Raw genomic sequence first — 55,731 nt, 5'->3', positions numbered from 1 at the left:
TTTGGTGGCGGGGTGTCCCCCCAGAGCGCATAGATCGCGGCCGAACTGTCCAGCACGCGCTGGATCGCGGGTTCCGGGTCGTAGGCAAGGGCGATGTTTGCAAAGCCTGACAAGAAGTGGGTGTAGGCGGTCAACCACGCGGCATCGGCGGTATCAAACCGGATCACCGGGTCTTCCAGCCGCATTCCGATGATACGCCCGCCGCCCATCAGCCCTGCGACCGAGGCCATGTCTTCGCCCGGGTCATATGCGCCGTTCATGTTGATGTCGAACCACAGGTCACGCAGGGCAATCTCCAGCGCGAAAGGCTGGTCACCCAACTGGCCAAGTGTGGCACGGGCGGCTTCCATATCCGCGTCCAGCCGGGTGAGCAGGGTCGTGAAATCCGCCGCCGCAAAGGCGCGGGCTTCGGGGTTCTCGGGAATCGGCAGGCGCAGGATCGGCAGTTCCGACCAGTCAGCCCGCACGCCGGTCTGCCAGCGCAGTTGCAGCGCGGCCTCGACCCCGCGCAGAAAGCGCAGGCCGGCGAGGGCAAAAAGTTCATCGCTGCCGGGGGCGGGCAGGGTGGCCAGACGCGCCTCGGTCGCGGCAAGCCCGGTCCGGCCGATCTCTTGCGACAGGGTCTCGGCGGTGGCGGGGGCGGCGGCAAGGGCAAGGCAAAGGGAGATGGCAAGGGAACGCATGGCAAGCTCCTTCCGGAATGGCCCGATGATGCGGGAGTGATCCGGCACAGGCAAGTATGGAAGCCCCTGCCTGCGCGGCTTTACGCGGCAACGGCGGGCCGATAGGAATTCACGGTGCGCCACATCATCAGCCTTTCGACGATTCCCCCCCGCTTTGCCGCGATTGGCCCGACCCTGGCCTCACTGGTCGGGCAATCCTCCCGGCCCGAGGCGGTGGAGCTTTACATTCCGAAAAGCTACCGTCGCTTTCCCACTTGGGGCGGTGGTCTGCCGCAGGTGCCGGATGGGGTGACGATTGTCAGGGTGGATGAGGATCTTGGCCCCGCCACCAAGGTCTTGCCGGCGGCGCGCACCTATCGCGGGCAGGAATTGGACCTGCTTTTCGCCGATGACGATCATTTCTACCGGCCAGATTGGGCGCAGCGGTTCTTGATGGTGCGCAAGGCACATCCAACGGCGGCGGTCTGTGCATCCGGCACGACAGTGGCGCGGCTGGGACGGGATTGGGTTTCAGATGGCCCCTTGCCGAAAGCCGTAAGGGCGCCACGGCCTTCCGAGCAATGGGGCTATTGGCTGCGACGCCTGCTTGCCAACTCCAGGCGCCCCGATCCGACCAGACCGCAACTCAGGGCCGCCCACCGCAAGCTTGACCGGTCTGGCCATGTAGACATCGCCGAGGCCTTTGCGGGTGTGGCGCTGCGGCCGGATTTCCTTGACGAGGACGCCTTTGTGATCCCGCCGGTCCTTTGGGCGGTGGATGATGTCTGGCTGTCGGGCCAGCTTGCGCGCCGACACATTCCGATCTGGGCTGACCGGAGGCTGAATCGCTCGGTCGCCATTCGGGGGGTGGTCGACACCACGCCGCTTCTCAGGGCGGTGATCGAAGGGGCGGATCGGCGCGCGGCAAATCTGGCTTGTGTGGATTACATGCGGGAAACTTACGGGATCTGGGGTGGTTCGGTCGGCAAGGCCGCATCAGATGGGCCTGACGAAACGGTCACCGGCGCATGACTTGGACCAGCGGGACTGACCCCGCTGTCAGGTGGATGTCAGCCGACGCGCCCGGCGTGGAACAGCACCTGTCCGCGCGGCAGTCGGTCTGGGCGCAGTTCAGCCGTCATTCCCGCTTTGCCAGCAAGGTGCAAAACGTCCTCCAGTCGAAAATGCCGGGGGGCGCGATCGGGATGGGTGACCACCCCATCGGCCTGCCGGTGCGGGGCAGAAGCGGCACTGTCGGGGGCAAGGAACACGGTGAACAGGAGCGCCCGAAGCCTGGGCAGTTTCCTTGCCGCACTGTGCAGCGCGGTTTCAAGGGCCGTGATCGGCAGATGGGTGAAGACCCCCCAGGCGATGGCCAGCGTAATTCGGTCGGGGATGCCGGGAAAAGCGAAGGCCGCATCCTCGACAAGTTGCTCGGGGGGTAGTCGGGTCGGGTCGGCAAGCTCTACATTGCGCCCATGATGCATAAGCGCGAGCGACGCATCTGTTCCCCAGTAATGGCCGGGCCGCAGATAAGGCACCGCAAGATGGCCAAGCCGAAGTGCGCCGCAGCCGATGTCAAGAAGGTGGTCGTCCGGGGTCATCCCCGCTTCGGCCAGCACGGCCATCTGGGCGCGCGCCGTTTCCCCCCAGCGGCCACCGACGATATCGCGGTGGCGGCCTTTGGCGATTGCCTCGTCGTAGAAGCCGGGAACGAGGTAGGGTGACTCCGTCCGTCCGGTCAGGATTTCTCAGCCTTCTGGGCCGCGGCGGCCTTCATCCGGGCAAGAAGCTGTTCCTTCGTCTCACGCGGGGGTGTCACGGATTTTGGCGCGCCCTTCTGGGCGTGATCGGGGCCACGCGGATTATGGCGGGCGCCCTTGGGGTTGCCGGATTTGGAATAGTCCATCGGGGTCTCCGGGTTGGGATGGAGGGGAGATGCCGGATTTGGGGGCCGGGGGCAATGGCAAAGGCGCAGGCTGGTGGCAAAAGCCGGGCGCGAAAAGGCAAAGGCGGCATCCGATTGCCCGGATGCCGCCTTTGGATACGTCAGATTTCGGTGCGTCAGGCCAGCGTCGGATCAATGCCCTTGCAGGCAGAAACAAGACCCTTCACCGCGTCGATCGATTTGTCGAGCATCGCCTGTTCCGTTGCGTCGAGCTTCACTTCGACCACACGTTCGACCCCGCCAGCACCGATGATGACCGGGACGCCGACATAGATCCCATCAAGCCCATACTGGCCCTTCACATGGGCCGCGCAGGGCAGCAGGCGCTTTTGATCCTTGAGGTAAGCCTCGGCCATTTCAATGGCGCTGGTCGCGGGGGCGTAGAAGGCGGAACCGGTTTTCAGAAGGCCCACAATCTCGGCGCCGCCGTCGCGGGTGCGCTGGACGATAGCGTCCAGTTTTTCCTGCGTGGTCCAGCCCATTGCCACGAGGTCCGGCAGCGGGATGCCGCCAACGGTGGAGTAGCGGACCGAAGGCACCATCGTATCGCCATGGCCACCAAGGACGAAGGCGGTGACATCCTTCATCGAGACGTTGAATTCAAGCGACAGGAAGTGGCGGAAGCGGGCCGAGTCCAGCACGCCGGCCATGCCGACGACCTTGTTGTGTGGCAGGCCCGAGAATTCGCGCAGCGCCCAGACCATCGCGTCCAAGGGGTTGGTGATGCAGATCACGAAGGCGTTCGGGCAGTTGGCCTTGATGCCTTCGCCGACCGACTTCATCACCTTGAGGTTGATGCCCAGAAGGTCATCGCGGCTCATCCCCGGTTTGCGCGGCACGCCGGCGGTGACGATGCAGACATCGGCCCCGGCCAGATCGGCGTAGGAATTGGTGCCGGTCATCGTGGCGTCAAAGCCTTCCGACGGGCCGGACTGCGCGATATCCAGCGCCTTGCCCTGCGGGGTGCCTTCGGCGATGTCGAAGAGGATCACGTCGCCCAGTTCCTTGAGCGCGACGAGATGCGCAAGCGTACCGCCGATCTGACCGGCGCCGATAAGGGCGATCTTGGGTCTGGCCATGGAAGCCTCCTTTGGGATTATTCGGAGGCAGGCGTAGCCCCTAAAACGGCGTCTGTCCAGTCTTCCAATGGGGCTCGGTATACAATTGTATGCGAAAAATTGCAGCTTTCGGGTCAGGGTTTTTGGCGTTAGCGGTAACCTCGATCACGGACCCGGCGGAGAGCGTTATGGAAGTGGCAGCATACTGGGTGGCGGCGGTCGTGGCAGCGATGCTGGTCGGGATGGGCAAGGGCGGCGTGCCGGTCGTGGGGATGCTTGGCGTTCCGGTCATGGCGCTGGTGATGAACCCGGTGCTGGCGGCGGGGTTGTTGCTGCCGGTCTATGTGGTATCGGATGTCTTCGGCCTTTACGCCTATCGCCATGCCTTTGACCGGCGGGTGCTGGCGATCCTTTTGCCCGGCGCGGTGTTTGGCATCGCAATTGGCTGGGCCACCGCCAGCGTGGTGCCTGAGGCCGCAGTGACGTTGCTGGTGGGGGTGATCGGGCTGGCCTTTGCGCTGAACCTGTTGATCCGGCGGGCGGTGGTTGTAGACCCGAAGCGGCCAGAGGTGGCGCCGGGGCTGTTCTGGGGCGCGCTGACCGGCTTCACCAGTTTCGTCAGCCACGCGGGCGCGCCGCCCTATCAGGTCTACACCCTGCCATTGGGCCTGACCAAGCAGGTCTTCGCCGGCACCTCGACCATAGCGTTTGCGGTGATCAACGCGGTAAAGCTCTTGCCCTATTACCATCTTGGCCAGTTGAACCCCGGCAATCTGAAAGTGGCGGCGATCCTGGCCATTCCGGCGACGATTGCGGTCTTTGCCGGGGTGCGGCTGGTGCAGTTCATACCGGAACGACTGTTTTTCCGCATCGTGACATGGGCGCTTCTGCTGATCTCGGTCAAGCTGGTCTGGGATGGGATTTCGGGCCTTGCCATTGTGGCAGCCGGGGGCGGCGCAGGTTAGATCCTTTCGCCCTTTGCTGGCAGATCATCGGTCAGCGCCTCGTATCCCAGGCCCGAAGCCATCAGGCACATTCTGCCGTCGGCCAGTGTCATGGTGATGGTCCAGGTGCCGGTGGCGCCGGAGGCGTAAAGCTCCATCACCGCATCTGCCCCGGCGACACCCATGGCGCGGCGGGTTTCGCCGTAGCGGTCCGCCAGAAGGGCGGTCAGCGCCTCGCGGCTGCCGCATTGGGGGTTTGCAAAGGCGATCTGGGTGGCAAGGATCACGCCGCCAAAGCCAAGCGAAAGCGCGAAGATCATCCGGGTCATGGTCGGGCGGTTCATCGGAGAGCCTTTCTTGCAAAGATGCGGAAAGGCTGAAGGGCGAGGGCTGAAAACCGGTTAACGCGGCGTGCGTGCGGGGTGGGCGACGGGGTTTTTGCTGCGGCGCGGCAAAATTGGCCTTGCGGTTTGTGACAAATCCATGATCAAAAGCGCAAGAATATTACCCGGAGGTGAGTCGTGTCCCGTCCTGTCCGATCGGTTCTCTATATCCCCGCGTCCAAGGAGCGGGCGCTTGAAAAGGCGCGCGATCTGGCGACGGATGCGATTATCTTCGATCTGGAAGACGCGGTGACGCCCGAAGAAAAGGACCGCGCGCGCGATCTGCTGGCGGCGGAGCTGACGGATCAGGACTTTGGTGCGCGGCTGCGGATCGTGCGGGTCAACGGGCTGGACACCGCATGGGGCGCGGCTGATCTGGCGGCTTTCGCGGCGCATCCCGGTGCGGACGCGGTGCTGGTGCCGAAGGTGAACGGTCCGGACGGCCTTGACGCTGTGGCGGCGCTGGTGCCTGCCAAGCCGCTGTGGGCCATGCTGGAGACAGCGCAGGGTTGCCTGAACGCCGCTGCGATTGCGGCGCATCCGCGGCTGGAGGGGATGGTGATGGGGACCAACGATCTGGCCAAGGAACTTGGCGCGCGGTTCCGGGCGGACCGGTTGCCGCTGATGGCGGGGCTGGGGGCCTGTGTGCTGGCGGCGCGGGCCTCGGGCAAGGTGGTGGTGGACGGGGTCTTCAACGCCTTCAAGGATGAAGCTGGCCTGCGTGCGGAATGTGAACAGGGCCGCGACCTTGGGTTTGACGGGAAGACGCTGATCCACCCGGCGCAGTTGGCCATCGCCAACGAGGTCTTTGCGCCCAGCGACGAAGAGGTGACGCTGGCCCGCCGGATGATCGAAGCCTACCGCGAGGCGCGCGCCAAAGGCCAGGGTGTCGCGGTCGTCGATGGCCGGATCGTCGAGAACATGCATGTCGAAACCGCAGCAACCCTTCTTGCCAGGGCCGAGGCGATTGCGGCGCTGGCCGTTTGACGGCAGGGTGGGCGCCGAAAGCATCTGGAGGCGGCAATGACGTTGATTGTTCTGGGACTGGCCTTGTGGTGGGCGGCGCATCTGTTCAAACGACTGGCCCCGGCACGTCGGGCGGCGATGGGCGATGCGGGCAAGGGTTTGGTGACAGTCGGCATTCTGGCCGGGGTGATCCTGATGGTGATCGGCTACAGGGGACACGAGGCACCCGATCTGTGGTATCCGCCTGCGTTCCTGACCCATGTGAACAATCTTCTGATGTTGCTGGCGTTCTATCTTTATGCGGCCAGCGGGATGAAGACACGGATCACGCGCGTGATCCGGCATCCGCAACTTACGGCGGTGAAGACCTGGGCTGTCGCACATCTTCTGGTGAACGGCGATCTGGCGAGTGTGGTGCTGTTTGGTGGCCTTTTGGCCTGGGCGGTGGTCGAGGTGATCGTGATCAACCGCGCTGAGCCGCGGCCTGCGGCGCCAGAGCCTGCGGCGATGGGCAAGGAGATTGGGGCTGTGGTCGGGGCTGTGGTTGTGTTCGGGGCCGTCGCATGGGCGCATAACTGGCTGGGTGTCTGGCCCTATGGCTGAGCGAGGAAGCAGGGGCTTCACACCCCGCACCGATGCCGAAGCAGCGGGGGTTTCACACCCCCGCACCCCCGTGGGATATTTGGGGAAGAGAAAGACAATTTCAGGCGAATTGTCGGGGATTTGGTGAGACCATGAAGCTGTATCGGTTTCTGAGCGCGGATGACTCGTCGGCCTTCTGTCACAAGGTGACGGCGGCCTTGAACAAGGGGTGGGAACTGCACGGGTCGCCCACCTATGCCTTTGACGCGGCCAACGGCGTGATGCGCTGCGGGCAGGCGGTGGTGAAAGAAGTGCCGGGCGACTATTCCCCGGAAGTGAAGCTGGGGGAGCAATGAAGACCAATCCGGGCCGGTTCTTCGAGGACTACCGTCTGGGCGAGGTGATAGCCCATGCCGTGCCGCGGACCGTGGGGCAGGGCGAACGGGCGCTTTATCATGCGCTTTACCCGGCGCGGGCGGCGGTGCATTCGTCTGATGCCTTCGCGCAAGGGGTGGGGCTGCCGGCAAGCCCGCTGGATGACCTGATTGCGTTTCATACCGTCTTTGGCAAGACCGTCCCCGATATCAGCCTGAACGCGGTGGCCAATCTTGGCTATGCCGAGGGGCGCTGGCTGCGCCCGGTCTGGCCGGGAGACACGTTGCGGTCGCAATCCGAGGTGATCGGGCTGAAGGAAACCAGCAGCGGGGCCACGGGCGTGGTCTGGGTGCGCACGCGCGGGCTTAACCAGCGTGACGAGGCGGTGCTGGAATATGTGCGCTGGGTGATGGTGAAAAAACGCCGTCGCGAGGTGGAGGTAGAGACGCATGTGCCGGCGCTGCTGGCCTCGGTTCCCTCGGGGAAACTGGTGGTTCCGGATGGGCTGGACTTCTCGGAATATGACTTCGCGCTGGCGGGAGAGACCCATCGCTGGGGCGACTATGCGCTGGGCGAGATCATTGACCATGTCGATGGCGTGAGTGTGGAAGAAGCGGAACACATGCTGGCCACGCGTCTGTGGCAGAACACCTCCAAGGTGCATTTCGATGTCAGCCAGCGCGAGGACGGGCGGCGGCTGATCTATGGCGGCCATGTCATCAGTCTTGCGCGCGCGCTCAGCTTCAACGGGCTGGCCAATGCGCAGTTCATGGTGGCGCTGAACGCCGGCGCCCATGCAAACCCCTGCTTTGCCGGTGATACCGTACGGGCCTGGTCCGAGGTTCTGGACCGGGCCGAAACCGAGGCGCCAGGAGTCGGTGCCTTGCGTTTGCGCCTGGTGGCAACCAAGGGGGCCGCGGGTGCCTTGCGTGGAGCGGACGGCAAATATCTGCCCGAAGTCCTCCTGGATCTGGACTACTGGGCGCTGGTTCCGCGCTGAGTCTGGCCGTCGGCAGCCTTGGGGCAGGTTGGGGGTCTATTGTGATCACGCCTGGAAAATTCGTGATCACAAAACCGAAAAACTTGCGCCGATAGCGGAAACATCGTGCAACTGCGGCATTCTCACGCGTGACACGGGCGAAATCCGCGTTATGCAGAAGCACAACAAAAGCCTGCGCTGGCCCGGTGGGTCCGCGCCGCCAGACGCGAGGACCGAACATGGCAGACGCAAAGCGGCCCCCGGCCCGGATCGAGCGCCCCCTTTCTCCACACTTGCAGATCTACCGGCCGCAGCTGACCTCTATCACCTCGATCCTGACCCGGATCACCGGCAACGGGGTGATCGTCGCGGTGATGCTGGCGGTCTGGTGGCTGTTGGCGGCGGCAACCTCGGACAGCTATTTCGCCTTGGCCAATGCCGTGGTGACCAGCTGGTTCGGGGATCTGGTGTTCGTGGCCTCGCTTTGGGCGGTATGGTATCATTTCCTTGCCGGGCTGCGGCATCTTTACTTTGATGCCGGCCACGGGCTTGAGGTCGCCACGGCGGAAAAGCTGGGCTGGGCCTGCATCTTCGGATCGGTCGTTCTGACCGTGATCACCATTCTTCTGGTTCAGTGAGGGTCTCATGCGCTATCTGACAGCCCGCAAACGCGCCGAAGGTCGTGGGGCCGCTGGCACCGGCACCGAACACCACTGGGCGATGACGGTGTCATCTGTCGGTCTGGCTTTCCTTCTGCCGGTCTGGCTTTACATCTTTGGCTCTGCGCTGGGCAGCCCGCGCGAGGTGGTGCTGGAAACCTTTGCCCGCCCCTTCCCGGCGATCGTGACCGCGCTGATCCTTGTGGTCGGCATGCGTCATTTCGCGATGGGGGCGACGATGATGATCGAGGATTATGCCAAAGGCACGACGCGCAAGATGCTGATCATCGGCGCTGTTTCCCTGGCCTGGGTGATTGCTGCAACGGGCCTGTTCGCGCTGGCCCGCATCGCGCTGTGAAGGACAAGAGTATGACCGCCTATCCCTATGAAGTGCATGACTATGACGTGGTTGTCGTTGGTGCCGGTGGTGCTGGCTTGCGGGCAACGCTGGGCATGGCCGAGCAAGGCCTGCGCACGGCTTGCGTGACCAAGGTCTTCCCGACCCGCAGCCACACGGTTGCCGCGCAGGGTGGCATCGCGGCCAGCCTTGGCAACATGGGGCCGGACAGCTGGCAGTGGCACATGTATGACACCGTAAAGGGGTCGGACTGGCTGGGCGATACCGACGCGATGGAATACCTTGCGCGCGAGGCTCCGAAGGCGGTTTACGAGCTTGACCATTACGGCGTGCCGTTTTCGCGGACCGAAGAGGGCAAGATCTACCAGCGCCCCTTTGGCGGCCATACCACCGAATACGGCGAAGGCCCCCCGGTGCAGCGCACCTGTGCCGCGGCCGACCGGACGGGGCATGCGATCCTGCACACGCTTTACGGCCAAAGCCTGAAGAACAATGCGGAATTCTACATCGAGTATTTCGCGCTGGACCTGATCATCACCGATGGCCGTTGCACCGGCGTGGTGGCGTGGAAGCTGGATGACGGCACCATGCATGTCTTCAACGCCAAGATGGTCGTCCTGGCGACGGGCGGTTATGGCCGCGCCTATTTCAGCGCGACCTCGGCCCATACCTGCACCGGCGACGGTGGCGGCATGGTGGCGCGGGCCGGTCTGCCGCTTCAGGACATGGAGTTCGTGCAGTTCCACCCGACGGGCATCTATGGCTCGGGTTGTCTGATCACCGAGGGCGCGCGCGGCGAAGGCGGGTATCTGACCAACAGCGCGGGCGAGCGGTTCATGGAACGCTATGCGCCGCACTACAAGGATCTGGCGCCCCGCGATTATGTCAGTCGCTGCATGACGCTGGAAATCCGCGAAGGCCGGGGTGTTGGCGCCAATGGGGACCACATCCACCTGAACCTGAACCACCTGCCCAAGGAAACGCTGGAACTGCGGCTGCCGGGGATCACCGAAAGCGCGCGCATCTTCGCCGGCGTGGACCTGCTGAAAGAGCCGATCCCGGTACTGCCGACTGTGCATTACAACATGGGCGGTATCCCGACGAACTATTGGGGCGAGGTGTTGAACCCCACCGCCGACAACCCCGACGCCATCTTCCCCGGCCTGATGGCCGTGGGCGAGGCGGGCTGTGCAAGCGTCCATGGCGCGAACCGGCTGGGGTCGAACTCACTCATCGACCTTGTGGTCTTTGGCCGCGCCGCCGCGATCCGCGCCGGGCAGGTTGTGGACCCCAAGGCCTCGAATGCCCCCGTCAACACGGCGGAAGTGGACCGCGCCCTGTCGCGGTTTGACGGCTTGCGCCATGCCAAGGGCGCGGTGCCGACCGCCGACCTTCGTCTGGAAATGCAGCGCACCATGCAGGCCGATGCAGCCGTCTTCCGGGCCGAGGAAACGCTGGCCGCAGGCGAGGCGAAGATGACTGCCATCGCCGCCAAGATGGACGATCTGCACGTCACCGACCGCAGCCTGATCTGGAACAGCGACCTGATGGAGACGCTGGAACTGACCAACCTGATGCCGAACGCGCTGGCCACGATCTACGGCGCCCACGCCCGCACCGAAAGCCGGGGCGCGCATGCACATGAAGACCACCCGGCCCGCGACGACGCCAACTGGCGCAAACACTCGCTGGCCTGGGTTGACGGGGCCGAGGTGCGGCTGGACTACCGCCCCGTCCACACCGCGCCCCTGACATCCGAGGCTGACGGTGGGATCGCCTTGAAGAAGATCGCTCCGGCGGAACGGAAGTTCTGATGCGGAAGGCCCGCGACCGACAGGAAAGACGCGATCAGGCGGGTGGCCGCATGAACGACAGCAACCTGTTTTGGTCGTGGTACAGGCCAAGGAACTTCGGCGATTGGGTGACTCCCTTTCTGTTTGAAGCGCTCACGGGAAAAGAAGCGGTCCACTGTCCCGCGAAACACCTGCTGCCCGGTGCAACCACCGTTTACGGCTGCGGCAGCATCTTGCGGCACATACAGGTGCCTGATGTGGCGGTAGTCTGGGGTAGTGGGATCATCGATAGCGCTGATCGTTTCGCGCGCCCATTAAGGACGGTTTCGGTGCGAGGGCCGCGCAGCCGGGCTCGGATGCTGGCGTTGGGTTATGACTGCCCCGAGGTTTATGGTGACCCGGCGTTGATCCTGCCAAAGGTCTACCCTTCCAAACCGGAAAGGGTCTTCGAAGTGGGAGTAATTCCGCACTTCGCAGAGTTGAACCAGTTCCGTGGCAAGCCTTTGCCGAAAGACTGGACCCTTATCGACGTGACCAAGGATATCAAGCAGGTCATCTCTGCGATCACGCGGTGCCGTCGGACTGTTTCCAGCTCGTTGCACGGGGTTATTGTCTCTCACGCTTATAATGTGCCGTCGGCCTGGGTGGCGTCTGACGTCGCTTTGCATGGCGATGGGGTCAAGTTTGCAGATTACTTCGAGTCCTTGGGCGTGGCTGAGACAAGTCTGCCGGGCAACTGGCGAGCGATCCGTGAGGGCAATCTTTCATCGGTTACTTTCCTGCAACCGGATGTCACCAGCTTGCAGAACCAGATATTGGAATCTTGTCCGTTCCAGATGACTGAAATTCTCGGGAGCGTGTCCGCATGATCCGCGCCCACATGGCCACATATCCCAAGCGGCGGGAATTGCTGGAACGGTCGGTCCGGTCGGTTTCGGCGCAGGTGGATCGGGTCTTTCTGGTCTTGAACGACTATTCGGACGTGCCGGAAGAAATTGCGTCGATCGACAATGTCGAGCCGGTCATTCCGCCCGAAGACCTGAAGGATGTCGGCAAGTTCCTTTGCCAGCCGGGGGAAGACGACCTCGTGCTGCTGGTCGATGATGATCTGATCTATCCTGCCGATTATGTCGACAGACTTGTCGGCGCGGCCAAGGCTATCGGTCTTCAAGACGCGGTGTTCGGTTTCCATGGCTCGATCTACAAGGATGTTGACAGCCATGGTGCAAACGGCCGGAAGGTCCATTCCTTCAACCGTGACCTGTCAACGACGACCTGTGTCGATCAGTTGGGGACAGGTTGCATACTGGCACTTGGCAAGAACGTGGCACCCCTCTCGTTCATGAAAGGCAGCCAGAAGTTTGTTGATGTCCGCTATGCAAGGTGGTTGCATCAGCAGGGTATCCAATCCTGGTGCGTTGCCCACGAGCGGGACATCTTGCAGGAAATGCGGCTGACCACCGGCAGGCATGAAACGATTTATCGGGATTTCACGCGCAACACTCCCGCCCATGTGATCCTTGAAATCCGGGACTTCGCCGGCAAGGGCCACAAGGTCGGACAAATGGTGGGACTGCAATGATGCGATCTGGCAGCGCTTTTTTGGGGATCGGTGTGGTGGTCCTTGTCCTTGCGGCCTGTGACCCGGCCGAACTGGCCGACCGAGCTGTCAGGCGCGCCGCCGACAGCGTCGTGTTTCCGGTGGTGAACATCGACATGCCGTCCGGCCCCGCCCAGACCGCGACCAACTGCATCCTGAACGCGGCCAGCCCTGACGAGTTGCGGCTTCTGGCGCGGGATGTGGGGGTAGAGGCCGGAACGGCGACCAAGGCCACGATCCGCACCATAGCCCTGCGCCCGGCGGCACAGGCCTGCTTTGCCGCCAGCGGCATCCCACCGCTGAGGTAGCCCGATGAAACGCGCCCTTCTTGTCATTGTGCTGCCCTTTGCCCTGCTGCAAGCCTGCGGCCCGATCTCTGTCGCCGAAGCCGAACGCCAGTGTCTGGAACGTGCGCGCCTTGCCAAGCAACCGCGTGGCGAGGTGTCGGTCGGTTTGAACTCGGCTGGCAAGGTCGCTGGCGGGCTCGAGTTGAACGTAAGCTCTGATTATATCCTGGGTCGTGATCCGTCGGCGGTGTTTGACAGTTGTGTTATGGGCCGGTCGGGGGAACTGCCCTCGCGCCCGCTGTCGCAACAGCCGGGGTGGAGGTGAGCCGCCCCGCCGAAGCCATCGCCGACCGCGACGACCTGCGCCGCAGGTTGCGGCGCGCGGGTCTGGTGGCGCAGCCGGACAAGTCCACGGCGGCGCATCTGCGCGCCTATGGCCTTGCCCCGGAAGTGGTGTTCGACGTTGGCGTGGCCGAGGGGACGCCGCAGCTTTACCGTGCCTTTCCAGATGCCCATTTCGTGCTGATCGACCCGCGCGCCGAATCGCGTGAGGCGATGAGCGGTCCGGCAGCGCCGGCTCGGGCCAGTTTTCATGCGCTGGCACTTGGCGCCGCGCCTGGGCAAATGGAGCTTTCGACCCCGGTGACCAAGGCCGGGGCGCATGGCGGGCGATCCAGTCTGAATCGCCCGGTTGGGCCGATGGCGCGGGCCATCACCGGCTTTCAGCGCAAGATGGTCGATGTTGGCACTCTGGATGCGGTGGCCGCCGCCTATCCGGGGCAGGCAGGTCTGAAGATCGACACCGAAGGCCATGAGGCCGATGTGCTGGCCGGCGGGGCCGCAACGCTTCTGCGTTGTCAGTTTGTAATACTGGAACTGTCGCTGGCCGAACGCTTTGACAGCACACCTCGCCCCAGCGCCATTTTCGGCATGCTTGCCGCCGCCGGACTGGAATTTCGCGATATCCTGCGCACAACCGGCGACGGGGCCGGCGGCCCCATCCCGCGACTTATCGACGCCTTGTTCACACGCTGGCCTGCGCCCATCCTGCGCCCCAAAGGAGCCTGACCCATGGTCCAATTCACATTGCCCAAGAACTCGAAGATCCGCACTGGCAAGACCTGGCCAAAGCCGGAGGGCAAGGCCGTCCGCAAGTTCCAGGTCTATCGCTGGAACCCCGATGACGGGGAGAACCCCCGGGTGGACACCTATTTCGTCGATATGGACACCTGCGGCCCGATGGTTCTGGACGCACTGATCAAGATCAAGACCGAGATTGATCCGACCCTGACCTTCCGCCGGTCCTGCCGCGAGGGCATCTGCGGATCCTGCGCGATGAACATCGACGGGATCAACACGCTGGCCTGCATCTATGGCCTTGATGAGGTGAAGGGTGATGTGAAGATCTACCCCTTGCCGCATATGCCGGTGATCAAGGATCTGATCCCCGACCTGACCCATTTCTACGCCCAGCATGCCAGCATCATGCCCTGGCTGGAAACCAAGACCAACCGCCCGGCCAAGGAATGGAAGCAGTCGATCGATGATCGGTCCAAACTCGACGGGCTCTATGAATGTGTGATGTGCGCCTGTTGTTCGACGTCCTGCCCAAGCTACTGGTGGAACTCTGACCGCTACCTCGGCCCCGCAGCACTTCTGCATGCCTATCGCTGGATCATCGACAGCCGCGACGAGGCGACGGGGGAACGGTTGGACGATCTGGAAGACCCGTTCAAGCTTTATCGCTGCCATACGATCATGAACTGCGCCAAGACCTGCCCCAAGGGGTTGAACCCGGCCAAGGCAATTGCCGAGATCAAGAAGATGATGGTCGAACGGGTGGTCTGACCGCCGCTGGCCTTGCCACAGGGCTCCGGTTCGGCCGGAGCCCTTTGCATTTGCCCACCCTGCCGCGCCTGATGCGCGTGCCTTGTGCGTTGATGCAGGGCTTTTGGGCGCCCATTGCGTGGTCTGTGCAGCGGCGCGATGCTACCTTCCTTCGACAAACATGGGGAGCGCGGCATGGGACAGTTGGTTGACGGCACATGGCATGACGTCTGGTACGACACCAAATCGACCGGCGGCGCGTTCGAGCGCAAGGCCGCGCGGTTTCGCAACTGGGTGACCGCCGATGGCGCGCCGGGACCGACGGGAAAGGGAGGCTACAAGGCCGAAAGCGGGCGCTATCACCTTTATGTCTCGCTGGCCTGCCCATGGGCGCATCGCACCCTGATCTTCCGCGCGATCAAGGGGTTGGAGGATCACATCGGCGTCTCGGTCGTCCATCCCGACATGCTGTCGGACGGCTGGACCTTTGCGACCGATTTCCCGGGCGCCACCGGGGACCGGCAGTTCGGTCTGCCTTTCCTGCGCGACCTCTATCTGCGCGACACGCCCGACATGTCGGGCCGGGTAACCGTCCCGGTGCTGTGGGACAAGGTAACCGGCACGATCGTCAGCAACGAATCCAGCGAAATCATCCGGATGTTCAATTCGGCCTTCGATGCCGTGACGGGCAACACGGATGATTACTGGCCCGCAGACCTGCACGACGGGATCGAGGCGATCAACGCCCGGGTCTATGACACGGTGAACAACGGGGTCTATCGCGCCGGTTTTGCCACCACCCAAAGCGCCTATGACCCGGCGGTACGGGCGCTGTTTGACAGTCTGGACTGGCTGGAGGCGCATCTGGGCCAGAACCGCTATCTGATGGGCGACCGGCTGACCGAGGCCGATTGGCGGTTGTTCCCGACGCTGATCCGCTTTGATCCGGTCTATCACCTGCATTTCAAGTGCAATCGCCGGCGGATCATCGATTACCCGAACCTCTGGGGTTTCACGCGCGAGCTTTACCAATGGCCCGGCGTCGCCGCGACAGTGCGGGTCGATCATTTCGTGCGGCACTATCACTACAGCCACGACACGATCAATCCGAACCGGATCATTCCCATAAATCCGGTGCTTGACTATGATGCACCGCACGGGCGTGGTTAAGGGCGTCCGTCAACCGGAGCCGCCTAAGATGAAGCCAGACAAACCCGACCATGCCGTCCCCGCCGATGCCACCGCACGCAAGGCAGTGGCCCCGGTCATCTGCTACCCGGTCGAGGGGCTACCCGCCCCGGACCTTGCCGCATATCGTGCCGCGCGTGACGGCTGGTCGCTGGTGTCCGAAGTGCTGGTTCCCGCCCGCGACGGGCGCTGTTTCAACGTGCCGGCAGGGCATTTCTTCCGCATCATCAGCGTCGAGGGGCCGCAGGTTGGAGACCTAAATCTCTTTGCGGCCAATAACTTGGGTGAAAGGTTCTTCTCTGGCAAGACCCGGGCGCTGCATGGCACGCATCTGTCAACGGGTGATCGGATGTGGTCGTGCCTGCCTTATCTGCGGCCCATGGCGACGGTGACGGATGATACGCTTGACTGGTATGGGTTCGACACCTTTGGCGGGTCGGTGCATGATGTGATCGGCACGCGCTGCGACCCTTACACGCATGCGCTGTTGTCGGGCGGTGACCAGTATCACCACTGTTGCCATTCCAACCTGACGCGGGCGGTGGCGGCGCAGACCGGCCTGCCGCTGCATGCGGCGGAACTGCATGTGCATGACGTGCTGAACGTCTTCATGTGCACGGGTTTTACCCGCGACACCGGGCAGTATTTCATGAAGGCCAGCCCGGTGCGGCCCGGTGACTACCTTGAATTCATGGCGGAAATTGATCTTCTGGGCGTTCTGTCAGCCTGCCCGGGAGGGGATTGTTCGGCCGAACATTCGTCTGACGTGGCGGCCTGTCATCCGTTGCTGGTTCAGGTGTTCAGGCCCAAGGCCCCACCCGTGGGCTGGCACCCGTCTGGGCCGAATGCCTATGACCGCAGCCACGGTCAGGAATAGCGTTCCACTGTTCCGGCCTGAGCATCGTCGTAGCGGTCCCCCCAGGCCCAGCCGACGGGAAGGATGCGGTTGATCTCCTCGCGGTCTTCATCGGTCAGGTCGATCTCGGGCGCAGTGATCCATGCGGCAAGGTGTTCGGCGGTTCTGGTGCCGGGGATCGGGATCAGATGGCCAGCGCGGTCCAGAAGCCATGCCAGCGCAAGTGCGGCGGGGGTAAAGCCGCGGTCTTGCGCATAGGCGTGGAAGGCCTGCAGTTTCAACAGGTTGCTGGGCCAGTTTTCCGGGTAGAACCGGGGGATCCGGGTGCGGAATTCGCCGGGCGGGAAGGTGGAGGGGTCGGCCATCGGGGTGCCGAAAACCCCGCGCGCCAGTGGCGAAAACGGCACAAAAGCCACCCCAAGCGCCATACAGCGCTGGATCAGCCCCATCTCGGGCTGCCGGGTCCAGAGCGAGTATTCGTTCTGCACCGCCATCACCGGATGCACCGCATGGGCGCGTTCCAGCGTATAGGGGGCAATCTCCGACAGGCCGTAGCCAAGGATTTTGCCTTCTTCGACAAGCCGTTGCATGGCTCCGGCAAGGTCTTCGGCCGGGATCAGCGGGTCGTGGCGGTGGGCGTAGAACAGCGTGACGTGATCCAGCCCAAGCCGTTTCAGCGACCCTTCCAGTTCCGTCCGCAGATGCTCGGGCCGGTTGTCGATCCGGCGATCGGGGTTGTCGGTGAAGGCGGCCTTGGTCGCGATGTGCGGGCGGTGGCCCCGACTTTCCAGCCATTTGCCGATCACGATCTCGCTGACGCCCTTGCCGTAACCATTTGCGGTATCAAGGAAATCTATCCCGTGATCCCAAGCCGCATCCAGCGTGCGCAGACTTTCAGCCTCGGTCGTTGGGCCGAACATGCCGCCGAAAGACAGGCAACCAAGCCCAAGGGCGGATACATTGGGGCCATTCAGGCCAAGGCGACGTTTTCTCATGAGACCGTCATGTAATGCAGGCCCTGAAACCCGGCGCGCAGGGTGCGGGTACGGGGGGCGATGGTTTCGGGGGCGTTGGAACGCAGGCCTTCCGCGATCAGGGCAGCGAGATCCGGGGCATCGGCTGGGGTGACGCCGCGGCGGACAAGTTCCGGCGTGCCGATGCGCAAGCCGTTCAGGTCACCCGGGACATCGGGGATCGGCAGACCGATGCCGCAAGCCAGAAACCCGGCCTTGCGCAAGGTCTTCGATGCGGCCTGTCCGCCACCGAAAGCTGCGGCTTCGATGGCGAACTGGTGCGATGTGGTGGCGCCGCGATCCCCCGCATAGACGGGCAGGCCCAGGTTGAGAAGCTCTTGCGCAAGGGCGCGCGACAGATCGGCCATCGCCTTGGCATAGGCCCGGCCATGGTCGCGCCAGTCCAGAAGCGTCAGCGCAAGTGCAGCCGATTTCGCGGCATCGAAGTTGGCGGTCATGCCGGGGAAGGCGATGGCGTCAAGCCGTTCGGCGATCTCGGCGTCATTGGTCACGATCAGGCCGCCAGCCGGGCCGCCGAGGGATTTGTAGGTGCTCATCGTCATCAGATGCGCGCCTTCGGTCAATGGGTTGGCCCAGACCCCGCCCGCGATGATGCCGCATTGGTGGGCTGCATCAAAGAGAACCTTCGCACCGACCTGATCGGCGATCTTGCGCACCTCGGCCACCGGATGCGGGAACAGGTTCAGACTGCCGCCGACGGTGATGATCTTGGTGCGTGTGGCGTGGGCGAGGTCATGAAGCGCTGCAAGATCAAGGGTATAGCCGTCTGCGTCAATGGGTGCGGCGTGGGTGGTCAGCCCGTAAAGCCCCGCGCAGCCAGCAGCGTGGTGGGTAACGTGGCCGCCGATGCTGCCGGAGGGCGCGATGATGCTGTCGCCGGGTTTCGCCAGCGCCATGAAGCCGTAAAGATTGGCCAAGGCCCCTGATCCGACACGGATTTCGGCATATTTCGCCCCGAAGATCTCGGCCGCAAGTTCGGCGGTGATCACCTCGATTTCCTCGATCGCCTCCAGCCCCATCTCATACTTGTCGCCGGGGTAGCCAAGCGACGGACGTGACCCAAGGCCACGGGCCAGCGCTGCCTCGGCCCTCGGGTTCATCACGTTGGTCGCGGGGTTCAGGTTGAAGCAGTCGCGGTCATGGATTTCAAGATTGCGGTCAATCAGTTGGTCTATCCGCGCGGCAACATCGGCCGAAGGTTGTGCGGCCTTGGTGGCAAGGCGCTGGATGTAATCTTCGCAGGCTCTGGGAACCCAGGGGCGGGGGGCAAGGTGGGTCATGCGAAAGCCGCTTCCAGTGCGATTTCGACCATGGCGCCAAAGCTGGTTTCGCGCTGATCCGACGGCAGCGCCTCGCCCGTGGCGATGTGATCCGAGACGGTGAGGATGGCAAGCGCGCGCGCGCCGTGGCGGGCGGCGACCATGTATAGCTCGGCCGCCTCCATTTCCACGCCCAGGCAGCCGTGGCGGGTCAGTTCCGCCCAAAGGTCGGGGCGTTCGTCGTAAAAGGTGTCGGAGGAGTAGATGCCGCCGACATGGACGGGTGTGCCGCGGGCCTTGGCGGCACTGTAAGCCTTTGACAGCAGGTCAAAATCGGAGCAAGGGGCGAAGTTCAGTTCGCGGAAGATCGCGCGGGAGGGGGAGCCGAGCGTGGAGCAGGTCTGCGCAAGGATCACATCGCGCACTTTGACATGTTCGGGCAAGGCGCCCGCAGAGCCGATGCGGATCAGGGTCTTGGCGCCATAGTCGCGGATCAGTTCGTTGGCATAGATCGACAGCGACGGCATCCCCATGCCAGAGCCGTGGATCGTGACGCGGTGGCCGTTCCATGTGCCAGTATAGCCCAGCATCCCCCGGACCTCATTGACCAGAACCGCATCCTTGAGGAAAGTCTGCGCCGCCCAGCGGGCGCGGTAGGGGTCGCCCGGCATGAGGACGGTTTCGGCAATGTCGCCGGGTTTTGCGCCGATGTGGACCGTCATGATTTCCCTTCTGCCGGACTCAGGGTTAAGCACCTGAAAATCCGCTGTTTTGCCAGTCTTCCTTTCGTCTTCCTTTCGTCTTCCCCTGAGGAAGACAGACGGAAGCCCCACCCCGCATTAAGGCGGGGTGCGACGGGCTGCGCAAGAGGGCAACGGGCTGCGGATCAGGCGGCGTGGGGCGACAGGCCGGCAAAGACCTGATGATTGCCGCAAAAGCCGCATTCGGACGGGTCGGCCCCCCGGTCAAGCGCATGAGAACAGGCCTGCCGGTCGGAGCATTGGCCGCAGGTGGTCAGAAGGTCCAGCCACTGCCCCTGATCCGCCTTCAGGGTGGATTCGGGAATACCAAAGATCGCGCCCATAGCCTTGACGCGGTCGTTGATGTCGGGCGGCATGTCCAGAAACTTCAGCACCTGCGCGCGGCTTATTCCAAGGTCGTGAAGGTCACGGTCAGAAAGGTTGTTGACCTCGCTGACCTCTTTGAGGCGATGGATCAGGGTTCGGACTCGGTCCAGCATGGCATGGGTTCCTGACGTTGCTTGCCAGTGAAGCCTATGCGCAACAGTCGGTTTCTGGCTTGACCTGCATCAATCCGGCCCCGGTCTTGCCAGACTGAATGCGTCAGATCTTAGCTACTTATTCGGCGGCCACGGGTGAGGGGTCGGCAAGGGTGACAAGGTCCAGCATGATCTGGTTCAGCTGGAAATCCTTTGGCGTGTAGACCCGGGCCACACCCATGGCGGTCAGTGTTCGGGCGTCGTCATCGGGGATGATGCCACCGACGACCAGTGGCGTCTGCGACAGGCCGGCCGCGGCCAGCAGGTCCAGCGTTTCGCGGATCAGGGCCACATGGCTGCCCGACAGGATGGACAGACCGATCACGTCGGGCTTGCGTTCGGCGGCGGCGGCGACGATTTCGGCCGGGGTCAGGCGGATGCCGTCATAGGTGATCTCCATCCCGCAATCGCGGGCGCGGGTGGCGATCTGTTCCGCGCCGTTGGAATGGCCGTCAAGCCCGGGTTTGCCAAGCAGCAGTCGCAGCGGGTGGCCCAGTTTCGCTGCAACCGAGGCCACGGCATCGCGGACCGGCTCCAGCCCCTCGGTGCGGTTCGAGGGGTTCTGGCTGACGCCGGTCGGGGCGCGGTATTCACCGTAAAGCGCGCGCATCGCCCCGCCCCATTCGCCGGTCGTGACGCCTGCCTTCGCGCAGGCGACAGAGGCAGGCATGATGTTCTGCCCGCTTTGCGCGGCCTGCCGCAGCGCGGCAAGGGCGGCGGTAACAGCTTGCGGATCGCGGGTCGCGCGCCACTGGGCAAGGCGGGCGCATTGGTCAGCCTCGGCCTTTGGATCCGCCTGCATGATCGCGCCTTCCCCGGTGGTCAGGGGCGAGGGTTCGAAGGTGGTGAAGCGGTTGACACCGACAACGGTCGTTTCGCCGCTTTCGATCCGGGCAAGGCGGTCGGCGTTCGCTTCCACCAGCCGGGATTTCATGTAGCCGATGGCCGCGACCGCCCCGCCCATGGCGTCGATATGGGCAAGCTCCTCCAACGCGCCGGCCTTCAGCGCCGCGACCTTGCGGTCGATTGCGGGGTTGCCGTCAAAGAGGTCATCATATTCCAGAAGGTCGGTTTCATAGGCGAGGATCTGCTGCATCCGAAGCGACCACTGCTGGTCAAACGGGCGCGGCAGACCCAGCGCCTCGTTCCACGCCGGAAGCTGGACAGCACGTGCGCGGGCGCTCTTTGACAAGGTGACGGCCAGCATCTCGATCAGGATGCGGTAGACGTTGTTTTCGGGCTGCTGTTCGGTGAGGCCGAGGGAGTTGACCTGCACGCCATAGCGGAAGCGGCGGAATTTCGGGTCGGTGATGCCATAGCGCGATTCCAGCAGGTCATCCCACAGGGCGACAAAGGCACGCATCTTGCAAAGCTCGGTCACGAAGCGGATGCCGGCATTGACAAAAAACGACATTCTGCCCGCCATCATGGGGAAATCTGCGGGTGAAACTTTCACTTTCAGATCATCCAGCACTGCGCAGGCGGTGGCCAGCGCGAAGGCGAGTTCCTGTTCCGGCGTCGCCCCGGCCTCTTGCAGGTGGTAGCTGCAAACGTTCATCGGGTTCCATTTCGGCAGATGCTGGCCGGTGTAGGCGGCAACATCGGTGATCAGGCGCAGCGACGGTTCGGGCGGCAGGATATAGGTGCCGCGCGAAAGGTATTCCTTGATGATGTCGTTCTGGACGGTGCCTTGCAGTCTGGTGGTGTCGGCGCCCTGTTCTTCGGCCACGGCGATATAGAGCGCCAGAAGCCAAGGGGCGGTGGCGTTGATCGTCATCGAGGTGTTCATCTGTTCCAGGGGAATGTCCTGAAAGAGCGCGCGCATGTCGCCGAGGTGGGCGACGGGAACGCCGACCTTGCCGACCTCGCCCCTGGAGCGGGGATCGTCGCTGTCATAGCCGGTCTGGGTGGGCAGATCGAATGCGACGGAAAGACCGGTCTGCCCTTTGGCAAGGTTCCCCCGGTAGAGCGCATTCGAGGCGGCGGCAGTGGAATGGCCGGCATAGGTGCGGAAGAGCCAGGGCGAATCCTTCTGGGCGTCTTTGGTCATCTGTGCCTCGTGGTTTCGGTGCGTAATATTATTGCGTCAGAGATGAGATACGCGACAGATCATGCCAATGTCAATCGCTGCGCTGCGGCGAGGGCGAAGCGGGGGCCAGCCCCCGCACCCCCGGAGTATTTGTAAAAAGAGCAAAGGCATTGCGGCAGGGGGGGGATGGGCTAGGTTGGGGGCATGTTTGGCACAGTGGCGGTTCCGGTCTGGCTTTTGATCCTGATCCTTGGTTTTGCCACGGTCAGCTTTGCGACGCATTTCCTGTTTCCATCGGTGCGCTGGTTCTTTCGCCGCCGGGCCGAGCGCGCCTTGTCACGTCTGAACGCGCGGCTGGACCGCAAGATCGACCTGTTCAAGCTGGCGCGGCGGTCGGACATGGTGGCGCGGCTGGCCTATGACCCGAAGGTGGTAGAGGCCGCGATGGCGCATGCGGCGGAAACGGGTGTGCCGGGCGAGGTGGCCTTCGAGGAAGCCCGGCGCTATGCGCGCGAGATCGTGCCGGGGTTTTCGGCCACGCTTTACTTTGGCTTTGCGACGCAGGCGGCAAAGTGGCTAAGCCGGATGCTCTACCGGGTGCGGGTCGGCAAGGTTGATGGGGCGTTGGCCCAAGTCGACTCCCGCGCCACGGTGATCTTTGTGATGAACCACCGGTCCAACGTCGATTATGTGCTGATCACCTGGCTGGTCGCGGATCGGGCGGCGCTGTCTTATGCGGTTGGCGAATGGGCGCATGTCTGGCCGCTGAGCGCGATGATCCGGGCGATGGGGGCCTATTTCATCCGGCGCGGCAGCCGCAATGCGCTCTATCGCCGGGTGCTGGCGCGCTATGTGCAGATGGCAACCGAGGAGGGGACGACCCAGGCCATCTTTCCCGAGGGGGGGCTGTCGCTGGATGGCCGGGTTGGTCCGGCACGGATGGGGTTGCTGGGCTATATCGTCGAGGGGTTCGATCCTGCCGGGCGGGATGTGGTCTTTGTGCCGGTAGGGCTGGCCTATGACCGGGTGCTGGAGGACCGGGTGCTGGTCGCGGCGGCCGGGCAGGAAAAGCGCCGGTTCCGCGTGCGGCCCTTGCGGGTGGCCTGGCACGCGCTGGGGGTGCTGTGGAAGCGGATGCGCGGGCGGTTCAAGGGCTTTGGCACCGCCGCCGCCGGTTTTGGCGCCCCGGTGTCGTTGCGCGGGTTTCTGGCTGCGGATGGCACGGTCGAAGGTCTTGGCGCGCATCTGATGGCCGCGATCTCAAGGGTCGTGCCGGTCTTGCCAGTGCCTTTGGTTGCCCGGGCGCTGGGCGATGGTGCTGCATCGCGCGAAGAACTGGCCGCGCGGGTCGAGGCGCTGGTCGGCCGGTTGCAGGCGGCGGGGGCGGTGTTGAAGCTGCCGCCACAGGGTCTTTCGGCGGTGCTGGACGAAGGGCTGACGCCGCTGATCGCGCGGGGGCTGGTGACTGAGAGTTTGCAGCCCGTTGCAGCCGAACGCCGACTGCTGGACTTCTACGCGGCCTCTGTCCCTTCATCCTGAGTCTTGCTGCGATGCCGCAGACATAAAATTACAAAAACAGCCAATCAGGCTATTGCAAAGTTGCGCGCAAGAATATTATCTCCATCTTGAGGCGCGCCGATTCTGCGGCGCGGCATGACAGATGGAGGCTGGTTTGGCTTTGGATACGCAATCTGCACCCGCGATCTACGACGCGCCGAAGAAAGACTTGTATGAACTGGGCGAAATGCCGCCCTTGGGCCATGTGCCAAAGCAGATGTATGCCTGGGCGATCCGGCGCGAACGCCACGGAGCCCCGGATGTTGCGATGCAGCAAGAGGTCGTTGACACCTGGACCATCGACAGCCACGAGGTGCTGGTTCTGGTGATGGCGGCGGGCGTCAACTACAACGGCGTCTGGGCCGGGCTTGGCCAGCCGATCAGCCCGTTTGACGGTCACAAGGCGGCCTTCCACATTGCTGGCTCGGACGCGGCGGGCATTGTCTGGGCGGTGGGCGACAAGGTGAAGCGCTGGAAGGTCGGCGATGAGGTGGTGATCCACTGCAATCAGGACGACGGCGACGATGAGGAATGCAACGGCGGCGACCCGATGTATTCGCCCAGCCAGCGGATCTGGGGCTATGAGACGCCGGACGGCTCTTTCGCGCAATTCACCCGGGTGCAGGCGCAGCAGCTTATGCCCCGGCCAAAGCACCTGACCTGGGAGGAATCGGCCTGCTACACGCTGACGCTGGCCACCGCCTACCGGATGCTGTTCGGGCATGAACCGCATGATCTGAAACCGGGGCAGAATGTGCTGGTCTGGGGCGCGTCTGGGGGGCTTGGGTCATATGCGATCCAGCTGATCAACACCGCGGGGGCCAATGCGATCGGCGTCATCAGCGATGAGACGAAGCGCGACTTCGTCATGTCGCTGGGTGCCAAGGGCGTGATCAACCGCAACGACTTCAAGTGCTGGGGCCAGTTGCCCGCAGTGGGCAGCGATGAATACAACATCTGGCTGAAAGAGGCGCGGCGCTTTGGCAAGGCGATCTGGGACATCACCGGCAAGGGTGTGAACGTCGACATGGTCTTCGAACACCCTGGCGAGGCGACCTTCCCGGTGTCGTCACTGGTGTGCAAGAAGGGCGGCATGGTGGTAATCTGTGCGGGGACCACCGGCTTCAACTGCACTTTCGACGTGCGCTACATGTGGATGCATCAAAAGCGTCTGCAAGGCAGCCACTTCGCCCATCTGAAACAGGCGGCCAGCGCCAACAATCTGATGGTTGAACGCAGGCTGGACCCTTGCATGTCCGAAGTCTTCCCCTGGGCCGAAATTCCGCGGGCGCATACGCTGATGTGGAAGAACCAGCACAAGCCGGGGAACATGGCGGTTCTGGTGCAGGCCCCACGCACCGGGCTGCGCACGTTCGAAGACACGCTGGAGGCAAGCAAGGGGCGATAAGCCTCGGCCATTAATCAAGGATTTACCGGAAGGGCCGTATCTGTATCGTCAGAAGGGTCCGCTGTCTGTCCTTGGCCACGCCCGCTGTCGCAGGACGGCGGGCTGGCAAGAGGGTGCGGGTGCCGTTGCACTTTGTTCGCCCGAGGGTTTCATGCGCCATGACTGGATTATTGATGTTCTGGCAGATTTGCAGACCTATGCCGCCGCCAATGACCTGCCAGAGCTTGCGTTGAAGGTCGCGGAAGCGCTGGATTTGGCCCGGCGAGAGATTGCGGCAATCGAGGCCGAGGCGGCTGGTCTTGACCCTGACACGTTCCGGGTGCGGCGACGGGTGCATTAAGCGGCTGGAGCAGGTCTGGGCCTTACGCTTGCCCGCGCGGGCGGTTATGGTCGGGCGATGCAGGCCCCCGCGCTTACTTTTTCCGATGACCAGGCCGAGGCCTTTGACCGTCTGACAGCGGCGCTTGTCGGTCATGGCATCGACCTTGCAAAGGGTGTGACCACGCCTATGACCGAAGGCAAGGCCACGGTTCTGGCCGTGGTGGGCAAGGCGGGCTCTGGCAAGACCATGCTGCTTGCCGAAATGTATCGCAGCATGAAAGCGGCCGGGGTCGAGATCGTCTCGGGCGAATACGAGGGGCGAAAGCGCAAGGACCGCCGGACGCTGGCAATTCTGGCGCCCACGAACAAGGCCGCTTCGGTGCTGCGCTTGCGCGGTGTGCCTGCCACCACGATCCACCGCATCCTTTATACGCCAGTCTATGACCCGCAGTATGAAAAGATCGCCGAATGGCTGGCTGGCACCGGCCCGCGTCCGACGGTGGAAGGGCTGACTGATCTGGCGCTGGACCGGGCGCATGCGTTCTACAGCCAGGTGGCCTCGATCCCCGGCGCGCTTGCGGCGGCGGGCCTGAAGGGCAGCGATTTCATCAAGGGCTGGAAGCGTCGGGAAGAACCGCTGGACGTGGGCTTTGTCGACGAATCCTCAATGCTGGACGAGCGCGCGCTGGGGGATCTTCGCGAGATCTTTCCGGTGCTGGTGCTGTTTGGCGATCCGGCGCAGCTGGCCCCGGTCGGCGCATCGGGCGAGATGGTTTTTGACAAGCTGGGCGACAGCCGGAAGCTGACGCTCAGCCGCATCCACCGGCAGGCAGAGGATAACCCGATCCTTGATCTTGCGCATGCGCTGGCCGATGAGCGGATGGGGTTTGATGATTTCGAGGCTCTGGTCGCGGAAAAGGCGCAGGCCGATGACCGGGTGGTCTGGGCCGAACGGGTAGAAGCGGAACTGATGGCTCGGTCTCCGGTTCTTGTGTGGCGCAATGCCACGCGGGTGCGGCTGATACAGGCGTTCCGCAACGCCTATGGCGCGCCGGAAGACCAGCTTTTGCCCGGTGAGCCCTTGATCTGCGACGGGATCGAACTGCCGCTGAAGCACCGCAAGAAACGGATCGACCTTGAAGCGCGCGGTCTGATCAAGGGCGCGCAGGTGATCTATCTGGGGGAAGGCAACCGCGAAGGCTTTGCCAAGCTGCATGTGGTGGGGGCGGAAGAGCCTCAGGTCTCGGCCGCGTCGATCATCAAGATCGAAAAGCCGGATGAGGAAGAACCCTTCATCCCCCATGCCGCCCGGATGGGGGCGGCGTTTCTGCACGGCGCGGCGGTCACGATCCATAAGGCGCAAGGCAGCCAGTGGGACGCGGTGCAGGTCTTCGCCCCCGACCTTTACGCCGCCGCCCAGTCGGGGCGAAGCGAAGCTGGTGTGCCATTGTGGAAACGTCTTGCCTATGTAGCGATCACCCGGGCGCAGACCCGGCTTTACTGGGTGGTCCGCAACCGGCTGGCCCGTCCCACGGGGCCACTGACGGTGGATGATCTCAAGCGCGAACCCGCGCCCCTGACGCTGGGCAGCGCCGAGTAAGGCTTTTCCTTGCTGGCCCGCCGGTTTACGCTGTCCGCGAAAAAGGGAGGGTCCGATGGCCTTGGTGTTCGTCCAGTTCCGCTGCACGCCCGGCATGACCTATGAGGTCGCCAACACGATCTGGGACCGTGAAGTGGTCTCCGAGATGTATTCCACCAGTGGCGATTACGACCTGATCGCCAAAGTCTACATCCCCGATGAGCAGGACGTGGGGCATTATCTGTCTTCAAGGCTTTTCGATATACCGGGCATCCAGCGCACCTTGACCACGATGACCTTCAAGGCGTTCTGAAACGCGGCGGGGGCCAGCCCCCTGCACCCCCCGGAGCATTTCCGAAAAGAGCAAAGCCCGTGATTTGCGCTTTTTCAAATCCTCCCGCCGGGGGCTGCGCCTCGCCGGTTCGCGCAGAGGCGAGACAAGGGATTGCGCCGCAAGGCGCTCGATTCACTATCCGGTGGTCAGAGCCAAGCGCTGCGGTTGGTTGCTGTCGCATCACTGACATGCGCAAAGCCATCACGGGCCAGCAGGGCGTCAAGGCCTTTGGCAATGCGGGGAACCAGCGACAGCCCCTCATAGACCATCGCGGTGTAAAGCTGCACCGCCGAGGCCCCGGCGCGGATCTTGGCGTAGGCGTCTTCGGCCGAGGCGATGCCGCCCACGCCGATCAAGGGCAGTCTGCCATCGGTCAGCAGCGAAAGCTGCGCCAGCACGCGGGTGGACTTTTCGAACAAGGGCGCACCCGAAAGCCCGCCTTGTTCACCCCGGCTTGCAGATTTCAGACCTTCGCGTGACAGCGTGGTGTTTGTCGCGATGATCCCCGCAAGGCCGGAAGACAGCGCCACTTCTGCGATCTGGGCCAGTTCATCGGCGGTCAGGTCAGGGGCGATCTTCAGGAAGACCGGGATCGGGGTTGGCAGGGCGGCACGCGCCTCCATCACTCCGGCCAAGAGGGCTGCAAGGGCGGCGGGGCCTTGCAGGTCGCGCAATTTTTCGGTGTTGGGGGAACTGACGTTCACTGTCGCGAAATCGACATAGGGGCCGCAGCTTGCCAGAACGCGGGCAAAATCGGCGGCACGGTTGTCCGAGGTCTTGTTGGCACCAAGGTTCAGGCCCACAGGGACGCTGCCGCGGCTGCGCCGGGCAAGGCGGGCGGCGATTGCCTCCATCCCGTCATTGTTGAAGCCGAAACGGTTGATCGCGGCGCGGTCTTCGGTCAGTCGGAACAGGCGGGGTTTCGGGTTGCCGGGTTGCGGCAGGGGGGTGGCGGCACCGACCTCGATGAAGCCGAAACCGGCGCGCGACAACGGGCCGATCACGGTCGCGTTCTTGTCAAAACCGGCGGCAAGCCCAACGGGATTGAGAAGCCGCATCCCGGCAAGGGTGCAGGCAAGGCGTGGCAGGGCAACTGGGCCGGGCAGCGGGGCAAGGCCGGTTTGCAGCGCGATCAGGGAAAGGCCATGAGCGCGTTCGGGATCAAGGCGGTGCAGCAGCGCCAGACCCGCGCGTTCGCTCAGGTTCACCACAGACCCTCGGGGAAGATGTGGCCCGTGGCCCCAAGTGGCAGGGATTTGTCCCAGACAACCTCATCCAGTCTCAACGGCCGGTAGAGGTGGGGGAACAACTGCCCCCCGCGCGAGGGTTCCCATTTCAGCGCCGGGCCAAGGCGGTCGGATTCAAAGGCCACGAGCACAAGGTCGCTTTCGGTGGCAAACCACTTGGCCGCCGTTTCGGCCACCTGCGCGGCGGTGGAAAAATGGATGTAGCCATCAGCCAGATCCACGGGCGCGCCCAATGTCTGACCTTCGGCGCGGAAAGCATCCCATTCAGAGCGGCGGAGGATCTTCAGGATAAGCATGGCGCGCTTTTGCCTTGTGCCGGGCGCGGGGTCAATCCGTCAGCACGGGGATGCGGAAGGGTTGGGTGTGGTGGAATGAAGGGCGACAATGCTTTGACTCTGTCGTGCGGCAGAGTCAGGCTGATCGGGTAAAACCAAGGCGGGAGCATTCGATGCGGAAAATATTCTTCACCAGCAGCGCTGGTCTGGCGCTGATGGCGGGCATGGCGCAGGCGGATTACACGCTGCATGTCATCCATATCAACGATCTGCACAGTCGGATGGAGGCGGTGAACGCGTTTGACAGCACCTGTTCAGCCGAGGATGCGGCCGAGAACAAATGCTTTGGCGGCATCGCGCGGGTGGCGACCAAGATCAACGAGTTGCGTGATGCGGTAAAGGCCGAGGGCGGCAATGTCATCGTGCTGGACGCGGGCGACCAGTTTCAGGGCAGCCTGTTCTACACCACCTACAAGGGCGCGGCCGAGGCCGAGTTCATGGAAAAGATCGGCTTTGATGCGATGGCCGTGGGCAACCACGAATTTGACGACGGGCCGCAAGGGCTGGCTGATTTTCTGGACAAGGTCAGTTTCCCTGTGATCAGCGGAAATATTGACAGCAGCCAGGACAATGTGCTGGCCGGGCGGATTCAGAACCATGTCGTGCTGGAGGTCGGTGGCGAGAAGATCGGGATCATCTCGGCCTTGGCCACCGATACTGTAGACACCTCCAGCCCTGGCCCGTCGATCATCTTTCAGGATGAAATCGACAGTCTGGGTGCTGATGTCGCGTCTCTGGAGGCGGACGGCGTGACCAAGATCATCGCGCTGAACCATGTGGGCATCTTCAAGGACATGGAAATCGCCGCCGCAGTTCCGGGGATTGATGCGGTCGTGGGCGGTCATTCGCACACCTTGCTGTCTTCAAAGGATCCAAAGCGGGTAGGGGCCTATCCGACCTGGGTTGATGGGCAGAACGGGGCGCTGGTGCCGGTGGTGCAGGCCTATGCCTATTCGAAGTATGTAGGCCATCTGGTGCTGACTTTCGACGACGCGGGGAACCTGAAATTCGCGGAAGGTGACACGATCCTTCTGGATGCCAGCGTGGTGCCAGCCCCCGAGATCGAGGCGCGGGTCAAGGAAATGGGCGCGCCGATCGAAGAGTTGAAGAACAAGGTGGTGGCCGAAAGCACCGCTGATATCGACGGCAGCCGTGAAACCTGCCGGGCGCTGGAATGTCCGATGGGCAATCTTGTTGCCGAAGCGATGCTGGACCGGGTGGCCGATCAGGGCGTGACAATTGCGATCCAGAATGGTGGCGGGGTGCGGTCCAGCATTGATGCAGGCCCGGTAACGATGGGCGAGGTGCTGTCGGTCCTGCCGTTCCAGAACACGCTGTCGACCTTCGAGGTCACGGGTGCAACCGTCGTGGCGGCGCTGGAAAACGGGGTCAGTCAGGTGGAAGATGGCGCGGGCCGCTTCCCACAGGTGGCCGGGCTGAAATACACGTTCGATCCGGCCCAGCCTGCCGGAGCAAGGGTGTCTGATGTGCTGGTCATGGCGGGCGATGCCTGGGCGCCGATTGATCCGGCGGCCAGCTACAAGGTGGTGTCGAACAACTATGTCCGGGGCGGTGGCGATGGCTACCGGATGTTCATCGACGCGGCCAACGCCTATGACTTTGGCCCTGACCTTGCGGATGTAACCGCCGAATACATGGCCAAGGTCGGCCCCTACACGCCAATGACTGACGGGCGGATCACCCGGAAGTAGTGACCTGGCCTCTCCCCTTTCCCTGGGGGGGAGGCTTGCCCCCGTGCGGGCATGGGTCAGACTTTGCCGATGTGCGGCCGCTTCACCATCACCCACCCGAATGAGGCGCTTGCGGCGCTGTTCGGAGCCGTTCAAGGCAATGACCTGCCTGTGGGGCCGAATTACAATGTCTGCCCGACGAATACCGTTGCAGTCGTCACGGCGGATGGTGGACAGCGGCGGCTTCGCGCGATGCGCTGGGGGTTCATCCCGTCCTGGTACAAGACACCGAACGACGGGCCGCTGATCATCAACGCGCGATCCGATACCGTGGCCACAAAGCCAGCCTTCCGCGAAGCGGTGCGGTCTCGTCGCTGCATCGTTCCAGCCAGCGGCTTTTATGAATGGAGCGCGGGGGAAAAGGGCGCCCGTCTGCCGTGGTATATCACGAGGGCGGATGGTCACCCTATGGCACTGGCCGGGGTCTGGCAGCGCTGGCAGGACATGGACACAGTGGCCATCGTATCGACCGAAGCGGGTCAGGGGATGGCGGGGCTGCATCACCGCGAGCCGGTGGTTCTGGAGGCGGCGGACTGGCCCTTGTGGCTGGGCGAGGCGGGCCATGGCGCTGCGGTGCTGATGCGGGCTTCTGCACCCGGGGTCATGGCGACACCCTACCGGGTGGATACCGCCGTCAACTCCAACCGCGCCTCGGGTGCCGGGCTGATCGCGCCGATTTCTGCCTGATCCAATTTCCAGCCATTGCCCTGATAAAACAGGGAAAATGAAGGCCTTGGGACGCGCTGAGCAGGCCCGGGTTTCTGCTTCACCACGCTTGACGTGAACGGCAATGGGGGGGGTGCCATCAGCACAGTCCCTGCGGAATCGTGCCTCGGCGACAAAATTCCTTTGTGCAAGGACTGGCGGCGAGAGATCAGGCAATGGCCTTTGTCACGTCAGTTCCATCGGCCACCACCGCTGAGCCTAGTCCGCGAAAAGATGGGTCATCGCCGGATCGAAGCCAAGGTTGACCGGGGTGCCAAGGGCAAAGACGGCATCGCGGGTCAAGGCCGCAATCAGGGGCGTCTTGTCGCGCAACTGCACCTCGACCACGGTTTCGCTGCCCAGCCGTTCCGTCAGCATCACAGTGCCGTGCAACTGGCCCGGCTCGGTGTCGGGTGTGGGGGCAAGGTACTGCGGGCGGATGCCAAGGCGGGCGCGCTGTCCGGGCTGAGCGCTGCCGACCCGCACCGGAACTTCGACCGGATCGAGCGCCGCGTTGCGCACCACCGCCTTGTCGCCGTTGGCCGAAACCACCTCCACCTCCAGAAAGTTCATCGAGGGCGCGCCAAGGAAACCGGCAACGAATTCATTGGCCGGGTTGTGGTAAAGGTCCATCGGGCTGCCGATCTGCTGCACAAGCCCATCCTTCAGGACGACGATCTTGTCTGCCAGCGTCATCGCCTCGACCTGATCATGGGTCACATAGACCATTGTCGCCCCCAAGGCCTTGTGCAGCTTGCCGATCTCCATCCGCATGTCCATGCGCAGGGCGGCGTCGAGGTTGGACAGGGGTTCATCGAACAGGAACACCTGCGGCTTGCGCACGATGGCCCGGCCGATGGCGACCCTCTGGCGCTGGCCGCCGGAAAGCTGGCTGGGGCGGCGGTCCAGAAGATGCTCCATTTGCAGGATGCGGGCGGCCTCGGCCACCTTGGCATCCTTGGTGGCCTTGTCGTCGCCGGCGATGGTCAGGCCGAAAGCCACGTTTTCGCGCACGGTCATGTGCGGGAAGATGGCGTAGGACTGGAACACCATCGCCACGCCCCGATCCTTGGGCGGCAGGTCATTGACCACCCGCCCGCCAATATCCAGCGTGCCGTCGGTGATATCCTCCAGCCCGGCGATCATCCGCAGCAGCGTGGATTTGCCACAGCCCGAGGGGCCGACGAAAACGCAGAACTCGCCGTCTTCAATGGCGATATCGACGCCCTTGATGACATGGGCGTTGCCGTAGCTTTTCTTCAGGCCCGTCAGGGTGATGGCGGCCATGGCGTTACTCCGCGGCTTGGGTCATGGGGGCAACGTGCAACAGGCCATCCGGCCCGACGACCACGGGTTCGGGGTCCATCACATAGCCGCCGAACCGGTCCTTGCCGCCATCGGCAAAGCCCATGATCCGCAACCCATCGGGCGTTTGCAGGATGCGCGCGGCGTAGCGGCGGCAGGGCTCATCCCCGTCAAGGAACCGCCCGGGGGCCACCCGCCACGGCCCGCGCGGATGGTCCGCGATCAGGTAGTGGTTGCCGGTCACCGGGCTTTGCGGATTGCTGGCGCGGTAGGCGTTCGACCACTGGTGGCCCGAGGTGCAGAACAGGCAATACCAGTGCTGGCCGACGCGGAACACCTGCGGCACCTCAAGCTGGCCGAAGCCGCCGGTAAAGACCGGAGGCCGCAGCGTCCAGGTCGCAAGATCGGGCGAGGTGGCAAAGCCGATGGCCCCGCCGGCGTTTGGTTCAGCGATCCCCGGCGCGCGGGCGGTGAAATACATCAGCCAGCCGTCGCCGTCCGGGTCACGCATGACCCATGGGTCGCGCATGGCGCGGTCGTGCCAGTGGCCGGTCATGTGGTCCTTTTCGTAAAGGTCCGCGACAGGCCCGGTCAGGTCCAGGCAAAGCCCGCCGTTGACCCGCTGCCACGCATGGCCGTCGGTGGACGTGGCATGGCCGATGCGCTGGTAAAGCCCGTCCTCGGCCCGGGTGGCGCCGGTGTAAAAGAGGTGCCAAAGCCCGTCCTCATCGCGCACCACGGACCCGGTCCATGTGGTGTAGTCATCCCATGCGGGCGCGTCCGAGGGGCGCAGCATGGTGCCAAGATGGGTCCAGTTCACCAGATCCGTGCTGGTGGCATGGCCCTGGCTTACGTTGAAGTGGCGCAGGTCCGGGTCGCCAAGGCTGCGATCGGCTTGCAGGAAATAGCTGTGCCATTTCTCGCCATCATGGGCATACCAGCTGTCCCAGATCCATTTTCCGTCGATTGCGATGACCATGATATTCTCCGTTCAACCCTTCACACCGGTCGAGGCGATCGACGCGATGAAGGCGCGTTGCAGGTAAAGATAGAAGGCCAGCACCGGCACGGTGATCATGGAGAGATATGCCATGACCTCGCCCCAGGCGACGTTCTGCTGGAAGAAGTATTGCAGGCCCACCATGACCGGGCGGTAGCCTTCCTGCTGGACCACCATCAGCGGCCAGAGATACTGGTTATACATCGCCAGGAACTTCAGGATCGCGGCGGTGGCCAGCACCGGCCCCGCCAGCGGCATGACGATGCGGCGGTAGATCTGCGGCCAGGTGGCGCCCTCGACCCGGGCGGCCTCGATCAGCTCTCCGGGCAAATCCTTGAAGTATTGCACGAAAAGGAAGATCGTCAGCCCGTCGGCGATGAATGGCACGATCTGGACGTGATAGCTGTTCAGCCAGCCCCATGTCAGCCCGTCCATCCCGATCCACGGAAGTTTGGAGGCGATGAGGAGGAGGGGGATGGCAATCGTCTCGAACGGGACGATCAGGGTGGCAAGGATCACCGTCAGCAGAAAGTCCCGCCCCTTCCAGCCGATGAAGACAAAGGCGAAGGCGGCCATCGAACAGACCAGCAGCGACAGGACCACCGTCACGCCGGTCACAAGGACCGAGTTGAAGATGAACAGCGCTACCGGCGCGCGGTCAAAGGCGGCGGTATAGTTCCGCAGGCTGACATCGCCCACCGGCAGGAAGGCGCGCAGGCTGGCGGTGTCCTGCAACAGTTGCTGGTCGGGTTTGAGGCTCGACATCAGCATGAAGACCAGCGGGAAGATGAAGACGATCGCGATCAGGACCAGAACGGCATAGCGGGTGGCAAGGCGCAGGCCGTGGTTGTCGGCGGAAATGGTGGCCATTTATGTGCGCTCCCGTGTCAGCCAGCGTTGGATCAGCGAAATCGTCAGCACGATCACAAACAGGATGACCGAGATGGCCGACCCGCCCGAGATGTCCTGCTTGCCGTAGCCCCGCTCGATGGCCTGAAAGACGATGGTCTGGGTGCTGTCCAAAGGTCCGCCGCTTGTCATCACGTCGATCTGCGCGAACAGGGCAAAGGCCTGCATGGTGATGACGATCAGGACCAGAACGGCGGTGTTTCTAAGCCCCGGCCAGGTGATGTAGCGGAAGGTCTGCCATTTGGAGGCGCCCTCGATTGCCCCAGCCTCATAGAGCGTGGGGCTGATCGTTTGCAGGCCCGACAGCCAGATGACCATGTGGAAGCCCACCGCCTGCCAGATCGACATGGCGATGATCGCCCCCAGCGCAGTAGAGGGGTTGCCCAGCCAGTCGATCTGCGGGATCGCGCCGAAACTTATCGCGCCGAGAAGGTTGTTCAGCAGGCCCGAGTTGCCGTCATAGATGAACCGCCACAGCAGCGAGACGACAACGATGGAAACTACGACGGGCATGAAATAGATCGCCCGGAAGAGGTTGATCCCCCTCAGGCGCTGATTGATCAGCAGGGCAAGTCCCAGCGCCAGCCCCGCCTGCACCGGGGCCACCACGATGACGAAGATGAAGGTGTTCACGATCGCGGTCAGGAACACCACGTCGCGGGCAAGGATGTAGGTCCGGCTGTCACCCCAGGTGAAGCTGGTCCATTCGCGCATGCCTTGCAGATGCGGATAGTCCGGGTTGTTGCGGGTGAATGAACGGATCGCCGGATATTCCGGGACGCCGTCCTTCAGGACCACCGCGCCCGCCGCATCGACCACGGGGTCAACCGTCAGCACCGCCATCCCGAGGAGTTGTCGATAATTGGCAAGGCCGGTGAACTCGGTCGGGTTGGGGGAAATCAGGCGCTGGTTGGTAAAGGACAGCGCGAAGGCAAAGAAGAAGGGCAGGATCACGAAGCCCGCAATCAGAAGGCCCGCAGGTCCGGCCATCAGCCAGCCGGTCCGGTTCGAGCGTTGGAATTTCGAAGCCATCGGATCCCCCCTTTTGACGGCCGGGGGCAGCTTGATGCCGCCCCCGGCATTACGATCAGTGGCCGTAGCCGCCGTTCTTTTCGATATCGGCGTTGATCTCGTCCACGGCCGCGTCCAGCGTGTCGGCGACGTTGGCACCGTTTGCGATATCGGCCAGCGCCTTTTCGAAGACCTTGGCCTGCACGACGTAGCCGGGCGTCACCGGCCGGACGAGCGCCTGCGCCTTGGTCAGGTCATAGAACACCGCCATCGGTCCGCCGTCCTTGTAGTTGTCGGTCATCTCGGCGGCGGTCTTGGTCGGCGGGATCAGGCCGATGCCGTTCGAGAAGGCGGCAAGGTATTTGTCCTGCAAGGCAAACTGGATGAAGGCCGAAGCGCCCTCGGGATGCTTGGACGAGGCCGAAACCCCGAACTGCCAGCTTGCGGCCCCGATCTTCGAGCCATTGCCGAAATCGGGCGCAGGCAGGAAGACGGTGTCCTCGAAGGTGCTGAGAGCGCCGAGAGCGGCCCAGTTGCCGTTCCACGAGAAGGCGTATTTGCCCGCAGCGAAGCCCGAGTCCCGGTCCGCCGGGTCTTGCGAGGCCTGCGCGTAGCCGTTGGTGAACAGCCCCTGCCACCATTCGCCGAACGCAATGGCCGCTTCGCCGTTCAGCGCGCCCTCGGCGGTCTTGTAGGTGGAGCGGTCCACGATGTCGCCGCCAAAGGATTGCAGGAAGGGCGAGAAGGCGTAGGGATACCATTCGCCGGTCCATGCCATGCCCGGATCGAAGGCGTATTCGAATTTGCCACTGGCCTTTGCGGCCTCCAGCGCGGCCATGAATTCTTCGCCGGTCCAGGGCTGTTCCAGCGTGGGCGTGCGCAGGCCCAGTTCGTCCAGATAGGACTGGCGCGTCACAAGGGCGACAGCGGCATCCCAAAGGCCGATGGAATAGAGTTTGCCATCCCAATAGCCTTTCGGGCCGGGCAGAAAGCCCTCGATCAACGTCTCGTCGATCTGAAGGGGCTGCATGTAGCCCGACCAGGCCCAGTTCGGCATGACGGGGCCGTCCACGTCCAGAATGTCGGGCAGGTTGCCCGCCAGCGCGCCCGCGACAACGCTGTCGTTGTAGGCGGCCTGCGGGAAGCTCTGCATCTCGACCTTCCAGTCGGTCTGGCTGGCGTTGAAGTCGGCGATGATCTGATCGACGATCTTGGCCTCAACCTCGTTGCCGGCCCCATGATACCACATGCTCAGCGTTGTCTGCGCCTGCGCGGCGCCGCCCAGCGAGATCGCGGCAACAGCCGCGCCCGCAAGCCAATTGGAATGTTTCATTGGTCGTCCTCCCTGACGGTTTTCAGATGGGTGATGTTGGTCTGGCGCCGCTGCGTGACAGACTCGCGCCAGTGAATCGGGCCGGACACCAGAACCGGTCCGGACTCCTCCGGGATTTCCCCCGAAATCATGGCCAGAAGGCGCTGCGCCGTGCGCACCCCCATGGCGGCATAGGGCAGCTCGGCCGTTGTCAGCGGCGGATAAAGCGTTTCGGCGATGACGCGGTAATTGTCATAGCCTGCGACCGAGATTTCTTCGGGCAGCTTCAGACCGCGCGAGCGCAGGATGCCGTAGACCTTCAGGGCCATCTTGTCATTGCCGCAGCAAAAGGTCGTCGGCGGGTCGGGAAGGCGCAGCATCCGGTCGATGGCATCCCACAAAAGCTGCGACTCGCCCTCGTTGTCCTGAAGATCGCAGTCCTGAACGAGGGCAGGGTCATAGGCGATGCCGGCCTCGGCCAAGGCGTCCCGGTAGCCTTGCAGGCGCAGGGGCGTGGCGGTGATGCCACTGCGCAGGGTCAGATAGGCAATCCGCCGGTGTCCCGCGCCGATGATCCGCGCCACAAGATCGTGCTGCCCGCGCCGGTCATCTGGCAGGATTGCAGGGGTTCCCGCCTCGTCGAAGCAGTTGGCCAGCATCATCGGCGTCCCGTCTGGCAATTTGGGAAGCGTCACTTTCTGATGGTATTCGGCGATGTAGATCAGCCCCTCGACCCGGTGCCGAAGGAAGGTCTGGATCAGGGGAGCCACCCGGTCTGGCCGCCCGTCGGTATCGGCGATCATCAGCGTCATCCCGCTTTGCGAGATCACCTGCTGGATGCCTTGCAGGATGAAGAGATCAGGCAGACCGGCGGGGCGGGTGGTCAGTTCCTTGGCGGTGGAAATCGCGCCGGTGATCACCCCGATCAGCCCGGACTTGTTCGACCGCATCATGCGTGCCGCGTTCGAGGGGACATAGCCAAGGCTGGCCATCGCCGCCTCGACCGCCTCGCGGGTTTCACGCCCGACCGGCCCGTCGCCGTTCAAGACCCGGCTGACCGTCTTGGCCGAAACGCCTGCGGCTTTCGCCACATCATAGATCGTCGCCATTCCGCCCTCCCAAGCTGGCACCCCGGTCTGCCGCGCTCTGCCCCAGCCTGTCCTTGCAGGTTCTGGAGCAGTGACATCGGTGTCATGACATCGGTGTCATAGGATTCATCTGCCGATTCTGTCAACCTGGTTCTGTTGGTCGTCCAGCCCGATGCCGGGGGCTTTGGCGCACAGGGCCGGCCCTTGCCCGTGACCGGGAACCCCGGGTGGCCAGCCCCGGCTTGAACAGTTTTGGCGGACAGACCCATGAGACTGACCTGAATCAACGACAGCGCCGGATCGATGGTTGATCCTCCAAGACGTTCGCTTGTCGGCGCAGACGATCGGCAGCGGAACTTTGTCGCGACTTGGGGAGGACAGGATGGCACATGCGATCATTGCCAAAACCAGAACCAGCAAGGACGCTGATCGGCTGCCAACCGGCTGGGACGCGGCCCGTTCGCGGCTGGATGGGCTGCCGGATGGCGGGCTGAACATCGCGCATGAGGCGGTTGACCGGCATCTGGCGGCAGGCCACGGCGCGCAACCCGCCCTGATCTGGCTTGGGCGCGATGGGGCGCGGCGGGTCATGACCTACGCAGAACTTGCAGGGCAGGCCGCGCGCTTTGCCCATGTGCTGCGCGCCCAGGGCATCGGTCCGGGCGCGGTGATGTTCCTTTTGTCCGGCCGGGTGCCGGAACTTTACGCCGCCACCCTTGGCGCGCTGAAGGCGGGTGTGGTTGTAAGCCCCCTGTTCGCGGCTTTCGGCCCGGAACCCGTCCGCGCGCGGATGGAGATCGGCGGCGCATCCGTGCTGGTGACCACCGAAGTGCAATACCGGCGCAAGGTGGCGGACTGGCGGGCCGACATGCCGGGTCTGAAGCTGGTGCTGATCATCGGCGACAGCGCGCCCGAAGGCTGCGTCGCACTTGGACCGGCGATGGCGGCGGCGGCAGATACCTTCGACGCTCACCCGACGCTGGCAGAAGGCATGGCGCTTCTGCATTTCACATCTGGCACCACGGGCCTGCCGAAAGGGGTCGTGCATGTGCAGGAAGCGGTTGTCGCCCATGCCGAAACGGGGCGTCTCGCGCTCGATCTGCGGCCCGGCGACATCTACTGGTGTACCGCCGATCCCGGTTGGGTGACGGGGATGAGCTACGGGATCATCTCGCCCTTGTGCAACCGCGCGACCATTGTGGTGGACGAGGCCGAGTTCGAGCTTGAGCGCTGGTATGGCATCCTTGAACGCGAACGGGTGCAGGTCTGGTATACGGCGCCGACAGCCATCCGCATGATGATGCGGGCAGGGGACAAGGCGGCCAAGGGACGGGATTTCAGCGCCTTGCGCTTCCTCGCCAGCGTGGGTGAGCCCCTGAACGCCGAATGCGTGATCTGGGGGCAACAGGTCTTTGGCCTGCCGTTCCATGACAACTGGTGGCAGTCCGAAACCGGCGGGATCATGATCGCCAACACGGCGGACATGGACATCAAGCCCGGCGCGATGGGCAAGCCTCTGCCGGGGATCGAGGCGGGGATCGTCTCACGCGATGGTGAGGCGGTGACCGAACAGCCTGACGGCAGCATCGGCGAACTGGCGCTCAGGCCCGGCTGGCCCTCGATGATGCGGGGCTATCTGGGTCAGCCCGAACGCTATGCCAAATGCTTTGCGGGCGGCTGGTATCTGACCGGCGACCTCGCCATGCGAGACAGCGACGGTTATTACTGGTTTGTCGGCCGGGCGGATGATCTGATCAAATCCTCTGGCCACCTGATCGGCCCGTTCGAGGTGGAAAGCGCGCTGATCGAACACCCCGCCGTAGCCGAGGCCGCCGTGATCGGCATCCCGGATGAAACCGCCGGTGAGGTGGTCAAGGCTTTCGTCACGCTGAAGGCGGGCCATGAACCGGGCGAGGCGCTGGAACGGGAACTCCGCGGACATGCCCGCAAACGTCTTGGCCCCGCCGTCGCCCCGCGCGAGATCGTGTTCCGCGACAGCCTGCCGCGCACAAGGTCTGGCAAGATCATGCGTCGGCTGCTGCGCGCGCGGGAACTTGGTTTGCCCGAAGGTGATCTGTCCACATTGGAAGGGGATGCGAAATGACCAAGGTCAAGCTGGACCACACCCACGCCCGCGCCCTCTTGCAGGGCATGATCCGCATCCGGCGGTTTGAGGAAAAGTGCTACGAGCTTTACACACAGGAAAAGATCCGCGGCTTCCTTCACCTTTATGATGGCGAGGAGGCGGTGGCGGTGGGCATTTCCGCCGCGCTGGAACCGCGCGACCGGGTGGTGTCGACCTACCGTGAACACGGCCATGCGCTGGCACGCGGCATGAGCATGGAATCGGCGCTGGCCGAGATGTATGGCAAGGCCACCGGCTGCGCGGGTGGGCGTGGCGGGTCGATGCACCTCTTTGACGCCGAGACCAACCTTTACGGCGGCAATGCCATCGTCGGCGGCGGGCTGCCTCTGGCCGTGGGTCTGGGGCTGGGCGACCACATGCGGGGCGAAACCTGCGTGACAGTCTGCTTCTTCGGTGATGGTGCTTTGGCCGAGGGAGAGTTTCATGAATCGATGAACCTAGCCGCGCTGTGGAAACTGCCGGTCCTGTTCGTGCTGGAAAACAACCTTTACGCCATGGGAACGGCGGTGGCGCGGGTGCAGGCCAACCCCGATTTCGTCCCCCGCGCCGCCAGCTACGGCATGCCCGCCGAAAGCGTTGACGGCAATGACGTGGTGTCGGTCGAAGCGGCGGCCCGGCGGCTGGTCGAAGCGATCCGCGCAGGCGATGGGCCGCAGTTCCTTGAATGTCGCACCTACCGCACGCGCCCCCATTCCATGTTCGACGCCGAGAAATACCGCGACAAGGCCGAGGTAGCGGAATGGCGCAAGCGGTCACCCATCACCCGGTTCCAGTCATGGCTCTTGGACAACAACCTGATGCATCAGGACGAAGTTGATGCCATCGAGGCCGAGGTCGAGGCGCAGTTGAAAAATGCCGTCGCCGCTTGCGAACAGGCCCCGTGGGAGCCGGTCGAAGACCTGACCCGCCATGTGGTCGCCGAGACCCGCCCCGCGCCGCCCGACGTTCTGCCGCCCGATACCCTGACCGACAGCACCTACCGCGACTGCTGCCGCGCCGCGATCACCGAGGCGATGCTGCGCGATGACCGGGTGTTCATGATGGGTGAGGATATCGGTGCCTATGGCGGCTGCTATGCGGTGTCGATGGGATTGCTCAAGGAATTCGGCCCCGACCGCATCCGCGATACGCCGCTGAGCGAATCCGCCTTCACCGGGGCCGGAATCGGGGCGGCGCTGGTGGGGATGCGGCCGATTGTGGAAATCATGACGGTCAATTTCGCCATGCTTGCCCTTGACCAGATCCTGAACACCGCCGCCACCATCCGCCACATGTCGGCGGGGCAGTTCGGGGTGCCTTTGGTCATCCGGATGGCGACCGGGGCCGGGCGTCAGCTTGCTGCGCAGCATTCGCACAGCCTTGAGGCGTTCTTTGCCCATATCCCCGGTCTGCGCGTCGTCGCCCCCGCCACGCTGGAAGACGCGCGGGGGATGCTGGCGACCGCGCTGGAAGACCCCGACCCGGTGATCATCCTTGAACATGTCATGCTTTACAACATGACCGGCAAGATCGCCGCCAATGCTGGCGCCGTTGACATCGACCGCGCCGTGATCCGCCGATCAGGACGCGATGTGACGCTGTTGGCCTGGTCCTATTCGCTTTGGAAGGCGCTCGAGGCTGCCGAGGAACTGGCGAAAGACGGGATCGAGGCCGAGGTGATCGACCTGCGCAGCCTGCGTCCGCTGGACGAGGCAACCATCGCAGCCTCGGTCACCCGCACCCGCCGCGCGGTGGTGGTGGACGAAGGCTGGCGCACGGGCTCGCTTTCCGCCGAGATTGCCGCGCGGGTGCAAGAGGCCTGTTTCTGGCATCTGGATGCCCCGGTTGCCCGCGTCTGTGCGGCGGAAGTGCCGGTGCCTTACCCCAAGCACCTTGAAACGGCCGCCCTGCCGCAGGTGTCGGATATAATCGCGGCGGTCAAGGCATTGCCGGGGGTTGCGTCATGAGCATTTTCACCATGCCCTCGCTTGGGGCGGACATGGAGGAAGGCAAGCTGGTCGAATGGCTGGTCAAGCCCGGTGACCATGTGGCCAAGGGCGATATCGTCGCGGTGGTGGAAACCCAGAAGGGTGCCATCGAGATCGAGATTTTCGAGGCGGGCGAGATCGGTGAGCTTCTGGCCCAGCCCGGCCAGACCTTGCCGGTCGGCGCGCCGCTTGCCCGACTGGGCGCGGCGGATGCAGCCGAGGCCACCATTGCTCCGGTTGCGGCTCCGATCAGCCCTGAACTGCCGGCTCCGGCAGCTCCGGCCAAGGCACTACCTGCTACCACGGCTTCGCCTGTTCCAACCGGTCCGGCCCTTGCCTCGCCTGCCGCGCGGGGTCGGGCGGCAGAGTTGGGGTTGGCACTGGATGCAATCGCAGGGTCTGGCCCTGGTGGTGCGGTATTGCTTGCGGATGTCGAAACCCAAGCAAAGGTGCAACCCGCGCCGGGCAGCGGACCGGTGACGCCGCAAAAGGGCAAACCGGGCCTCGACATGGCCGAGATGCGCCGAGCCATCGCCGCTGCCATGAGCAGGTCGAAACGCGAGATCCCGCATTACTACCTGAGCCACGAGATTGATCTGCAAGCTGCGCAGGACTGGTTGACCACCACCAATGCCACCCGCACCCCGGACCAGCGGCTGCTGATGGGCGCGCTTTTGATCCGTGCCACGGTTCGGGCGCTGGCCCGGGTGCCGGAACTGAACGGACGCTTCGAGGGCGACGCCTACACGCCGTCCGATGCGGTGCATTGCGGGCTGGCTGTGGCAATGCGCGGCGGCGGGTTGATCGCGCCCGCAATTCTGGACGCGCAAGGCATGGCAGCCGATGCAATCATGGACGCGATGCGCGACATCGTCGTCCGCACCCGCGCCGGGCGGCTAAGAAACAGCGAGATCACCCAAGGCACGATCACCATCTCCAGCCTTGGGGAAACCGGGGTGGATGCCCTGTTCGGCGTGATCTACCCGCCGCAGGTGGCGCTGGTCGGCTTTGGCGCGCCACGACTGAAGCCCATGGTCCGGGACGACATCGTCCAGCCCCGCCTTGCCATTACCGCCACCCTTGCCGCCGATCACCGGGTCAGCGACGGCCGCCGCGGCGCGCTGTTTCTGGCCGAGATCGACCGCCTGATGCAGGAGCCCGACACCCCATGACCCCCAGCGACATCCGAGCCGCCTTTCTTGACGATCTGACCCTTATTGCCCCGGATCTTGACCCGGAAAGCATTGGGGACAATGATCACCTTCAGGATGACCTTGGCCTTGATTCCATGGACTTCCTGAACCTTGTCAGTGCCTTGCACAAACGCTTTGGCCTGCCGATTCCCGAGCCGGACTATCCGATGCTGGCAACCCCCGCCAAGGCCGTGGACTATCTGGCAAGGATGCTGGCGCGCTGACCCGCAGGAAAGGAAGACGCCCATGGACCGCAAACAGCAAATCCATCTGTGGTATTTCGTGGCCGCCTTCATGGCGCTCATGCTGGTGCAATCCTGGTTGTCGCAAGCGCAGGTCACCCAGCGCATTCCCTACAGCACGTTCCTCTCGCATCTTGAATCCGGTCGGATTGCCTCGGTCACCGTGCGGGCCGAGGCGATCGAGGGGCGCTATGTCGACCCGATTGATGGCAACACCCATTTCGTCACCAACATCGTGCCGCCCGATCTGACGGAACGGCTGGAACGGTCGCGGGTCGAGTTTGACGGCACGGTGCAGAACACCTTCCTGTCGGCGCTGTTGTCCTGGCTTTTGCCGATGATCCTGATCTTCGCGCTGTGGAGTTTCTTTCTCCGCGGGGCCATCGACAAGCAGGGTCTGGGGGGCATGATGAGCGTCGGCAAGTCGCGCGCCAAGGTCTATGTCGAACGTGATACCGGCGTGACCTTCGACGATGTGGCGGGGGTGGACGAGGCCAAGGCCGAACTGAAGGAGATCGTCGATTTTCTGAAGCAACCGAAGAAGTTCGGTCGGCTTGGTGCGCGGATTCCCAAGGGCATCCTTCTGACCGGGCCGCCCGGAACCGGCAAGACGCTGTTTGCGCGCGCGGTTGCGGGCGAGGCAGGGGTGCCGTTCTTTTCGATCTCGGGCAGCGAGTTTGTCGAGATGTTCGTGGGTGTGGGGGCCGCGCGGGTGCGCGATCTGTTCGACCAGGCCCGCAAGGCCGCGCCCTGCATCATCTTCATTGATGAACTTGACGCCTTGGGTCGTCGGCGTGGCATTGGCGGCTTTGGCGGCGGGCATGATGAAAAGGAGCAGACGCTGAACCAGTTGCTTGCTGAACTGGATGGGTTCGACCCGAGAGATGGCATCGTGCTTTTGGCCGCGACCAACCGGCCCGAAATCCTTGACCCCGCCTTGATGCGGGCCGGGCGGTTTGACCGGCAGGTGGTGGTGGACCGCCCCGACAAGATCGGCCGCGCCGCGATCCTGCGGGTGCATCTGCGCAAGGTGGCGGTGGACCCGGGCCTTGATGTGGATGCGGTGGCGGGCCTCACGCCGGGGTTCACCGGGGCGGAACTGGCCAATCTGGTGAACGAGGCCGCAATCCACGCCACAAGGCGCGGCGGCGATTCGGTTGGCATGGCCGACATCACCTCGGCGCTGGAACGTGTGGTGGCGGGGATGGAACGCAAAGGCCGCCTTCTGAACCCGCGCGAACGCGAAACCGTGGCCTGGCACGAGATGGGCCATGCCCTTGCCGCCGCGCGCCTGCCCGGCGCCGATCCGGTCCACAAGGTGTCGATCATCCCGCGCACCATCGGCGCGCTGGGCTATACCATGACAAGGCCGACCGAGGACCGGTTCCTGATCACCCGGACGGAACTGGAAAACCGCATGGTCATGCTGCTGGCGGGCCGGGCGGCCGAACAGATCCGCTTTGCCGAAGTATCCACCGGGGCGGCGGATGATCTTGTGCGGGCCACCGACATTGCCCGCCAGATCGTCACCCGTTTCGGGATGCACGCGGACCTTGGCCAAGCCGTGCTGGAACAGGATCGCGGCGGGTTTCTGGGCGAGGATCGGGTCAGCTTCACCCCGCGTGACCATTCCGAAGCCACCGCCCGCGAGGTTGATCTGGCCGTGCGCGGTCTTCTGAACGATGCCTATCAGCGCGCGATTGCGCTGTTGAAAGAGGTTCACGCCGATCTGGAGGCGGGCGCGCGGCTTTTGCTGGAGCGTGAGACGATCACCCCCGCCGACTTTGCGCCCCTGAAGCCGCAAGAGGCGCGCGCCGCATGACCCGCAAGCCCACCCATGCCCGCCCGGCACCCGCGGCAGCGGCCGTCCCGCAGCTTCCCGCCGTGGTCCCAGAGGTGCCGCGACCTGCCCCGCACCTTGCGCCGCCAGCCGCCGAGCCGCACCGTCATGCAGCCCTTGACCGCAGCGTCACGGCCAGCCTAGCGCAGATGACGGCGGGCCTGTCCCCCCACGCGATGATCGACGCGTGGAGCGATTGGGCCATGCATCTGGCCCGCGCGCCGGGGCGGCAACTGGAACTGATGGAACGCGCACAGGCAAACTGGTTGAAGTTGTCGCAGTTTGCCGTTGCGGGGCTGCTGGGAAAGGCCGAAGACAAGCCGTTCAAGCCGGGGCCATATGACCCGCGCTGGTCGCATGAGGGCTGGGACGAGGCGCCGTTTTCGCTGTGGCAACAGGGGTTTCTGGGCCTTCAGGACTGGTGGCACGCCGCCACCGCCGATCTGCGGGGCCTGCGCCGCCAGAACGCGCAGCGCACCGGCTTTATGCTGCGGCAACTTCTGGATACCGTCTCGCCCGCGAACTTTCCGCTGGGCAACCCCGAGATTCTGGAAAAGACCCGCGCGACCGGCGGGCGCAACCTGATCGAGGGGGCCAGCCATTTTCTGGATGACGCCCGCCACATCCTTGCGCAGGAACATCGCCCGGTGCCAGAGGCCTTTGCGCTGGGCAAGGTTCTGGCCTGCACGCCCGGGCAGGTGATCTACCGCAACGCGCTGATGGAGCTGATCCAGTATTCCCCGACAACCGCCAAGGTCCGGGCCGAGCCGGTGCTCATCGTCCCGGCATGGATCATGAAATATTACATTCTTGATCTGTCGCCGGAAAACTCGTTCATCCGCTGGCTGGTCGGGCAGGGCTATACGGTCTTCTGCATCTCGTGGTGCAACCCGACCGCAGCGCAGGCGCAGCTGTCGCTCGAAGATTACCGCAAGGACGGTGTCATGCAGGCGCTGGAGGTGATCAATGCCATCCTGCCGGGTGTGCGCGTTCATGCCAACGGCTATTGCCTTGGCGGCACGCTGCTGGCCATCGCTGCGGCCACCATGGCGCGGGATCATGATGACAGGCTCGCCTCGGTCACGCTGATGGCCGCGCAGGTGGATTTTGCCGAAGCGGGCGAGTTGCTGCTGTTTCTGGATGAAAGCCAGGTGGCTTTCCTGGAAGACATGATGTGGGCGAAGGGATATCTTGACCGGCCGCAGATGTCGGGTGCCTTTGCGGCGATCCGCTCGGAAGACCTGATCTGGTCGCGCGCCACCCGCCGCTATTGGCTGGGAGAGCCGGACCTGCCGACCGACATGACCGTCTGGGTCAACGACACGACCCGGATGCCGGCGCGGATGCATTCGGAATACCTGCGCGGGGTGTTTCTGGAAAACCGGATCTCTGCGGGCCGCTTCGCGGTCGAGGGGCGGGTGATCGCCTTGAAGGACATTGCCGCGCCAATGTTCGTCGTCGCGACGGAAACCGACCATATTGCGCCATGGCGGTCGGTCTACAAGACCGCGCTTTTCACTGATTGCGACCTGACCTTCGTACTGACCAAAGGTGGCCACAACGGGGGCATCCTGTCCGAACCGGGCCACAAGAACCGCCACTACCGCATCGGCCGCCGCCCGCCGGGAGGCCACTATGTCGGCCCGGACGCATGGGCGGCGGCCCATGATCCCAGACCTGGGTCATGGTGGCAGGAATGGGCGGATTGGCTTTCGGCACGAAGCGGCGCTGCCGTTCCGCCCCCTGCGCCGGGCGCGTCAGACAAGGGCTTTGCCCCGATAGTGGCCGCTCCCGGCACCTATGTCCTTGAAGCCTGATAGAGGGGGTGTGGGGCGGTCTGGATGCGAGCCAGCACCGGCGCAAGTGAAATGCTGTCGTGCAGACATCCCGAACGCACCTTCGGGACCATTCCCCCCGGCATCTGTTCTTTGCCCTTTGGGCCATGCTTGCACATTGGCCCCGCTACGCCTGCCTTGTCACGGGGTCTTGGCCTGCCCCGCAATGCTGTCGTCCATGTTTGCAATGACACCAAGCCGCGCGCGGCGCGTCGGCAGGATGTCGGTCAGACTGGCCGGCATCGGATCGTCACGCAACTCGCGGCCAAGGTCTGCAAGCCGTTCGGCCCGTCGCAGCAAGGCCTTGCGCTGGGTTCCGGCCTTCAGCGCATAGGCCTTGCGGTTCGCGGCATCGGCCACAAGGTCGGGATAGCTCAGATCTCCCGGCCCGGGTTCGACCGCGTCCCAGTGGCGCGCGTAGTCAATCAGCAGCGCCTCGATCAGCGGCAACTCGGTCAGGAACCTTCGCCAGCGATGCTCCTTCAGGTCGAACGCATCGAGGATCGCATCGCCTGCCTGCCCGCCAAAGCCGGTCAGCGTGTCGATCACGGTGGCGGGCATTTCAAGGTTCAGCCCCCCCTCATCCGGCTTCAGCGCCACTGTCACGATACGCTCACGGTATCCGGTCAGCACCGATTGCAGCGAATCCTGCCAGTCCTTTGCGCTGTCGAAGGCCGCCATCACGAAGCCGGCCAGCCCCTTGAAGGACTGTGTCGGCATAAGACGCCCGCCACTGTCCGGAGTAGTGGGCAGGGTAATGCGCCTTGCCTCGGCGCCCGGTTTGGCACGGGCAATGTCATAGGCGGACAGCGCGATGCCGAAGGTCGGGGTCTGCGGCAGGAACTGGTCGAAGAAATGCACTGGAAAGTTTGACGAGATGCCGCCGTCTGAAAACAGGCAGCGCCGGGTCTTGGCCGGCGGATCGAGTCGTTCCAGCGTGTAATCGATCCGGTGCAATGGTACCGCCGAGATCAGGCCGGGAAAAGACAGGCTCATCCGCGCCAGAACCACAACCGGCAGATCCCTGGACTGGAAATAGCGCAGCCTGCCCTTCGTGTCGGCCCATTCAGCCGAGACCTTGTTCGAACGGCCAACCATGTGATCCACGACATAGGCCGGAAAGAGCTTGCGAAACTCATCCTCGCAAAAGGCATGCAGGTTGTTGCCCATCGGCAGGGCATAGGGGCGGCGTGAGGTGATGTCGGTGGTGACGGTCTGGACGTTGATGCCTGCGGCTTGAAGCTGGCCAATGGTCAATGGCCCTTTGCCCGGGGCAAGCCCCGCAACACCGTCGATCGTGGCGCAAAGCCAGTCGGTCAGTGCAGGGCCGGTGAAGCCGGGTTGGCTCAGCCCGGTGCAAAGCCCGTAATCCTGGCCGGGAAGGTCGCGCAGGGCCTGCCCCCTTGCCGCCAGGACCGGCCCGATCAGGATTCCGGCCAGCGCCAGCAATGCCCCCAGCACCACAAAGCCCCAGTCGGGAGATGACCGGGGCGCAGTCGCCAGGACCAAGATGGCTGCGCCCGGCAGCGCGGCACCCAGCGCAGCGAAGGGGTAGCCTTGCAACAGCGCCCGGACCAAGGCCAGAGGTCGGCCGGATATCGCCGCAAGGGCCAGCCTGAACAGCGGGGCCAGGTGTGGGCTGGGCTGGAACTTTTCCAGCAACGTCGCAGAAAGTTCCTGCGGTAATGCCTCTACCTTGGCAAATCCGCCACTGGCCCGGCCATACTCGGCCGCCGCTGTCATCACCGCGGCAATCGCACCGGCAGAGGTGCCGCCGATGTTCTGGAACCGGTATTTCCGCGACAGCGCCACAATGGCGCGCGGATAGACCACGCCCGACGTGATGCCGCCCTTCATCACAAGGTCACAACGGTAGGAAGGGATCGTTTCGGGCATGAGGAGCCTGGCTGTGGTTCAAGCCCCTTTGGGGGCGGTTGCGGTTATGGTGTCGGGTCGGGATTGACGTTAAGCGTGTCTGCCCAGCGTTCCAGCCAGCGCCGCGCAAGCGTCGCATAGGGTTGGTCCGGGTCCAGCGCCGCAAGAATTTCATGCAGCACGCCCGATGCGAGGCTGTCGAGCAGTCGCGCCGTTCCAGCAAGCTTGTCGGCCAGTTCCGGTGCGGCAAGGGCAACACTGTCGTGCAGGTCTCGCGCCGCCGTATCGATCTGGAACATGGCGTCACGCAGGAATTCCAGACGCCGCAGCAGCGCGGTGCGCTCTTGCACCAGTGCAAGCCGGTTCAAGCCGCAAAACTGGATCGTCATCAACCCCCGGACCGAGGGTCCGGCTTCCCCATCGGGCGTTTCAGGGTGCCGGTCGGGATCGCCGGGAGGTCGGAGGCGCGGCAGGATCAGCGCCAGTGGCGCCACGCCGTCACGCGTGTGATCAAGGTAGTAGTCAAGGTGGTCGTCCGGCTCATCCGCCGTCGGGTCAAGCAGGTAGGGCTGTTCCGCGCTCAGACTGTCCCGGTCAGAATGCGCCCTTTGGCCGGCCACCGGAAAGGAATCCTTCTTGCCGGCAAGGGCGGGTGCCTGCGACTGGCCATGAAGCAGCGTGGCAAGCAGATCGGCAAAGGTGGCGGTGGCGGGAACCGACAAGGTCTGGGTCCGGCGCCGATTGCAGTCGATGCAGGATGGCACAAGATTTTCCCATGCCGCAGCAAGCCACCAGTAGCCGGGATGGGCCTTGTCACCTTCGACGGCACCCTTGGGGCGGTAGTGTTCGATGTCGACGGGCGCCTGATGGGCATAGCGCGTTTCGCAATAGGCGCATTTGCCATGAAACAGCGCCTCCAAAGCAAGACGGATATCGGCGGACTTGTAGAGCTTGAATGCGAAAGCGGCTTCCTCGCCGCTGGCCTGAGGCAGTTTCGGGGCTGTCTGCCCAAGGGCCGTGGCGGTCTCTACGGCCTTGTCATGCAGCCTCAGACGCTCTGCGCGCAATGCTACCACCCGTCGTGCGGCATCGAATTCCTTTTGCGCCTCGGGCCGGATCAGCGAGGCAGGCACCGACACCGCGTTGCGATCGACCCGACGCATCAGTGCAGCCTCAAGGCGGCGATGATCGCGTCGATCGCCCCTTGTCGCAAGACGCGGTGTTCCGCAGCATGGGCCGTGCGCATGACGACCAGGTATTTCGCGACCGCATCCTGCACCAGACGCGAGACATCAGACCTTCCCACCGGCAAGGCCCCGTCGATATCGGAAACGAACGACCGGAACAGGCGCCGGTCGGCCGCATTCAAGCTGCCCGGATCTTCCTTGCGGCGCACAAGCATGTCGGCCAGGGAGGCGGTGGAATAGGCCGTCGTGGGATCGTCGATGTCAAACAGGCGGAACAGTTCCGATGTCAGCAACTGATCAACCGTCAGCAAGGAGACATTCGGCAGGTCTTCCAGTTGCTCCACCCTGACCGGAACCGGCCAGTCGGCATTTGTCAGCCGGGTCAGCACCTTCACCTCTCCGTCATTCATGCCGCGCAGGCAAAGCGGGTCATGCGTCGTGGCGATGAAGGTCACGCCGGGCAGGGCGCGGCGCAGACCGTCCATGATCTGCACTTTCCAGCGCGGATGCAGATGGGCCTCCACCTCATCGATAAGGACCACGGCGCGGGCTTCGTTCAACGAGATGAAATCCGGGTTGATGGCGTCATCCATCAGCCAGCGGATCACATCACAGGTCAGTGCCAGAATGGTGCGGAACCCCGAGGAAACGGCATCAAGCGGTGTCCTGACCTCGGTCGCTTTCGCCGCGGCAGCGCCGTCATTCACCAGATCGCTGCCGCCTTGTCTGGTAACGACAAGGCAGCGCTGTGCGGTCTTGTCCTTTTCGATATAGGCAAAGGTGCTGTTGCGGCCGAAGACCTCTCTTAGCGCCGTAACCACCCGGTCAAGGATGAACTGGGGCAGCGAGTAAAGCCATTTGTCGGGGTTCGACAGCAGGTTGTCAGACCGGAACAGGCTGATGACGCTGCGGTCTTCCCGGTCCCAACGGGTTTCGCTGCCAAGGTAGTGGCGAAACGCCCCATAGGCAAAGACTGGCAGGCCGGGTGGCGGGGCGCCGCTGTCATGGGACAGCCCCTTGTCGCCCGGCTGCATCAAAAGGCTCCGCACGACCGGTTTTCCGCTGTCGGGGGTGTAGGTCAGCCGCACATGGCCCGATGCCGACTGCCCGGCATCACCGCCCATGTAGGTGGTGTCCAAAAGCAGCTTGTCCGCCGTCTGCCCCGTGGCCGAAAGCGCATCGGGCGACAGCATCGCCAGCGCGACCGCCTCCAGGATCGAGGACTTTCCTGCAGCATTTTCCCCAAGGATCAGAAGCGCAGGTGTGCGCTGTTGCCGGGCCGTCAGTTCATCCGGCGCAGTGCGACCCGTGGCGCCGATGTCAGGCCATCGGGGAACAGGCAGCGACAGCTTCAGCGACTGGATGGCCTTGAAGTTCGCGATCTCGATCTCTGTGAGATGCCAGCGGTTGCCCTGAACATCAGCCTCATCATCTGCCGTTGGCCGGACCACGCTTGCCGATGTCAATGTGGCAGGGGCATCAATGCCAAGCCTCTGGCGCAGGTGCGCAAGCAAGAGCAGGGCGACAAAACCGGGGTGGTCGGTCCCCGGGTCAAGTTCGTTGATGATCTGACGCGTCCTTGGCAGGGTGGTCGAAGACCGGCGCAGCAACTTGGCCACGGCTCCGTTGTCGATCCCGCCTGCAACGGCCGAGGCGCGCAGTCGTTGCGCCACAAGGGCGGGGCGGTTCAGTTGGAACTGGTCGATCGTGGCCTGCCCCCTGCGGCTTCGGGCAAGGAGTTCCCCTTGTGGCGCGGCCACGAAATGTGCGTCCATCATCGTGTCATGACAGGGATCGATCAGCAGCGGACGCTCACGAAAGCCGGGTCGGGCGCCAAGGGCTTCGGACGGGTGTTCCATCCACAGACCCGTGCCATCCTCGACAAACCGCGCATATTCTGCGGCTGTTGGCGGCGGCACCCGGCCCCCTCTGCCGACAGGAAAGACATTCGGCTGGCGCGGGCGGCAATCGGTGCAAATCGGATAGAGGTTCTGCCAGACATCGGCCAGCCAGCCATAGGTAAGCGGCGCATCGGGGCTTGGCTCCATCGGAAGCGCTTCTGACGGCGGGCGGAAGCGGTAGACCGAAAGGCTGGCGCGACTTTCACAAAAGGCACAACGGTTGTCGAAGACTGCCCCAAGCGCAGCAAGAAGCGCCGAAGACGAGGCAAGGTGGCGGTCTGGCGGGGATGTCTGGGCGCGCTGTGGGGCCGGCAGGCGCAAAAACTCCAGAAAAGCACGCCGCGACCGCCCGAACTCCGGCATCGCAAGCGCAGGCGGGGGCATGGCCGGTCTGCTGACAAAACGCATGGGAACGCCTTGGCTTGAATGAATCAGGATCAAAATACGGTCCAAGGCTACCTTGGCTGCGCCAAAACACAAGCGTCCCGGCGGCCGAATGGTTTGCGGACCGCCGCAGCCCGGCAAATGCATCATGACCGAACGACAATTGGCCGGGAAGTCAGTCCAGGGCAACGGGCTGGCAAGGCAGCCCGCGCAGATCCCACCGGGGGGGAGTTCACCGCTTTTCAAGGAACTACCTTGACGTCCAGACCGCGCCAGATTACCTAACCGGCATGACCTGACGGCGCAGCGCGGGCGTTGTGTAATGGTAAGACCTTAGCCTTCCAAGCTAAAGACGCGGGTTCGATTCCCGCCGCCCGCTCCACCTTCCCCCTTGCTGACCGGCAATCGGGATATCGGTCGCAACGGACCGACACGCCCGTTTCAATCCCTTTGTCCGACTTCGACCCCACCAAAGGCGTCCTCAGCCGATTCCGAGCCATGCGTTACAGGTTTTCGGCCTGCGGGAAGCCAAGGACGTGATAGCCGCCGTCAACGTGGATCACCTCGCCCGTCGTCGCCGCTCCATAGGGTGAGCAGAGCCAGACGGCGGTGCCACCGATGGTTTCCAGCGTCGCATTCGCCCGCAAAGGGGCGTTCGCTTCGGTGTGGCGGAAGGTGGCGCGGGCACCGCCGATGGCCGCCCCGGCAAGGGTCTTCATCGGGCCGGGGGAAATGGCGTTAACCCGGATGCCCTGCGGCCCCAGGTCATTGGCCAGATAGCGCGTGGCGCTTTCAAGGGCTGCCTTGGCCACGCCCATCACGTTGTAATTGGGCGAAACGCGGTTCGAACCCTGGAAGGTCAGGGTGATCAGGCTGCCACCTGTGGTCATCAGGTCCGCCGCGCGGGCCGCCACGTCGATGAAGCTGAAGCAGGAGATGTTCAGCGAGTTCTGGAAGTTGCCGCGACTGGTGTTGATGAAGCGGCCGGTCAGTTCGTTCTTGTCGGAAAACGCGATGGCGTGGACCAGGAAATCCATCTGCCCCCAGCGCGCCTTCAGGGCAGCAAAGCAGGCATCAAGGCTTTCGTCATTGGTTACATCGACATCAACCAGGAAATCCGACCCGACGCTGGCGGCAAGCGGTTCGACCCGTTTGCCGAAGGCGTCACCCTGGTAGGAAAACGCTAGTTCCGCGCCCTCGGCGGCCAGCGCCGAGGCGATGCCCCAGGCGATGGAGCGTTCGTTGGCAACGCCCATGACAAGCCCGCGCTTGCCCTTCATCAGATCGGCCATGCTGGCTTCCTTATCCGAGGTATTTCGACATGACGAGGGTGGCGTTGGTGCCGCCAAATCCGAACGAGTTCGACAGGACGGAATCCAGCTGGACGTTTTCACGCAGTTCCGTGGCGATTTCGCCGGGGTCGAGCGCGGGGTCAAGATTGACCACGTTGGCCGAGGCGGTGATGAAATTGCCCTGCATCATCAGAAGCGAATAGATCGCTTCCTGTGCGCCGGTCGCGCCAAGCGAGTGGCCGGTCAGCGACTTGGTCGAGGAAATCGGCGGGGTCTTGCCCCGGCCGAAGACGCGGCGGATCGCCTCGACCTCGGTGATGTCGCCGACGGGCGTCGAGGTGCCGTGGGAGTTGATGTAATCGACCTTGCGGCCTTTCGGCAGGGTGGACAACGCCAGCCGCATCGACCGCTCGCCCCCTTCGCCAGAGGGGGCCACCATGTCATGCCCGTCCGACGTGGCACCGTAGCCGGTCACCTCGGCATAGATCTTGGCGCCGCGGGCGAGGGCGTGGTTCAGTTCTTCCAGCACCACCACCCCACCGCCACCGGCGATTACGAATCCATCCCGCGTCGCGTCATAGGCGCGGGCGGCGGTTTCGGGGGTGTCGTTGTATTTCGAGGACATGGCCCCCATGGCGTCGAAGAGGCAGGAGAGCGTCCAGTCCAGCTCCTCGCCGCCGCCCGCGAAGACGATATCCTGCTTGCCGAACTGGATCAGTTCGGTGCCGTTGCCGATGCAATGCGCAGAGGTCGAGCAGGCGGAGGTGATGGAATAATTGACGCCCTTGATCTTGAACGGAGTGGCCAGACAAGCCGAGTTTGTTGACGACATGCCCTTCGTGACCATGAACGGACCCATGCGCTTCGGCGACCCGGTTTCGCGCACGATGTTGTGGGCGCGGAAGAAGGATTTGGTGGATGGCCCGCCGGAGCCCATGATGAGGCCGGTGCGTTCGTTGGAGATGTCTTGCGGTTCAAGGCCGGAGTCTTTCACCGCCTGATCCATTGCGATGAAGTTGTAGGCCGCGCCGTCACCCATGAAGCGCAGGTCGCGCTTGTCGATGTGGTCTTCCAGCACGATGTTGGGCGCGCCATGGACGCGGCAGCGAAAGCCGTGTTCGGCATAGTCGGGGGCGAAGACGATGCCGGATTTGCCGGCGCGCAGGCTGGCTTCGACCTCGGTCGTGTTGTTGCCGATGGACGAGACGATTCCGATCCCGGTGATGACGACGCGGCGCATGGGTGCCTCCCTTGGTGAGTCAGGGACTGTTTAGGGCAGAGGGGGGGAGGGGGCAAGGTGGTTGGGGTGCAAGCCTTCGAGGTAGTCTCTCTTGAAGTTGTATAGGGTTGGGTCTTGCTGAGCTTCCGCCCAGATCTGTTCATAGATGCCGAAATACAGTGTGTTAATCAGGTCACGCACCTTCAAAAGATCGGGTTCTAGTAAGGAAATGCCCTCATCATACACAGTGCGAAACATCACAATCGAGGCTCCATCCTCAAACCTGTGTTCATGGGAAGCAACCGCCATGCGCATCAAATCTCCGTCTGAATGCGCGAAAATCTTGTTTCTTTGCATGTGCAGTTGATCGTGCAGCCGAAGCTGTTCTTCGCTCAATGAAACTCGACACTTCTCAAGTGTCAGGCGCGGAATGTCTCCCTTCGCCTGAGAAAAAGGGCGCATATACGCAACAACGAGGGTTGTCTCATAGCACCTGAAACGACCCAGTTCTTTTTTCGAGATAGGGCGGTCTGGATCGCAATCTGCCAATAACTCCGCAGCAGATAGTGCCTGCTGAAAGTCGCTTAAGGAATACAGCAGTCGGGTTCTGAGAGCTTCGTCCAGAAGGGGCATTTAATTACTCCCAGCCCGGATCAGCGCGTCGCACCTTGGACTGCCCCCATCGAGTGGTCCGGGTTGAATGTTAGTGCATGGTAGGCCTC

54 protein-coding genes and 1 tRNA gene (1 of these 55 only partly in view) are annotated in these 55,731 nt (G+C 63.7%); 31 read left to right on the top strand and 24 right to left on the bottom strand.

All coding sequences use genetic code 11. The features are described from left to right. Positions 1–683, bottom strand: partial view of a hypothetical protein gene (locus tag QUV21_RS13695; protein WP_300855694.1) — the 5' portion only. It extends 505 nt beyond the left edge of the window; 683 of the gene's 1,188 nt are visible here — the first part of the coding sequence; its start codon is at positions 681–683; its stop codon lies off the left edge, out of view. A 114-nt stretch (positions 684–797) separates the two neighbouring features. On the opposite strand from QUV21_RS13695, the gene QUV21_RS13690 reads away from it, so the two are divergent. Continuing rightward, positions 798–1,694, top strand: coding sequence for a glycosyltransferase family 2 protein (locus tag QUV21_RS13690; protein WP_300855693.1), 897 nt, complete (start codon positions 798–800; stop codon positions 1,692–1,694). 38 nt (positions 1,695–1,732) lie between these two features. Here QUV21_RS13690 and QUV21_RS13685 read toward each other — a convergent pair whose 3' ends face one another. The 3 genes from QUV21_RS13685 to mdh all read right to left on the bottom strand — a co-directional run bounded on the left by QUV21_RS13685 (position 1,733) and on the right by mdh (position 3,689). Continuing rightward, entirely contained in the window at positions 1,733–2,290 is a 558-nt protein-coding gene (locus QUV21_RS13685) for a class I SAM-dependent methyltransferase (RefSeq protein WP_300855692.1), read from the bottom strand. 113 nt (positions 2,291–2,403) lie between these two features. Beyond that, complete coding sequence (locus tag QUV21_RS13680; RefSeq protein ID WP_300855691.1) at positions 2,404–2,571, bottom strand: hypothetical protein; 168 nt, start codon at positions 2,569–2,571, stop codon at positions 2,404–2,406. A 155-nt stretch (positions 2,572–2,726) separates the two neighbouring features. After that, a complete protein-coding gene (gene mdh, locus QUV21_RS13675) occupies positions 2,727–3,689 on the bottom strand; it encodes a malate dehydrogenase (RefSeq protein WP_300855690.1) in 963 nt (320 codons plus the stop codon). Positions 3,690–3,856: 167 nt separating this feature from the next. Here mdh and QUV21_RS13670 point away from each other — a divergent pair, with 167 nt between their 5' ends. Then, on the top strand, positions 3,857–4,633 hold the full coding sequence (locus QUV21_RS13670) for a sulfite exporter TauE/SafE family protein (protein WP_300855689.1): 777 nt from the start codon (positions 3,857–3,859) through the stop codon (positions 4,631–4,633). Here the strand turns inward: QUV21_RS13670 and QUV21_RS13665 are convergent. Next, entirely contained in the window at positions 4,630–4,956 is a 327-nt protein-coding gene (locus QUV21_RS13665; protein ID WP_300855687.1) for a hypothetical protein, read from the bottom strand. The genes QUV21_RS13670 and QUV21_RS13665 overlap by 4 nt on opposite strands. Before the next feature lie 177 nt (positions 4,957–5,133). On the opposite strand from QUV21_RS13665, the gene QUV21_RS13660 reads away from it, so the two are divergent. The 15 genes from QUV21_RS13660 (at position 5,134) to QUV21_RS13590 (ending at position 16,486) form a co-directional block, all read left to right on the top strand. Further along, positions 5,134–5,982: a CoA ester lyase gene (locus QUV21_RS13660; protein ID WP_300855686.1), complete on the top strand. Its 849-nt coding sequence runs from the start codon at positions 5,134–5,136 to the stop codon at positions 5,980–5,982. 36 nt (positions 5,983–6,018) lie between these two features. Then, positions 6,019–6,564 carry an NnrU family protein gene (locus QUV21_RS13655; RefSeq protein WP_300855685.1) on the top strand — a complete coding sequence of 182 codons (546 nt, stop codon included), beginning with the start codon at positions 6,019–6,021 and terminating at the stop codon, positions 6,562–6,564. A gap of 131 nt (positions 6,565–6,695) precedes the next feature. Then, entirely contained in the window at positions 6,696–6,899 is a 204-nt protein-coding gene (locus QUV21_RS13650; protein ID WP_300855684.1) for a DUF1737 domain-containing protein, read from the top strand. Next, positions 6,896–7,918: a MaoC family dehydratase gene (locus QUV21_RS13645; RefSeq protein WP_300855683.1), complete on the top strand. Its 1,023-nt coding sequence runs from the start codon at positions 6,896–6,898 to the stop codon at positions 7,916–7,918. The genes QUV21_RS13650 and QUV21_RS13645 overlap by 4 nt, the downstream gene beginning before the upstream one ends. Positions 7,919–8,136: 218 nt before the next feature. Then, entirely contained in the window at positions 8,137–8,535 is a 399-nt protein-coding gene (sdhC, locus tag QUV21_RS13640; protein WP_300855682.1) for a succinate dehydrogenase, cytochrome b556 subunit, read from the top strand. Positions 8,536–8,542: 7 nt separating this feature from the next. After that, on the top strand, positions 8,543–8,914 hold the full coding sequence (locus tag QUV21_RS13635; RefSeq protein ID WP_300855681.1) for a succinate dehydrogenase, hydrophobic membrane anchor protein: 372 nt from the start codon (positions 8,543–8,545) through the stop codon (positions 8,912–8,914). Between the two features lie 11 nt (positions 8,915–8,925). Next, positions 8,926–10,728 carry a succinate dehydrogenase flavoprotein subunit gene (sdhA, locus tag QUV21_RS13630; RefSeq protein ID WP_300855680.1) on the top strand — a complete coding sequence of 601 codons (1,803 nt, stop codon included), beginning with the start codon at positions 8,926–8,928 and terminating at the stop codon, positions 10,726–10,728. A 50-nt stretch (positions 10,729–10,778) separates the two neighbouring features. Further along, positions 10,779–11,576, top strand: a complete 798-nt coding sequence (locus tag QUV21_RS13625; protein ID WP_300855679.1) for a polysaccharide pyruvyl transferase family protein — start codon at positions 10,779–10,781, stop codon at positions 11,574–11,576. Further along, a complete protein-coding gene (locus QUV21_RS13620) occupies positions 11,573–12,289 on the top strand; it encodes a hypothetical protein (protein ID WP_300855678.1) in 717 nt (238 codons plus the stop codon). The genes QUV21_RS13625 and QUV21_RS13620 overlap by 4 nt, the downstream gene beginning before the upstream one ends. Continuing rightward, complete coding sequence (locus QUV21_RS13615) at positions 12,286–12,615, top strand: hypothetical protein (RefSeq protein WP_300855677.1); 330 nt, start codon at positions 12,286–12,288, stop codon at positions 12,613–12,615. Before QUV21_RS13620 ends, QUV21_RS13615 begins: the two co-directional genes overlap by 4 nt. A 4-nt stretch (positions 12,616–12,619) precedes the next feature. Then, positions 12,620–12,919: a hypothetical protein gene (locus tag QUV21_RS13610; protein WP_300855676.1), complete on the top strand. Its 300-nt coding sequence runs from the start codon at positions 12,620–12,622 to the stop codon at positions 12,917–12,919. Continuing rightward, positions 12,916–13,662 (top strand): FkbM family methyltransferase, encoded by a 747-nt coding sequence (locus QUV21_RS13605; RefSeq protein ID WP_300855675.1) that lies wholly within the window; start codon positions 12,916–12,918, stop codon positions 13,660–13,662. The genes QUV21_RS13610 and QUV21_RS13605 overlap by 4 nt, the downstream gene beginning before the upstream one ends. Before the next feature lie 3 nt (positions 13,663–13,665). Further along, positions 13,666–14,442 (top strand): succinate dehydrogenase iron-sulfur subunit, encoded by a 777-nt coding sequence (locus tag QUV21_RS13600; protein WP_300855674.1) that lies wholly within the window; start codon positions 13,666–13,668, stop codon positions 14,440–14,442. Between the two features lie 174 nt (positions 14,443–14,616). Further along, entirely contained in the window at positions 14,617–15,591 is a 975-nt protein-coding gene (locus tag QUV21_RS13595; RefSeq protein ID WP_300855673.1) for a glutathione S-transferase family protein, read from the top strand. A 28-nt stretch (positions 15,592–15,619) separates the two neighbouring features. Further along, positions 15,620–16,486, top strand: coding sequence for a DUF1989 domain-containing protein (locus QUV21_RS13590; RefSeq protein ID WP_300855672.1), 867 nt, complete (start codon positions 15,620–15,622; stop codon positions 16,484–16,486). Here QUV21_RS13590 and QUV21_RS13585 read toward each other — a convergent pair. The 5 genes from QUV21_RS13585 to QUV21_RS13565 all read right to left on the bottom strand — a co-directional run bounded on the left by QUV21_RS13585 (position 16,477) and on the right by QUV21_RS13565 (position 22,087). Next, the gene (locus QUV21_RS13585) at positions 16,477–17,460 is read right to left on the bottom strand and encodes an aldo/keto reductase (protein WP_300855671.1); all 984 of its coding nucleotides are present in this window, start codon (positions 17,458–17,460) and stop codon (positions 16,477–16,479) included. The genes QUV21_RS13590 and QUV21_RS13585 overlap by 10 nt on opposite strands. Next, a complete protein-coding gene (locus QUV21_RS13580; protein WP_300855670.1) occupies positions 17,457–18,779 on the bottom strand; it encodes an aminotransferase class I/II-fold pyridoxal phosphate-dependent enzyme in 1,323 nt (440 codons plus the stop codon). Before QUV21_RS13580 ends, QUV21_RS13585 begins: the two co-directional genes overlap by 4 nt. Further along, complete coding sequence (gene deoD, locus QUV21_RS13575; protein ID WP_300855669.1) at positions 18,776–19,480, bottom strand: purine-nucleoside phosphorylase; 705 nt, start codon at positions 19,478–19,480, stop codon at positions 18,776–18,778. The genes QUV21_RS13580 and deoD overlap by 4 nt, the downstream gene beginning before the upstream one ends. A 164-nt stretch (positions 19,481–19,644) precedes the next feature. Then, positions 19,645–19,998 (bottom strand): DUF6455 family protein, encoded by a 354-nt coding sequence (locus tag QUV21_RS13570; protein ID WP_300855668.1) that lies wholly within the window; start codon positions 19,996–19,998, stop codon positions 19,645–19,647. 118 nt (positions 19,999–20,116) lie between these two features. Further along, entirely contained in the window at positions 20,117–22,087 is a 1,971-nt protein-coding gene (locus tag QUV21_RS13565; protein ID WP_300855667.1) for a protein meaA, read from the bottom strand. A gap of 183 nt (positions 22,088–22,270) precedes the next feature. On the opposite strand from QUV21_RS13565, the gene QUV21_RS13560 reads away from it, so the two are divergent. From QUV21_RS13560 to QUV21_RS13540, 5 genes are all read left to right on the top strand, one after another. After that, a complete protein-coding gene (locus QUV21_RS13560; RefSeq protein ID WP_300855666.1) occupies positions 22,271–23,605 on the top strand; it encodes a 1-acyl-sn-glycerol-3-phosphate acyltransferase in 1,335 nt (444 codons plus the stop codon). A 133-nt stretch (positions 23,606–23,738) separates the two neighbouring features. Beyond that, positions 23,739–25,031, top strand: a complete 1,293-nt coding sequence (gene ccrA, locus QUV21_RS13555; RefSeq protein ID WP_300856071.1) for a crotonyl-CoA carboxylase/reductase — start codon at positions 23,739–23,741, stop codon at positions 25,029–25,031. 151 nt (positions 25,032–25,182) lie between these two features. Next, positions 25,183–25,371: a hypothetical protein gene (locus tag QUV21_RS13550; RefSeq protein WP_300855665.1), complete on the top strand. Its 189-nt coding sequence runs from the start codon at positions 25,183–25,185 to the stop codon at positions 25,369–25,371. A gap of 57 nt (positions 25,372–25,428) precedes the next feature. Next, positions 25,429–26,952 (top strand): AAA family ATPase, encoded by a 1,524-nt coding sequence (locus QUV21_RS13545; RefSeq protein WP_300855664.1) that lies wholly within the window; start codon positions 25,429–25,431, stop codon positions 26,950–26,952. Positions 26,953–27,007: 55 nt separating this feature from the next. Further along, positions 27,008–27,244 (top strand): Lrp/AsnC ligand binding domain-containing protein, encoded by a 237-nt coding sequence (locus tag QUV21_RS13540; protein ID WP_300855663.1) that lies wholly within the window; start codon positions 27,008–27,010, stop codon positions 27,242–27,244. A 167-nt stretch (positions 27,245–27,411) separates the two neighbouring features. On the opposite strand, the gene QUV21_RS13535 is transcribed toward QUV21_RS13540, so the two are convergent. Continuing rightward, positions 27,412–28,473 carry a quinone-dependent dihydroorotate dehydrogenase gene (locus tag QUV21_RS13535; RefSeq protein WP_300855662.1) on the bottom strand — a complete coding sequence of 354 codons (1,062 nt, stop codon included), beginning with the start codon at positions 28,471–28,473 and terminating at the stop codon, positions 27,412–27,414. Beyond that, on the bottom strand, positions 28,470–28,808 hold the full coding sequence (locus QUV21_RS13530; protein WP_300855661.1) for a DUF952 domain-containing protein: 339 nt from the start codon (positions 28,806–28,808) through the stop codon (positions 28,470–28,472). The genes QUV21_RS13535 and QUV21_RS13530 overlap by 4 nt, the downstream gene beginning before the upstream one ends. Positions 28,809–28,960: 152 nt before the next feature. Here QUV21_RS13530 and QUV21_RS13525 point away from each other — a divergent pair, with 152 nt between their 5' ends. Together QUV21_RS13525 and QUV21_RS13520 are read left to right on the top strand one after the other, a co-directional pair. Next, on the top strand, positions 28,961–30,559 hold the full coding sequence (locus tag QUV21_RS13525) for a bifunctional metallophosphatase/5'-nucleotidase (RefSeq protein ID WP_300855660.1): 1,599 nt from the start codon (positions 28,961–28,963) through the stop codon (positions 30,557–30,559). Between the two features lie 69 nt (positions 30,560–30,628). After that, positions 30,629–31,285, top strand: coding sequence for an SOS response-associated peptidase (locus QUV21_RS13520; RefSeq protein WP_300855659.1), 657 nt, complete (start codon positions 30,629–30,631; stop codon positions 31,283–31,285). 237 nt (positions 31,286–31,522) lie between these two features. Here the strand turns inward: QUV21_RS13520 and ugpC are convergent, their stop codons facing one another. The 6 genes from ugpC to QUV21_RS13490 are packed head-to-tail and all read right to left on the bottom strand — an operon-like array spanning position 31,523 to position 37,949. Beyond that, positions 31,523–32,590 (bottom strand): sn-glycerol-3-phosphate ABC transporter ATP-binding protein UgpC, encoded by a 1,068-nt coding sequence (ugpC, locus tag QUV21_RS13515; protein ID WP_300855658.1) that lies wholly within the window; start codon positions 32,588–32,590, stop codon positions 31,523–31,525. A gap of 4 nt (positions 32,591–32,594) precedes the next feature. After that, the gene (locus QUV21_RS13510) at positions 32,595–33,587 is read right to left on the bottom strand and encodes a levansucrase (protein ID WP_300855657.1); all 993 of its coding nucleotides are present in this window, start codon (positions 33,585–33,587) and stop codon (positions 32,595–32,597) included. Positions 33,588–33,599: 12 nt separating this feature from the next. After that, entirely contained in the window at positions 33,600–34,478 is an 879-nt protein-coding gene (locus QUV21_RS13505) for a carbohydrate ABC transporter permease (protein WP_300855656.1), read from the bottom strand. After that, on the bottom strand, positions 34,479–35,549 hold the full coding sequence (locus QUV21_RS13500; RefSeq protein WP_300855655.1) for a sugar ABC transporter permease: 1,071 nt from the start codon (positions 35,547–35,549) through the stop codon (positions 34,479–34,481). Positions 35,550–35,604: 55 nt separating this feature from the next. Continuing rightward, positions 35,605–36,861 (bottom strand): extracellular solute-binding protein, encoded by a 1,257-nt coding sequence (locus tag QUV21_RS13495; protein WP_300855654.1) that lies wholly within the window; start codon positions 36,859–36,861, stop codon positions 35,605–35,607. Then, entirely contained in the window at positions 36,858–37,949 is a 1,092-nt protein-coding gene (locus tag QUV21_RS13490; RefSeq protein ID WP_300855653.1) for a LacI family DNA-binding transcriptional regulator, read from the bottom strand. Before QUV21_RS13490 ends, QUV21_RS13495 begins: the two co-directional genes overlap by 4 nt. Positions 37,950–38,310: 361 nt before the next feature. Here QUV21_RS13490 and acsA point away from each other — a divergent pair, with 361 nt between their 5' ends. The 6 genes from acsA to QUV21_RS13460 are packed head-to-tail and all read left to right on the top strand — an operon-like array spanning position 38,311 to position 47,133. Further along, positions 38,311–40,032, top strand: a complete 1,722-nt coding sequence (gene acsA / locus QUV21_RS13485) for an acetate--CoA ligase (RefSeq protein WP_300855652.1) — start codon at positions 38,311–38,313, stop codon at positions 40,030–40,032. Further along, positions 40,029–42,020 carry a pyruvate dehydrogenase (acetyl-transferring) E1 component subunit alpha gene (pdhA, locus tag QUV21_RS13480; RefSeq protein ID WP_300855651.1) on the top strand — a complete coding sequence of 664 codons (1,992 nt, stop codon included), beginning with the start codon at positions 40,029–40,031 and terminating at the stop codon, positions 42,018–42,020. The genes acsA and pdhA overlap by 4 nt, the downstream gene beginning before the upstream one ends. Beyond that, complete coding sequence (locus QUV21_RS13475; protein WP_300855650.1) at positions 42,017–43,213, top strand: dihydrolipoamide acetyltransferase family protein; 1,197 nt, start codon at positions 42,017–42,019, stop codon at positions 43,211–43,213. The genes pdhA and QUV21_RS13475 overlap by 4 nt, the downstream gene beginning before the upstream one ends. Next, the gene (locus QUV21_RS13470; RefSeq protein WP_300855649.1) at positions 43,210–43,458 is read left to right on the top strand and encodes an acyl carrier protein; all 249 of its coding nucleotides are present in this window, start codon (positions 43,210–43,212) and stop codon (positions 43,456–43,458) included. The genes QUV21_RS13475 and QUV21_RS13470 overlap by 4 nt, the downstream gene beginning before the upstream one ends. Before the next feature lie 22 nt (positions 43,459–43,480). Further along, positions 43,481–45,298 (top strand): ATP-dependent zinc metalloprotease FtsH, encoded by a 1,818-nt coding sequence (ftsH, locus tag QUV21_RS13465; protein ID WP_300855648.1) that lies wholly within the window; start codon positions 43,481–43,483, stop codon positions 45,296–45,298. After that, the gene (locus tag QUV21_RS13460; protein WP_300855646.1) at positions 45,295–47,133 is read left to right on the top strand and encodes an alpha/beta fold hydrolase; all 1,839 of its coding nucleotides are present in this window, start codon (positions 45,295–45,297) and stop codon (positions 47,131–47,133) included. Before ftsH ends, QUV21_RS13460 begins: the two co-directional genes overlap by 4 nt. Before the next feature lie 159 nt (positions 47,134–47,292). On the opposite strand, the gene QUV21_RS13455 is transcribed toward QUV21_RS13460, so the two are convergent. From QUV21_RS13455 to QUV21_RS13445, 3 genes are read right to left on the bottom strand one after another with little or no spacing between them, the layout of a single operon-like run. Continuing rightward, entirely contained in the window at positions 47,293–49,047 is a 1,755-nt protein-coding gene (locus QUV21_RS13455) for a patatin-like phospholipase family protein (protein WP_300855645.1), read from the bottom strand. A 44-nt stretch (positions 49,048–49,091) separates the two neighbouring features. Next, on the bottom strand, positions 49,092–50,189 hold the full coding sequence (locus QUV21_RS13450) for a hypothetical protein (RefSeq protein ID WP_300855644.1): 1,098 nt from the start codon (positions 50,187–50,189) through the stop codon (positions 49,092–49,094). Next, complete coding sequence (locus tag QUV21_RS13445) at positions 50,189–52,498, bottom strand: AAA family ATPase (protein WP_300855643.1); 2,310 nt, start codon at positions 52,496–52,498, stop codon at positions 50,189–50,191. Before QUV21_RS13445 ends, QUV21_RS13450 begins: the two co-directional genes overlap by 1 nt. 308 nt (positions 52,499–52,806) lie before the next feature. Here QUV21_RS13445 and QUV21_RS13440 point away from each other — a divergent pair. Then, positions 52,807–52,880 (top strand) — tRNA-Gly (locus QUV21_RS13440). Positions 52,881–53,001: 121 nt separating this feature from the next. Here QUV21_RS13440 and QUV21_RS13435 read toward each other — a convergent pair. The 3 genes from QUV21_RS13435 to QUV21_RS13425 are packed head-to-tail and all read right to left on the bottom strand — an operon-like array spanning position 53,002 to position 55,642. Then, entirely contained in the window at positions 53,002–53,790 is a 789-nt protein-coding gene (locus QUV21_RS13435) for an enoyl-ACP reductase (RefSeq protein WP_300855642.1), read from the bottom strand. A gap of 10 nt (positions 53,791–53,800) precedes the next feature. Continuing rightward, positions 53,801–55,030: a beta-ketoacyl-ACP synthase I gene (gene fabB / locus QUV21_RS13430; RefSeq protein WP_300855641.1), complete on the bottom strand. Its 1,230-nt coding sequence runs from the start codon at positions 55,028–55,030 to the stop codon at positions 53,801–53,803. Positions 55,031–55,060: 30 nt separating this feature from the next. Next, positions 55,061–55,642 (bottom strand): hypothetical protein, encoded by a 582-nt coding sequence (locus tag QUV21_RS13425; protein ID WP_300855640.1) that lies wholly within the window; start codon positions 55,640–55,642, stop codon positions 55,061–55,063. Positions 55,643–55,731: the final 89 nt, after the last annotated feature.

Source organism: Tabrizicola sp. (assembly GCF_030373185.1).
GTDB lineage: Bacteria > Pseudomonadota > Alphaproteobacteria > Rhodobacterales > Rhodobacteraceae > Tabrizicola.
Note: the sequence above shows the minus strand (reverse complement) of the source record. Positions and strands in the feature narration are given on the sequence as shown.

Excerpts from the sequence above, each read along its gene's own strand:
- QUV21_RS13655 (WP_300855685.1), top strand. The coding sequence starts at position 6,019 with ATGACGTTGATTGTTCTGGGACTGGCCTTGTGGTGGGCGGCGCATCTG.
- fabB (WP_300855641.1), bottom strand. The coding sequence starts at position 55,030 with ATGCGCCGCGTCGTCATCACCGGGATCGGAATCGTCTCGTCCATCGGC.
- QUV21_RS13460 (WP_300855646.1), top strand. The coding sequence starts at position 45,295 with ATGACCCGCAAGCCCACCCATGCCCGCCCGGCACCCGCGGCAGCGGCC.
- QUV21_RS13525 (WP_300855660.1), top strand. The coding sequence starts at position 28,961 with ATGCGGAAAATATTCTTCACCAGCAGCGCTGGTCTGGCGCTGATGGCG.
- QUV21_RS13670 (WP_300855689.1), top strand. The coding sequence starts at position 3,857 with ATGGAAGTGGCAGCATACTGGGTGGCGGCGGTCGTGGCAGCGATGCTG.
- sdhA (WP_300855680.1), top strand. The coding sequence starts at position 8,926 with ATGACCGCCTATCCCTATGAAGTGCATGACTATGACGTGGTTGTCGTT.
- QUV21_RS13645 (WP_300855683.1), top strand. The coding sequence starts at position 6,896 with ATGAAGACCAATCCGGGCCGGTTCTTCGAGGACTACCGTCTGGGCGAG.
- QUV21_RS13570 (WP_300855668.1), bottom strand. The coding sequence starts at position 19,998 with ATGCTGGACCGAGTCCGAACCCTGATCCATCGCCTCAAAGAGGTCAGC.
- QUV21_RS13620 (WP_300855678.1), top strand. The coding sequence starts at position 11,573 with ATGATCCGCGCCCACATGGCCACATATCCCAAGCGGCGGGAATTGCTG.
- QUV21_RS13445 (WP_300855643.1), bottom strand. The coding sequence starts at position 52,498 with ATGCCCCCGCCTGCGCTTGCGATGCCGGAGTTCGGGCGGTCGCGGCGT.
- QUV21_RS13470 (WP_300855649.1), top strand. The coding sequence starts at position 43,210 with ATGACCCCCAGCGACATCCGAGCCGCCTTTCTTGACGATCTGACCCTT.
- QUV21_RS13635 (WP_300855681.1), top strand. The coding sequence starts at position 8,543 with ATGCGCTATCTGACAGCCCGCAAACGCGCCGAAGGTCGTGGGGCCGCT.
- QUV21_RS13585 (WP_300855671.1), bottom strand. The coding sequence starts at position 17,460 with ATGAGAAAACGTCGCCTTGGCCTGAATGGCCCCAATGTATCCGCCCTT.
- sdhC (WP_300855682.1), top strand. The coding sequence starts at position 8,137 with ATGGCAGACGCAAAGCGGCCCCCGGCCCGGATCGAGCGCCCCCTTTCT.
- QUV21_RS13540 (WP_300855663.1), top strand. The coding sequence starts at position 27,008 with ATGGCCTTGGTGTTCGTCCAGTTCCGCTGCACGCCCGGCATGACCTAT.
- QUV21_RS13450 (WP_300855644.1), bottom strand. The coding sequence starts at position 50,189 with ATGCGTCGGGTCGATCGCAACGCGGTGTCGGTGCCTGCCTCGCTGATC.
- QUV21_RS13425 (WP_300855640.1), bottom strand. The coding sequence starts at position 55,642 with ATGCCCCTTCTGGACGAAGCTCTCAGAACCCGACTGCTGTATTCCTTA.
- QUV21_RS13495 (WP_300855654.1), bottom strand. The coding sequence starts at position 36,861 with ATGAAACATTCCAATTGGCTTGCGGGCGCGGCTGTTGCCGCGATCTCG.
- QUV21_RS13685 (WP_300855692.1), bottom strand. The coding sequence starts at position 2,290 with ATGGCCGTGCTGGCCGAAGCGGGGATGACCCCGGACGACCACCTTCTT.
- QUV21_RS13650 (WP_300855684.1), top strand. The coding sequence starts at position 6,696 with ATGAAGCTGTATCGGTTTCTGAGCGCGGATGACTCGTCGGCCTTCTGT.
- ugpC (WP_300855658.1), bottom strand. The coding sequence starts at position 32,590 with ATGGCCGCCATCACCCTGACGGGCCTGAAGAAAAGCTACGGCAACGCC.
- acsA (WP_300855652.1), top strand. The coding sequence starts at position 38,311 with ATGGCACATGCGATCATTGCCAAAACCAGAACCAGCAAGGACGCTGAT.
- deoD (WP_300855669.1), bottom strand. The coding sequence starts at position 19,480 with ATGACGGTCCACATCGGCGCAAAACCCGGCGACATTGCCGAAACCGTC.
- QUV21_RS13530 (WP_300855661.1), bottom strand. The coding sequence starts at position 28,808 with ATGCTTATCCTGAAGATCCTCCGCCGCTCTGAATGGGATGCTTTCCGC.
- QUV21_RS13610 (WP_300855676.1), top strand. The coding sequence starts at position 12,620 with ATGAAACGCGCCCTTCTTGTCATTGTGCTGCCCTTTGCCCTGCTGCAA.
- QUV21_RS13545 (WP_300855664.1), top strand. The coding sequence starts at position 25,429 with ATGCAGGCCCCCGCGCTTACTTTTTCCGATGACCAGGCCGAGGCCTTT.
- QUV21_RS13665 (WP_300855687.1), bottom strand. The coding sequence starts at position 4,956 with ATGAACCGCCCGACCATGACCCGGATGATCTTCGCGCTTTCGCTTGGC.
- mdh (WP_300855690.1), bottom strand. The coding sequence starts at position 3,689 with ATGGCCAGACCCAAGATCGCCCTTATCGGCGCCGGTCAGATCGGCGGT.
- QUV21_RS13590 (WP_300855672.1), top strand. The coding sequence starts at position 15,620 with ATGAAGCCAGACAAACCCGACCATGCCGTCCCCGCCGATGCCACCGCA.
- QUV21_RS13490 (WP_300855653.1), bottom strand. The coding sequence starts at position 37,949 with ATGGCGACGATCTATGATGTGGCGAAAGCCGCAGGCGTTTCGGCCAAG.
- QUV21_RS13565 (WP_300855667.1), bottom strand. The coding sequence starts at position 22,087 with ATGACCAAAGACGCCCAGAAGGATTCGCCCTGGCTCTTCCGCACCTAT.
- QUV21_RS13455 (WP_300855645.1), bottom strand. The coding sequence starts at position 49,047 with ATGCCCGAAACGATCCCTTCCTACCGTTGTGACCTTGTGATGAAGGGC.
- ftsH (WP_300855648.1), top strand. The coding sequence starts at position 43,481 with ATGGACCGCAAACAGCAAATCCATCTGTGGTATTTCGTGGCCGCCTTC.
- pdhA (WP_300855651.1), top strand. The coding sequence starts at position 40,029 with ATGACCAAGGTCAAGCTGGACCACACCCACGCCCGCGCCCTCTTGCAG.
- QUV21_RS13520 (WP_300855659.1), top strand. The coding sequence starts at position 30,629 with ATGTGCGGCCGCTTCACCATCACCCACCCGAATGAGGCGCTTGCGGCG.
- QUV21_RS13600 (WP_300855674.1), top strand. The coding sequence starts at position 13,666 with ATGGTCCAATTCACATTGCCCAAGAACTCGAAGATCCGCACTGGCAAG.
- QUV21_RS13510 (WP_300855657.1), bottom strand. The coding sequence starts at position 33,587 with ATGGTCATCGCAATCGACGGAAAATGGATCTGGGACAGCTGGTATGCC.
- QUV21_RS13475 (WP_300855650.1), top strand. The coding sequence starts at position 42,017 with ATGAGCATTTTCACCATGCCCTCGCTTGGGGCGGACATGGAGGAAGGC.
- QUV21_RS13615 (WP_300855677.1), top strand. The coding sequence starts at position 12,286 with ATGATGCGATCTGGCAGCGCTTTTTTGGGGATCGGTGTGGTGGTCCTT.
- QUV21_RS13500 (WP_300855655.1), bottom strand. The coding sequence starts at position 35,549 with ATGGCTTCGAAATTCCAACGCTCGAACCGGACCGGCTGGCTGATGGCC.
- QUV21_RS13680 (WP_300855691.1), bottom strand. The coding sequence starts at position 2,571 with ATGGACTATTCCAAATCCGGCAACCCCAAGGGCGCCCGCCATAATCCG.
- QUV21_RS13625 (WP_300855679.1), top strand. The coding sequence starts at position 10,779 with ATGAACGACAGCAACCTGTTTTGGTCGTGGTACAGGCCAAGGAACTTC.
- QUV21_RS13595 (WP_300855673.1), top strand. The coding sequence starts at position 14,617 with ATGGGACAGTTGGTTGACGGCACATGGCATGACGTCTGGTACGACACC.
- QUV21_RS13560 (WP_300855666.1), top strand. The coding sequence starts at position 22,271 with ATGTTTGGCACAGTGGCGGTTCCGGTCTGGCTTTTGATCCTGATCCTT.
- QUV21_RS13550 (WP_300855665.1), top strand. The coding sequence starts at position 25,183 with ATGCGCCATGACTGGATTATTGATGTTCTGGCAGATTTGCAGACCTAT.
- QUV21_RS13435 (WP_300855642.1), bottom strand. The coding sequence starts at position 53,790 with ATGGCCGATCTGATGAAGGGCAAGCGCGGGCTTGTCATGGGCGTTGCC.
- QUV21_RS13505 (WP_300855656.1), bottom strand. The coding sequence starts at position 34,478 with ATGGCCACCATTTCCGCCGACAACCACGGCCTGCGCCTTGCCACCCGC.
- QUV21_RS13580 (WP_300855670.1), bottom strand. The coding sequence starts at position 18,779 with ATGACCCACCTTGCCCCCCGCCCCTGGGTTCCCAGAGCCTGCGAAGAT.